The sequence below is a fragment of the Marinobacter sp. NP-4(2019) genome (assembly GCF_003994855.1).
Taxonomy (GTDB): domain Bacteria; phylum Pseudomonadota; class Gammaproteobacteria; order Pseudomonadales; family Oleiphilaceae; genus Marinobacter.
Genome location: NZ_CP034142.1, coordinates 4,319,118 through 4,376,788, shown reverse-complemented (window position 1 = coordinate 4,376,788; position 57,671 = coordinate 4,319,118). Strand labels below are relative to the sequence as shown.

The 57,671-nt window shown below is 59.2% G+C and carries 50 protein-coding genes (2 of these 50 cut by a window edge); 29 read left to right on the top strand and 21 right to left on the bottom strand.

Annotated elements, in window-relative coordinates; translation table 11 throughout:
• The 6 genes from EHN06_RS19900 to EHN06_RS19875 all read left to right on the top strand — a co-directional run.
• On the top strand, positions 1–836 hold the 3' portion of the coding sequence (locus tag EHN06_RS19900) for a DMT family transporter (RefSeq protein WP_127334209.1). The gene continues 46 nt to the left of window position 1, outside the view; only the last 836 of its 882 coding nucleotides appear in the window; its start codon lies beyond the left edge, outside the window; the stop codon is at positions 834–836.
• A 57-nt stretch (positions 837–893) separates the two neighbouring features.
• Positions 894–1,106, top strand: coding sequence for an acetyltransferase (locus EHN06_RS19895; RefSeq protein ID WP_127334208.1), 213 nt, complete (start codon positions 894–896; stop codon positions 1,104–1,106).
• Between the two features lie 251 nt (positions 1,107–1,357).
• The gene (gene betI, locus EHN06_RS19890; RefSeq protein WP_127334207.1) at positions 1,358–2,005 is read left to right on the top strand and encodes a transcriptional regulator BetI; all 648 of its coding nucleotides are present in this window, start codon (positions 1,358–1,360) and stop codon (positions 2,003–2,005) included.
• Positions 2,006–2,014: 9 nt separating this feature from the next.
• Positions 2,015–3,490, top strand: coding sequence for a betaine-aldehyde dehydrogenase (gene betB, locus EHN06_RS19885; RefSeq protein ID WP_127334206.1), 1,476 nt, complete (start codon positions 2,015–2,017; stop codon positions 3,488–3,490).
• Positions 3,491–3,517: 27 nt separating this feature from the next.
• A complete protein-coding gene (gene betA / locus EHN06_RS19880; RefSeq protein ID WP_127334205.1) occupies positions 3,518–5,212 on the top strand; it encodes a choline dehydrogenase in 1,695 nt (564 codons plus the stop codon).
• 213 nt (positions 5,213–5,425) lie between these two features.
• Entirely contained in the window at positions 5,426–6,643 is a 1,218-nt protein-coding gene (locus tag EHN06_RS19875; RefSeq protein ID WP_127334204.1) for a BCCT family transporter, read from the top strand.
• A 24-nt stretch (positions 6,644–6,667) separates the two neighbouring features.
• Here the strand turns inward: EHN06_RS19875 and EHN06_RS19870 are convergent, their stop codons facing one another.
• Complete coding sequence (locus tag EHN06_RS19870; RefSeq protein ID WP_127334203.1) at positions 6,668–8,785, bottom strand: PQQ-dependent sugar dehydrogenase; 2,118 nt, start codon at positions 8,783–8,785, stop codon at positions 6,668–6,670.
• A gap of 241 nt (positions 8,786–9,026) precedes the next feature.
• On the opposite strand from EHN06_RS19870, the gene ahpC reads away from it, so the two are divergent.
• A complete protein-coding gene (ahpC, locus tag EHN06_RS19865) occupies positions 9,027–9,590 on the top strand; it encodes an alkyl hydroperoxide reductase subunit C (protein WP_127334202.1) in 564 nt (187 codons plus the stop codon).
• 60 nt (positions 9,591–9,650) lie between these two features.
• On the opposite strand, the gene EHN06_RS19860 is transcribed toward ahpC, so the two are convergent.
• Complete coding sequence (locus EHN06_RS19860) at positions 9,651–10,382, bottom strand: DUF3581 domain-containing protein (RefSeq protein ID WP_127334201.1); 732 nt, start codon at positions 10,380–10,382, stop codon at positions 9,651–9,653.
• Positions 10,383–10,537: 155 nt separating this feature from the next.
• Positions 10,538–11,449 carry a metal-dependent hydrolase gene (locus EHN06_RS19855; protein ID WP_127334200.1) on the bottom strand — a complete coding sequence of 304 codons (912 nt, stop codon included), beginning with the start codon at positions 11,447–11,449 and terminating at the stop codon, positions 10,538–10,540.
• A 312-nt stretch (positions 11,450–11,761) separates the two neighbouring features.
• Here EHN06_RS19855 and ahpF point away from each other — a divergent pair, with 312 nt between their 5' ends.
• Entirely contained in the window at positions 11,762–13,348 is a 1,587-nt protein-coding gene (ahpF, locus tag EHN06_RS19850) for an alkyl hydroperoxide reductase subunit F (RefSeq protein ID WP_127334199.1), read from the top strand.
• Between the two features lie 62 nt (positions 13,349–13,410).
• On the opposite strand, the gene EHN06_RS19845 is transcribed toward ahpF, so the two are convergent.
• Both EHN06_RS19845 and EHN06_RS19840 read right to left on the bottom strand, forming a co-directional pair.
• A complete protein-coding gene (locus tag EHN06_RS19845; protein WP_127334198.1) occupies positions 13,411–14,091 on the bottom strand; it encodes a transglutaminase-like domain-containing protein in 681 nt (226 codons plus the stop codon).
• Positions 14,092–14,187: 96 nt separating this feature from the next.
• Positions 14,188–15,219: a histone deacetylase family protein gene (locus EHN06_RS19840; RefSeq protein WP_127334197.1), complete on the bottom strand. Its 1,032-nt coding sequence runs from the start codon at positions 15,217–15,219 to the stop codon at positions 14,188–14,190.
• A gap of 115 nt (positions 15,220–15,334) precedes the next feature.
• On the opposite strand from EHN06_RS19840, the gene EHN06_RS19835 reads away from it, so the two are divergent.
• From EHN06_RS19835 to EHN06_RS19795, 9 genes are all read left to right on the top strand, one after another.
• Positions 15,335–16,372, top strand: coding sequence for an NAD(P)H-dependent flavin oxidoreductase (locus EHN06_RS19835; RefSeq protein ID WP_127334196.1), 1,038 nt, complete (start codon positions 15,335–15,337; stop codon positions 16,370–16,372).
• Positions 16,369–16,944, top strand: a complete 576-nt coding sequence (locus tag EHN06_RS19830) for a YgjV family protein (protein WP_127334195.1) — start codon at positions 16,369–16,371, stop codon at positions 16,942–16,944. The genes EHN06_RS19835 and EHN06_RS19830 overlap by 4 nt, the downstream gene beginning before the upstream one ends.
• Positions 16,945–17,033: 89 nt before the next feature.
• Entirely contained in the window at positions 17,034–18,272 is a 1,239-nt protein-coding gene (locus EHN06_RS19825) for an RNA polymerase sigma factor (RefSeq protein ID WP_127334194.1), read from the top strand.
• A 72-nt stretch (positions 18,273–18,344) separates the two neighbouring features.
• Positions 18,345–18,704, top strand: coding sequence for a YciI family protein (locus EHN06_RS19820; protein WP_127334193.1), 360 nt, complete (start codon positions 18,345–18,347; stop codon positions 18,702–18,704).
• Positions 18,705–18,740: 36 nt separating this feature from the next.
• Positions 18,741–19,094: a DUF1428 domain-containing protein gene (locus EHN06_RS19815; protein ID WP_127334192.1), complete on the top strand. Its 354-nt coding sequence runs from the start codon at positions 18,741–18,743 to the stop codon at positions 19,092–19,094.
• Positions 19,095–19,250: 156 nt separating this feature from the next.
• The gene (locus EHN06_RS19810) at positions 19,251–20,777 is read left to right on the top strand and encodes a flavin-containing monooxygenase (RefSeq protein ID WP_127334191.1); all 1,527 of its coding nucleotides are present in this window, start codon (positions 19,251–19,253) and stop codon (positions 20,775–20,777) included.
• A 105-nt stretch (positions 20,778–20,882) separates the two neighbouring features.
• Positions 20,883–21,803: a lysophospholipid acyltransferase family protein gene (locus EHN06_RS19805; RefSeq protein WP_127334190.1), complete on the top strand. Its 921-nt coding sequence runs from the start codon at positions 20,883–20,885 to the stop codon at positions 21,801–21,803.
• A gap of 5 nt (positions 21,804–21,808) precedes the next feature.
• Positions 21,809–23,350: a hypothetical protein gene (locus tag EHN06_RS19800; RefSeq protein ID WP_127334189.1), complete on the top strand. Its 1,542-nt coding sequence runs from the start codon at positions 21,809–21,811 to the stop codon at positions 23,348–23,350.
• Between the two features lie 348 nt (positions 23,351–23,698).
• Positions 23,699–25,024, top strand: coding sequence for a DEAD/DEAH box helicase (locus EHN06_RS19795; protein ID WP_127334188.1), 1,326 nt, complete (start codon positions 23,699–23,701; stop codon positions 25,022–25,024).
• Positions 25,025–25,131: 107 nt separating this feature from the next.
• Here EHN06_RS19795 and EHN06_RS19790 read toward each other — a convergent pair whose 3' ends face one another.
• Together EHN06_RS19790 and EHN06_RS19785 are read right to left on the bottom strand one after the other, a co-directional pair.
• Positions 25,132–25,869, bottom strand: coding sequence for an OmpW/AlkL family protein (locus EHN06_RS19790; RefSeq protein ID WP_127334187.1), 738 nt, complete (start codon positions 25,867–25,869; stop codon positions 25,132–25,134).
• A 158-nt stretch (positions 25,870–26,027) separates the two neighbouring features.
• The gene (locus EHN06_RS19785) at positions 26,028–26,507 is read right to left on the bottom strand and encodes a winged helix-turn-helix transcriptional regulator (RefSeq protein ID WP_127334186.1); all 480 of its coding nucleotides are present in this window, start codon (positions 26,505–26,507) and stop codon (positions 26,028–26,030) included.
• A gap of 90 nt (positions 26,508–26,597) precedes the next feature.
• On the opposite strand from EHN06_RS19785, the gene EHN06_RS19780 reads away from it, so the two are divergent.
• The 4 genes from EHN06_RS19780 to EHN06_RS19765 all read left to right on the top strand — a co-directional run bounded on the left by EHN06_RS19780 (position 26,598) and on the right by EHN06_RS19765 (position 29,955).
• Positions 26,598–27,710, top strand: coding sequence for an NADH:flavin oxidoreductase (locus EHN06_RS19780; protein ID WP_127334185.1), 1,113 nt, complete (start codon positions 26,598–26,600; stop codon positions 27,708–27,710).
• 136 nt (positions 27,711–27,846) lie between these two features.
• Positions 27,847–28,158: an outer membrane protein assembly factor BamE domain-containing protein gene (bamE, locus tag EHN06_RS19775; RefSeq protein WP_127334184.1), complete on the top strand. Its 312-nt coding sequence runs from the start codon at positions 27,847–27,849 to the stop codon at positions 28,156–28,158.
• Between the two features lie 27 nt (positions 28,159–28,185).
• Positions 28,186–28,779 carry an exopolysaccharide biosynthesis protein gene (locus tag EHN06_RS19770; protein WP_127334183.1) on the top strand — a complete coding sequence of 198 codons (594 nt, stop codon included), beginning with the start codon at positions 28,186–28,188 and terminating at the stop codon, positions 28,777–28,779.
• Between the two features lie 39 nt (positions 28,780–28,818).
• Positions 28,819–29,955 (top strand): patatin-like phospholipase family protein, encoded by a 1,137-nt coding sequence (locus EHN06_RS19765; RefSeq protein ID WP_127334182.1) that lies wholly within the window; start codon positions 28,819–28,821, stop codon positions 29,953–29,955.
• Between the two features lie 4 nt (positions 29,956–29,959).
• Here the strand turns inward: EHN06_RS19765 and pntB are convergent, their stop codons facing one another.
• The 3 genes from pntB to EHN06_RS19750 form a co-directional block, all read right to left on the bottom strand.
• Positions 29,960–31,354 carry a Re/Si-specific NAD(P)(+) transhydrogenase subunit beta gene (pntB, locus tag EHN06_RS19760; protein ID WP_127334181.1) on the bottom strand — a complete coding sequence of 465 codons (1,395 nt, stop codon included), beginning with the start codon at positions 31,352–31,354 and terminating at the stop codon, positions 29,960–29,962.
• 12 nt (positions 31,355–31,366) lie between these two features.
• Positions 31,367–32,944, bottom strand: coding sequence for a Re/Si-specific NAD(P)(+) transhydrogenase subunit alpha (locus tag EHN06_RS19755; RefSeq protein ID WP_127334180.1), 1,578 nt, complete (start codon positions 32,942–32,944; stop codon positions 31,367–31,369).
• 115 nt (positions 32,945–33,059) lie between these two features.
• Complete coding sequence (locus EHN06_RS19750; protein ID WP_127334179.1) at positions 33,060–33,692, bottom strand: TetR family transcriptional regulator; 633 nt, start codon at positions 33,690–33,692, stop codon at positions 33,060–33,062.
• A gap of 321 nt (positions 33,693–34,013) precedes the next feature.
• Between EHN06_RS19750 and EHN06_RS19745 the strand changes: the two genes are divergently transcribed.
• Positions 34,014–35,591, top strand: coding sequence for a flavin-containing monooxygenase (locus EHN06_RS19745; protein WP_127334178.1), 1,578 nt, complete (start codon positions 34,014–34,016; stop codon positions 35,589–35,591).
• 113 nt (positions 35,592–35,704) lie between these two features.
• Here EHN06_RS19745 and EHN06_RS19740 read toward each other — a convergent pair whose 3' ends face one another.
• Complete coding sequence (locus tag EHN06_RS19740) at positions 35,705–36,916, bottom strand: Fic family protein (RefSeq protein WP_228257361.1); 1,212 nt, start codon at positions 36,914–36,916, stop codon at positions 35,705–35,707.
• A 211-nt stretch (positions 36,917–37,127) separates the two neighbouring features.
• Here EHN06_RS19740 and EHN06_RS19735 point away from each other — a divergent pair, with 211 nt between their 5' ends.
• Positions 37,128–38,093, top strand: a complete 966-nt coding sequence (locus EHN06_RS19735) for a threonine/serine dehydratase (RefSeq protein ID WP_127334177.1) — start codon at positions 37,128–37,130, stop codon at positions 38,091–38,093.
• An 18-nt stretch (positions 38,094–38,111) separates the two neighbouring features.
• On the opposite strand, the gene EHN06_RS19730 is transcribed toward EHN06_RS19735, so the two are convergent.
• From EHN06_RS19730 to EHN06_RS19710, 5 genes are all read right to left on the bottom strand, one after another.
• Positions 38,112–38,885: an SDR family oxidoreductase gene (locus EHN06_RS19730; RefSeq protein WP_127334176.1), complete on the bottom strand. Its 774-nt coding sequence runs from the start codon at positions 38,883–38,885 to the stop codon at positions 38,112–38,114.
• Positions 38,886–38,925: 40 nt separating this feature from the next.
• Positions 38,926–40,074 (bottom strand): acyl-CoA dehydrogenase family protein, encoded by a 1,149-nt coding sequence (locus EHN06_RS19725; RefSeq protein WP_127334175.1) that lies wholly within the window; start codon positions 40,072–40,074, stop codon positions 38,926–38,928.
• Between the two features lie 37 nt (positions 40,075–40,111).
• The gene (locus EHN06_RS19720) at positions 40,112–41,299 is read right to left on the bottom strand and encodes an acyl-CoA dehydrogenase family protein (RefSeq protein ID WP_127334174.1); all 1,188 of its coding nucleotides are present in this window, start codon (positions 41,297–41,299) and stop codon (positions 40,112–40,114) included.
• A 439-nt stretch (positions 41,300–41,738) separates the two neighbouring features.
• Complete coding sequence (locus EHN06_RS19715) at positions 41,739–42,920, bottom strand: acetyl-CoA C-acyltransferase (protein ID WP_127334173.1); 1,182 nt, start codon at positions 42,918–42,920, stop codon at positions 41,739–41,741.
• Positions 42,921–42,982: 62 nt separating this feature from the next.
• A complete protein-coding gene (locus EHN06_RS19710; protein WP_127334172.1) occupies positions 42,983–45,079 on the bottom strand; it encodes a 3-hydroxyacyl-CoA dehydrogenase NAD-binding domain-containing protein in 2,097 nt (698 codons plus the stop codon).
• A gap of 190 nt (positions 45,080–45,269) precedes the next feature.
• Between EHN06_RS19710 and EHN06_RS19705 the strand changes: the two genes are divergently transcribed.
• Positions 45,270–45,893 (top strand): TetR/AcrR family transcriptional regulator, encoded by a 624-nt coding sequence (locus EHN06_RS19705; protein ID WP_127334171.1) that lies wholly within the window; start codon positions 45,270–45,272, stop codon positions 45,891–45,893.
• Between the two features lie 27 nt (positions 45,894–45,920).
• Here the strand turns inward: EHN06_RS19705 and EHN06_RS19700 are convergent, their stop codons facing one another.
• Entirely contained in the window at positions 45,921–46,829 is a 909-nt protein-coding gene (locus tag EHN06_RS19700) for an alpha/beta hydrolase (RefSeq protein ID WP_127334170.1), read from the bottom strand.
• A gap of 113 nt (positions 46,830–46,942) precedes the next feature.
• Between EHN06_RS19700 and EHN06_RS19695 the strand changes: the two genes are divergently transcribed.
• The 4 genes from EHN06_RS19695 to EHN06_RS19680 all read left to right on the top strand — a co-directional run bounded on the left by EHN06_RS19695 (position 46,943) and on the right by EHN06_RS19680 (position 49,936).
• Positions 46,943–47,944, top strand: a complete 1,002-nt coding sequence (locus EHN06_RS19695; protein WP_127334169.1) for a GlxA family transcriptional regulator — start codon at positions 46,943–46,945, stop codon at positions 47,942–47,944.
• A gap of 93 nt (positions 47,945–48,037) precedes the next feature.
• Entirely contained in the window at positions 48,038–48,664 is a 627-nt protein-coding gene (locus EHN06_RS19690; RefSeq protein ID WP_127334168.1) for a MarC family protein, read from the top strand.
• Positions 48,665–48,714: 50 nt separating this feature from the next.
• Positions 48,715–49,272: a gamma-glutamylcyclotransferase gene (locus EHN06_RS19685; RefSeq protein ID WP_127334167.1), complete on the top strand. Its 558-nt coding sequence runs from the start codon at positions 48,715–48,717 to the stop codon at positions 49,270–49,272.
• 241 nt (positions 49,273–49,513) lie between these two features.
• Positions 49,514–49,936, top strand: a complete 423-nt coding sequence (locus EHN06_RS19680) for a hypothetical protein (protein ID WP_127334166.1) — start codon at positions 49,514–49,516, stop codon at positions 49,934–49,936.
• 77 nt (positions 49,937–50,013) lie between these two features.
• Here EHN06_RS19680 and EHN06_RS19675 read toward each other — a convergent pair whose 3' ends face one another.
• Positions 50,014–50,868, bottom strand: coding sequence for a response regulator transcription factor (locus tag EHN06_RS19675; RefSeq protein WP_164735641.1), 855 nt, complete (start codon positions 50,866–50,868; stop codon positions 50,014–50,016).
• Positions 50,869–51,195: 327 nt separating this feature from the next.
• Between EHN06_RS19675 and EHN06_RS19670 the strand changes: the two genes are divergently transcribed.
• Positions 51,196–52,545: a DUF3422 family protein gene (locus EHN06_RS19670; protein WP_127334164.1), complete on the top strand. Its 1,350-nt coding sequence runs from the start codon at positions 51,196–51,198 to the stop codon at positions 52,543–52,545.
• Between the two features lie 75 nt (positions 52,546–52,620).
• Here the strand turns inward: EHN06_RS19670 and EHN06_RS19665 are convergent, their stop codons facing one another.
• The 3 genes from EHN06_RS19665 to EHN06_RS19655 form a co-directional block, all read right to left on the bottom strand.
• Complete coding sequence (locus EHN06_RS19665; protein WP_127334163.1) at positions 52,621–55,989, bottom strand: NAD-glutamate dehydrogenase; 3,369 nt, start codon at positions 55,987–55,989, stop codon at positions 52,621–52,623.
• A gap of 83 nt (positions 55,990–56,072) precedes the next feature.
• Complete coding sequence (gene gabT, locus EHN06_RS19660) at positions 56,073–57,350, bottom strand: 4-aminobutyrate--2-oxoglutarate transaminase (RefSeq protein ID WP_127334162.1); 1,278 nt, start codon at positions 57,348–57,350, stop codon at positions 56,073–56,075.
• A 52-nt stretch (positions 57,351–57,402) separates the two neighbouring features.
• On the bottom strand, positions 57,403–57,671 hold the final stretch of the coding sequence (locus EHN06_RS19655) for an NAD-dependent succinate-semialdehyde dehydrogenase (RefSeq protein ID WP_164735640.1). The gene runs 1,192 nt beyond the window's last position; the window shows 269 of its 1,461 coding nt (coding positions 1,193–1,461); the start codon falls outside the window, past its right edge; it ends in the stop codon at positions 57,403–57,405.

The window sequence follows — 57,671 nt, the reverse complement described above, 5'->3', positions numbered from 1 at the left end:
TTACCTGGACCGCGATTCGCCTACAGGTGGAATCTGCGGCGGTGGATCTCTCGGTGTTCTATCGCTTTGTCCTGGCCGCCACGGTGGCCCTTGGCGGGCTGGCGCTGTTGCGACGGTTACCCCGGTTCACGGTGCGGCAACATGGCTGGCTTGTATTGCAGGGGCTAACACTTTACAGCATCAATTTCCTGCTGATCTATCGGGCGGCGGAAAACATGACCAGCGGCCTGCTGGCGGTGGTGTTTTCCCTGGCGGCGCTGTTCAACGCCTTCAACGGTCGGCTGTTCATGGGTATTCGTCCCAATCCCCGGATCTATCCGGCGGTGACCCTGGGCATCTCCGGTGTTGCCCTGTTGTTCTGGCACGATCTGCAGATCGGCAATGCCACGCTTCCCGCGCTGCTGTTTGCCGCGGCAGGTACCTTCTGGTTTTCCCTGGGCAACCTGCTCAGCCTGAAGGTCCGCGAGGAAAATATTCCCTTGTTGGCGGGCAATGCCTGGGCGATGTTCTACGGCGCTGTTGCGCTGGGGGTCTGGTGCCTGGTGAACGGTGTTGAATGGGTGATGCCGCAGGGGGCAACGTTCTGGGGCGCGACCCTGTTCCTCGCGATTCCCGGGTCGATCGTGGCGTTTTTCAGCTACATCACGGTGATCCGTGAGCTGGGAGCCGACAAGGCGGGCTACGCCACCGTGCTGTTCCCGGTGGTGGCCCTGAGTGTGTCGACCTGGCTGGAGGGGTTTGTCTGGAGTGGTACCGCGCTTGCGGGGGCCTGCCTGGCGATCCTTGGTAACTATGTGCTGTTCCGCAAACCCCGGGCGACAGCGAGGCTGGCGTAATCGCTGTCGTATTTGTGGTTTTGGGGCTACTCTTTCTGATAGAGACAGGAGGGCGCTATGTTTGTAGCAGAAAAATACACCGGCCATTTGATTGAAGTGCTGGATACCCAGGCCCTGTTCGACCCCCACAAAACCCGCATCAAGGGCAGCATGCAATACGGTGAGGAAGCCCAGGATCCGGAGTTCTATGAAAAGTCGGAGCTGGGATTTCCTTCCGGTGAGGCTTTGCCGAAATGCTGGACTGATCCGAATTATCGGCTGAAGAAGTGAGATGGTGTGTCGGATTACGGCTTCGCCTGATCCGACCTACGTTAATGTCAGCGTGTGGAAGCCCCCCGAGATATTCCCTACCCCCGTAGGTCGGATTTACCGGTGAACGGCACAATGAGCGCAGCGTAATCCGACAACCCCTGTTTACTTTTTAACCGCCAAAAGTTGAAACCCCCTCATCATTTCTGTAGCCTTTATTTTAATTGAACGTTCAATTAATAAACCTTGGGCCGGAAAACAGCGAAGTCGCCATGCCGATTGTTGGAGTTAAAGACACACGAAAGCAGCAGTTGATCGATGCCACCATGGAGTCCATCGCCGAACTGGGGATGCAGAACACCACCATTGTGAGCATCAGCAAGCGGGCGGGAATGTCCTCGGGCATCATCAGCCATTATTTCGGTGGCAAGCAGGGTTTGATTGAAGCCGCGTTGAGATACCTGCTGGATCAACTGGGTAAGGAATTGCGGGAGCGCATGGCAAAGACCGACGGCTCTCCCGAGCAGCGGCTGAACTGCATCATCGAATCGAACTTTTCCGAGTTCCAGCGCTCAGCGCTGGCGGCCAAAACCTGGTTGAGCTTCTGGGCGCGCTCCATGCATGAGCCCGGCCTCCAGCGTCTGCAGCAGATCAACAACGCGCGGCTGTACAGCAACCTGCGTTATTCCTTTGCCCAGGTGCTTGCGCCCGAAGCTGCGACGGAAGCCGCGCGGCAAACCGCAGCACTGATCGACGGCTTCTGGCTGCGCAGCGCCCTGAGCCTGGACCCGCTCGAGAGCTTCGAGGCCGGCGAGCGGCTCTGCAAGAAATTCGTCCACGAGACACTGGCCCAGGCCGGGCCTGAGCATCACTTTAATTCGAATGGCCCACAAGGCCTGAAGACACTGAACCGAGGTTAACCACTGACTATGTCTGCATCCGCATCTGTTCCCGTTGTTCAAAATTTCGTGCATGGGCGTTTTCTGGCCAACAGCACCGGTGAAACCTTCCCGGTGGTGAACCCGGCCACCGGCCAGGTGATCTACGAGGTGGAGGTGGCCGACGAGTCGGTGCAGCAGGCGGCCATCGAAAGTGCCCGCGCGGGTTTTTCCGAGTGGTCCGCGATGACCGCTATTGAGCGCAGCCGGATTCTGCTGAAGGCCGTGGCGCTGCTCCGTGAGCGCAACGACGAGCTGGCGGCGGTGGAAGTGAATGACACCGGCAAACCCTGGCAGGAAGCGGAAGCGGTGGATGTGGTGACCGGCGCTGACGCCATCGAATTCTTTGCCGGCCTGGCACCGTCCATTGAGGGCAATCAGCAGGACCTGGGCGGTGATTTCTATTACACCCGCCGTGAACCGCTGGGGATCTGCGCCGGTATCGGCGCCTGGAATTACCCAATCCAGATAGCCTGCTGGAAGTCCGCACCGGCGCTGGCCTGCGGCAACGCAATGATCTTCAAGCCGTCGGAGGAAACGCCGATGGGGGCGGTGAAGCTGGCGGAAATCTTTATCGAAGCCGGTGTGCCTGCGGGCGTGTTCAACGTGGTGCAGGGCGCGGCGGACGTCGGCCAGTGGCTGACTCATCATCCGGAGATTGCCAAGGTGTCCTTTACCGGCGAAGTGGAGACCGGCAAGAAGGTGATGGCAGCGGCAGCAACCACCCTGAAAGACGTCACCATGGAACTGGGCGGCAAGTCACCGCTGATCATCTTTGATGACGCGGATCTGGAGAACGCCGTCTCCGCCGCAATGGTGGGCAACTTCTATACCCAGGGCGAGATCTGCACCAACGGGACCCGGGTGTTTGTCCATGAAGACATCTACCCGCGCTTTATGGACCGCCTGCTGGAACGCACCCGCAACAACATCAAACCCGGTGACCCGATGAACCCGGACACCAACTTCGGTGCCCTGATCTCCGAAAAACACCGGGATCTGGTGCTGGATTACATCGCCAAAGGACTCGCCGAGGGCGCTACCCTGAGCCACGGCGGCCGGGCCTTTGATCCCGAAGACTCCAAAGGTGGCTATTTCGTGGAGCCGACTATCTTCACCGACTGCACCGACGATATGACCATCGTGAAGGAAGAAATCTTCGGGCCGGTGATGTCAGTGCTGACGTTCTCCGATGAGGACGAGGTGATTGCCCGGGCCAACCACACCGATACCGGTCTGGCTGCCGGCGTGTTCACCAACGACATCCGTCGCGCCCACCGGGTGATTCACCAGATCCAGGCCGGTATCTGCTGGATCAACAGCTACGGCGCCTCCCCGGCGGAAATGCCGGTGGGTGGCTACAAACTCTCCGGCATCGGCCGCGAAAACGGGCGCGAGACCCTTTCCCACTACACCCAGATCAAGTCGGTGTACGTGGGGATGGAAGACATCGACGCGCCGTTTTAAGCCCGCAGGCCACCGAGGAGAACGCATATGACAGAAAACCGATACGACTACATCATTGTGGGTGCGGGTTCGGCCGGTTGCGTACTGGCCAACCGGCTTACCGAGGACGCGCGCCACCGGGTGCTGCTGCTGGAAACCGGGGGCAGCGACAAAAGCATCTTTATCCAGATGCCCACCGCCCTGTCCATTCCCATGAACACCAAAAAGTACGCCTGGCAGTTTGAATCCGAGCCGGAGACGTACCTGGACAATCGCCGCATGCATTGCCCCCGGGGCAAGGTGCTGGGTGGTTCGTCGTCCATCAACGGCATGGTCTACGTCCGTGGCCACGCCCGGGATTTCGACGAGTGGGAATCCGAAGGCGCGGAAGGCTGGAATTACCGGCAGGTTCTGCCGTACTTCAAGAAAGCGGAAACCTGGGCCTTTGGTGGCGATGACTACCGGGGCGGCAAGGGCCCGCTGGGCGTGAACAACGGCAACAACATGCAGAACCCGCTCTACAAAGCCTTCATCAAGGCGGGAGCGGATGCCGGCTACTTCGAGACCGGGGATTACAACGGCGCCCAGCAGGAAGGGTTCGGCGCCATGCACATGACCGTCAAGAATGGCCGTCGCTGGTCCACCGCCAACGCCTATCTGCGCCCGGCCATGGAGCGGGATAACCTGACGGTGGTGACCCACGCCCTGGTGCACAAGGTGCTTTTAGAGGGTAAGGACGGCAAAACCGCCACGGGCGTTCGCTATGAGCAGGGCGGCAAGATCCATGAGGCAAAAGCCGCCGAAGAGGTGATCCTGTGCGCCGGCTCCATTGGCTCGCCCCACCTGTTGCAGCTCTCAGGCATCGGCAAGCGCGAGGTGCTGGAGAACGCCGGCATCGAGGTGCAGCATGAACTGCCCGGCGTGGGCGAGAACCTGCAGGATCACCTGGAATTCTATTTCCAGTTCCGCTGCAAGCAGCCGGTCTCTCTCAACGGCAAGCTGGACTGGTGGAACAAGCTGAAGATCGGCGTGCGCTGGATTCTGCGCAAGGACGGTCTCGGGGCCACCAACCATTTTGAATCCTGCGGCTTTATCCGTTCCAAGGCGGGGGTTGAGTGGCCGGATCTGCAATACCATTTCCTGCCGGCAGCCATGCGCTACGACGGCAAGGAAGCGTTTGATGGTGACGGCTTCCAGCTGCATATCGGCCATAACAAGCCGAAAAGCCGGGGCTTTGTCCACGTGCAGTCGGCGGACCCGAAACAGGCGCCGACCATTCGCTTTAACTATCTGGAGCATGAGGCCGACCGCGAAGGCTTCCGTGACTGCGTGCGTCTGACCCGGGAAATCATCGGCCAGCCGGCGATGGACGAGTACCGTGGCGCCGAGATCCAGCCCGGCATCGACGTTCAGAGCGACGAGGAAATTGACGCCTTTGTCCGTCAGGCGGTGGAGAGCGCCTATCACCCGTCCTGCTCCTGCAAGATGGGCACCGACGAGCTGGCGGTGGTGGACCCGCATACCCGGGTTCACGGCATCAAGAATCTGCGGGTGGTGGACTCGTCCATCTTCCCGACCATACCCAACGGCAACCTGAACGCGCCCACCATCATGGTGGCCGAGCGGGCAGCCGATCTGATCCGGGGCAGGGAGCCCCTGCAACCTTCTGACGCGCCTGTGGTGATGGATGACCAGTGGCAGGGGCGGCAGCGACCGGGACAGGCAAAGCGCGCGCTGGGTTAGCGCGTCGTCATCCCACCCGGGCGTGCAATGCGCCCGGGGTTTTGCAAGCCCTCAGGATTTCCCTATCAGCGCAACGGCATCCCGCCGTTCCTGGGCGCCGGATAGGCAAGTCCTGGGTTTGTGTCCGATTCGAAAGAAGCAGCGCTTACAAAGTAGAGGAGGAACACCCATGCTGTTCACTGTAATGATGAAAAACAACCGGAGGTGCAGCGCATGACACTCTGGTTATCCACCGGCCTGATTTTTACCTTCGCCGCCATTGCCCTGATTCTGTACAAATGGTGGGATATCAAGTGCATCGGCGTCACGCCGGTTCGTACTTTCACTTTTATCGCTATCCTGTTCACCTCCGGGCTGGATGTGGGGCTGATCATGTTCCCGTTGACTGAATTCGGCGGTTATGGCGATCTTTCGGCGAGTCCCGAGTACGGTTTTGCCAATCCGCTGGCGATTGAATTCGGGTTCTGGGCCTTCCTGATCTGGGGCTTCTATTTCCTGACCTGCTTCTACTTCGCGATCATTGAACCGCGGGTGCAGTTTTTCGAGATACCGCTGGTCAAGGTCGTCAACAATGTGGTGATCATCGGCACCTGTGCCTTCACAGCCTACCTGCTGTTGGTGAACCTGCCCTGGTACCTCCCGCAACTCGGTGACGGTGAGTCCGTCGTGCCGGCGTTTTACTTCATTGTGTTTGCTGCCATTGGCCTGGCGGTCTATTCCAGCTCGAAGATCAAGTACGTGCGTATTCTCAGCCTGGGCTCCAGTGTGTTGTTCATCACCCTGATTGTCGGTATGTGGTTCCGGGCGTTTGTGCTGGGCGAGGGGTCGCCGGCGGATTTCCTTGGCACGGCCGGACTGTTGGGCGAGTATTTCACCAACATCCACCAGTTTGCGTTGCCGATCAATGACTACCACGAGTTCTACCTGTTCTGGTGGTTCGCCTGGAGCATCATGATCGGCCAGTTCACCGCCCGTTTCGTCAGCGGTATCCGGACCTGGCAGCTGTTGATCGCCATGTTGGTGGTACCGTCCATCGCCATCGGTGTGTGGTTCTCGGTGCTCTACCATTATCACGCCGAGGGCCTGCAGATTGCGGCCTTCACCAATCTGGCGATGATTACCGTGGGGGTGCTGATGGTGGTGAACTCGCTGGATTCCCTGATCCGGCTCTACACCGATAACCTGAATATGACGGCCCAGCGCCTGGGCAGGGCGAACTATGTGGTGTTCAACTTCCTGGCGATGGTGGGCCTGACCATGCTGTTCCAGCTGGATTTCCTGAGAATCCAGTGGGTGGGTGCCCTGGTTATCGCCCTGTACTTTGCCTGCTTTGCCTACATCCTGGCGAAGAAGCGGGTGGAGGTGATGACCATCAAGTCGTCACCGAAAGAGAATATTCTCGACTTCCGCAAGATTGAACTGGCTGGTTAATCCGGCTGGCAGAACCGGCCTGGATCAATTGCAGCTGTCCAGCTGATTGATCCAGTCCGCCACCAGCTGGGCACCCTGGGTGTCCTCCTGAAGGGTGCTGATCGGGGGCATGCGGAATTCGCGCTCGGAGATCATTCTCAGATACAGCAGTGAGTTGTCCGCGTCTCCGGGTGTCAGCAGTTGGGCGCCGGTTCGGCCCAGGTCGCCGTTGCCGGGGGGTGTTTCGCAGGCCCCGGTGTCACTGAGCGGCGTCGTGAATCGCAGATCCATGGCACTCTGGGTGGTGCCACCCGGGCGGTGGCAATGGCTGCAGTTGGCGTGCAGATAGCTGCGCGCCCGAGGGGTGATCGGTGCGTTGTCATCGGTGCTCCGGCTCAGACGCTGCTCCCTTTGGGCTGGGGTTGGTTGCTCACTCAGTACACCAATGCCCGCCAGGGTTGCCAGCTGATTGGCGGTAACACCTGTCTGGGGGTAGGTGAAGTCTCTGTTCAGTTGCCTGGTCTCCAGGCCGAGGCTGAAACCAGCTGCGGCGGTGTGGCAAAGACTGCATTCGCCGGCCGAGGGGTAATGCCAGATCTGGCCACCCACGTCGACGTCCTGACTGCCGTCGACCAGTTCGGCGTCGGTACCCGCCTCGTTCCATTGGTAGCTGTAACCGGACCAGCTGCCATCGGCGTTATGCAGGAACAGGCGGGTTTCAATCAGACTCTGGCCCAGCAGGAAATTCTTCACCAATACCGACCCTCTGGGCAAGTCGAAATCGCCGCTGTCATCGACCGTAATGCGGGTGCCATCGGGAAGTGCCAGGTAACGGGTCTTATCGGCACCGTCGGACCAGAAGGGTTCGATAACGGTGTATGGAATCAGCCCGTCTGCCGGCTGCCAGGGTGCGCTGGCCTGGACGCAGCCGGTGTCGGACAATTGCTGTGGCAGTTCGGACTCGACAGCCACCGGGTCAATCCGGAACAGCCCGGAGAAGGTCACCAGGTACAGTTCGCCGGCGGTATCCTCCGCGAAGGAGGCGACGTTACGGCCGGTTTCCAGCAGGGTGCGACGGGCGAAGCCGCCGTCCGGCTGTTCGGTCAGCGCCCAGAGGGTTCCTGAACCGAAATCGGAGAACAGGTAGTCCCCCTGAAGGGCAGGAATGTTGTTGCCGCGGTAAACATAGCCTCCGGTAACGGAAACGCCGTCAGAGCGACCATAGGCCGTGACCGGCTCGATAAACGGGCCGGAGGGGGAGTCGCCACAACTGTTACTGGTGCGCTCAAAACCTTCGTAGCAGCGCCAGCCATAGTTGCCGCCGAGGTTAATCCGGCTGATTTCTTCGAACCGGTTCTGGCCAACATCGCCGGCCCACAGGTCGCCCGTCTCGCGATCGAAGCTCCAGCGCCAGGGATTGCGCAGACCGTAGGCATAGATCTCCGGCAGTGCTCCGGGAATGCCGTTGCTGGCCGGGCTGCCATCGGGGTTGAGCCTGAGGATCTTGCCCAGCCAGGTGGACAGGCTCTGGGCCCGATTGCCAGGATCGTTCGCGCTGCCCCCGTCTCCGAGCCCCACATACAGCAGACCGTCAGGACCAAAGGCAATATGGCCGCCGTTGTGGTTGTTGAAGGGCTGTTGCTGTTCCACAAGATTGCTGCGCAGCAAATTCCCGGTACCATCCCGGCGCAGGCTCTGGCCATTGTCGGCGGACTCGAAGCGGGCGACGAATGACGTCATGCCGGCACTGGTATTTTCGGTGAACGACAGGTAAACAAAACCGTTGGTGGAAAATGCCGGATCAAACGCCATGCCCAGCAGCCCACACTCGCCGCATGTACTCAGCGAGTAGGCCTCGGAGAGGTCTGCCAACTGGGTCCGACCCTCGGTCGCCAGGTCAAGACGATAGATGGCTCCCCCCTGCTCAACCACGTAGAAAATCCCGGTCTCGGTGGGATGGGGTAACATCAGCAAAGGCGAGTTGAAGTCGAGGGAAGGCGCTATGGGGGTGAGCTGAACCTCACCCGAGCCCTCAAAAGCCAGGCATTCAGAATTAGCGGGGCGCTCGGAGAGGCCGATGGTCTCTCCGCCGGAGTTGCTTCCTGAGCCCCCGCCGCAGGCAGTGACCACCAGGCAGATGAATAGCAGAAGACATCGTTGCATGGGCCCTGTCCTCCCTTCAGACCCCTAATAATAGTTCATCCGTGAGGCTTTGAACGATTGAATTTCCCGGTTCCGTCTCCATAAAGTCCGGTGGACGGAGGCTCCGTCTCCCCCTCATTGGAAATAGGCTCAGCCTATCCCTGGTTTGGGAATTATCAATTTTGTCTTGGTGCCTGGATTGATTAACCTAGGCGCCGTTCATTCATCAACCCTTGAATCTATTAATCGGGAGTTAATTTATATGGGTATTGTTAACAGCGAGATCAAACCGTTCAACGCCACCGCCTTCAAGGGCGGCGAGTTTGTTGAAATCTCCGAAGCTGATGTAAAAGGTAAGTGGTCTGTCTTCTTCTTCTATCCGGCCGACTTCACCTTCGTTTGCCCGACCGAGCTGGGTGATGTTGCAGACAAGTACGAAGAGCTGCAGAAGCTGGGCGTGGAAGTGTTCTCTGTGTCCACTGACACTCACTTCACCCACAAGGCATGGCACGACGCTTCCGAGACCATCGGTAAGATCAACTACTTCATGGTTGGCGACCAGACTGGCACCATCACCAACAACTTCGGTGTGATGCGTGAAGGTCAGGGCCTGGCGGACCGCGCTACTTTCCTGATCGATCCGGATGGCATTATCCAGGCGGTTGAAATCACTGCTGAAGGTATTGGCCGTGACGCCGACGATCTGCTGCGCAAGGTCAAAGCTGCCCAGTACGTTCGCAACAACCCGGGCGAAGTTTGCCCTGCCAAGTGGAAAGAAGGTGAAGCGACCCTGGCTCCTTCCCTGGACCTGGTTGGCAAGATCTAAGATCGTTGTAACCGCACAGGCGGGCCCATTTACCGGCCTGCCAATGCAAAAGACCCCGGATTATCCGGGGTTTTTTGTGTCTGGAGGAACAGTAGTTCCTCGGGCCTTGAGGCGATAGAACTCCTCGATGACGCCGGCCATGGCATCCGGGCAGTAAGGCCGCAGGCCGCTCAGTACAAGGCGCTTGGTGACTTCGCCCACGGCCTTGCCGTCGGCGGTCAGCTGATACTCCAGTAGAACGTTGCCGCGCTTTCCGGCTGCATCCAGCGTTGCGTTGCTCAGTTCGAGGTCTGGCGACGGCAGATCCAGGTGGTTCAGGGCCAGGCTCATGCTTTCGTACATGACCATCGGGCGATCGGGATTGAACATCACCCCGTTCGACTCCATCAGCGGTTTCAGGGTGTGGGGGAAGTTCTTGCCGGAGGCGGCCACGTAGGCGCGGGTAATATCCTCGATCAGCTGCTGGTCCTCGGTGCGGGCACCACTGCGCGTCACCTCGATATAGACCTTGCCGGCGTCATCGCAGACGTCAATGCCACTCTCGGTCTCCACAAACCGTAATGGCACGTCTGCGCCCAGCAGGCTGCGGAATCGGAAGGTCATGTTTTGCGAGAGTCCGAAACGGGCCAGAATGATGGCGAAGAGCAGGTCCCCGGGAACGCAGAAGCGGCGGGCATCCGGATCATGAATGGGGTTGAAGTCCCCTGCGATCTCTTTGGCGAATTGACTGGCCTGCGGCGCAGAGATATGTACGTGCCCGTCCTGGACGGAGTGGAAACGATCTAGAAACATGCGTTGCCTATTCTGAGTGCCAGAGAGTGGTGTTTCGGTGTCCTTGGCACACGATACGCTGACAAGCCGCCGTTGGGTATTCGCTATTGGTCAAGCCCCCAAGCATGGCCTTCCTCAGATTGCTGACGAACCCCGGTTTTCCGGGGATTTTCATTTCAGCTGACGTGATTTGCTGCCGGGGAGCGGGCAAGGTAATCCAGTGCCTGCTGGGTATCCCCTTCGTGAACGGGGTGGAAATCAGGTGCAAGCCAGCGGAACGTGGCCCTGACCAGAAATGAGAACGTGGGCACATTGCCGGTATCCTTCCCTACGCGCTCAAGCTCTCTGAAGATATTGAACATGCTCATACGACCAAAGCGTTTTACCTTGGGTGAGGGATCCTGGCGGTACAGTGTGCGCCCGCCTTCGGCAATGAAGTACAGGAAGAGTGGAAACACCAGGGCCATTAACGCCTGTCGGCTGATGTAAAAGCCCAGCTGTGTCTGGCAGAGGTGCTCAAACAGGTCGAAGGCCACCGTGCGATGTTCCACTTCCTCGGCAAGATGCCATTTGAACAGGTCCACCATGGCGGGGTCGCCGTTTTCTTCCCAACTGGTGTTGTCCATCGCCCATTGGCCGAGTACACCGGTGAAATGCTCGATGGCGGCGATGATACCAACCCGCAGGACCAGCCATTGTTTGCGCCATTCCTTGCGGTCCAGGCTCTTGAGGCCGAGGGGATGTTCGCCCAGCAGGGACTGGAACAACCAGGCCACCCGTTGGTGATATTCGTCGAAGCTTAACCCGTGTTCCCTCAGATAGTCCTGGGCTTTGCTGTGGGCGCGGGAATGGATCGCCTCCTGGCGGATAAATCCCTGCACGTCGGCCCGCAGGTCGTCGTCCGTCACCAGTGGCAATGCCTTGTTGTAGACGCGGCAAAACCAGAGTTCGCCCTCTGGCAGCAACAGATGAATGCCGTTGATCATGTGCGTGGAAAAGGCATCATCCCTGAGCCAGTACAGGGGCGTTTCGCTGAAATCAAACTGAACGTGTCGTGGCTGTAGGCTATGACGTGTTTCTGCCTTCATTTGTGTTCTCCGGCTACGGGGGTCGGGAGATAAACCGGCGGGCAAACCTCTCTGTATTCAGCTTTTCAAAGTAGCAAGCCGGAAGCGAACTATGCAGGGGCTAACAGGACGGTGAGTTGCCTGATAGGGACAACATAAGAGCTGCCGGACGGGCCTGCTGCGGCGCCCTTGAAAGTTATATAGGGATGCCCTATTAAAAGATTTGGATCAATTAATTTGAGCATTCGCCGATCAGTCCGTATCTTTCACGCATATTCGATTCGCAATTCAGTCCATTCAGTTTCACGAAGTTAACCAAAGAGGACGCGTTACATGTTGGATGCCAATATCAAGGAACAGCTGAAAGCCTACATGGACAAGCTGCAGCAGCCGATTGAGCTGGTTGCGGCGTACGATGACGGCCCGAAATCCCAGGAGCTGCGTGAGCTTCTGGAAGAGCTGGAGCCCATGTCCGCGAAGATCAGTCTGCGCACTGAGGAAGACCCGGACGTGCGCCGCCCATCATTTGCGATCAATCGCGTAGGGACCGATATTGGTGTTCGTTTCGCCGGCATTCCCATGGGCCACGAGTTCACCTCTCTGGTTCTGGCACTGCTGCAGGTGGGCGGCCACCCGTCCAAGGCTTCCCGGGAGGTGATCGAGCAGGTCCAGTCCCTGGACGGTGAGTTCGAGTTCGAGACCTACTTTTCCCTGTCCTGCCAGAACTGCCCGGATGTGGTTCAGGCCCTGAACCTGATGAGCGTGCTGAATCCAAAGATCCGGCATACGTCCATCGACGGTGCGCTGTTCCAGGACGAAGTCGAGAAGCGCGAAGTCATGGCGGTGCCGAGCGTATACCTGAATGGTGAATCTTTCGGCCAGGGCCGGATGACGCTGGAAGAAATCGTGGCCAAACTGGACACCAACTCCGATGCCCGTGAAGCGGAAAAGATCAACGGCAAAGACGCCTTTGAAGTACTGGTCATCGGTGGCGGACCGGCTGGTTCGGCCGCCGCTATCTACGCTGCCCGTAAGGGGATTTCCACCGGTATTGCTGCCGAGCGCTTTGGTGGTCAGGTTGCCGATACCATGGGCATCGAGAACCTGATTTCCGTGACCTATACCGAGGGTCCGAAACTGGTCAGCGCCATGGAGCAGCACGTGACGGAATACGACGTGGACATCATGAACATGCAGCGTGCCGAGAAACTGATTCCGGCCAGCCGCAAAGGTGGCCTGCATGAGGTGCGCCTGGCCAACGGTGCTTCCCTGAAATCCCGCACGGTGATTCTGTCCACCGGTGCCCGCTGGCGTCAGCTGGGCGTGCCCGGCGAGGAAGAGTACCGCAACAAGGGCGTGGCCTACTGCCCGCACTGTGACGGCCCGCTGTTCAAGGGTAAGCGCGTGGCGGTGATCGGTGGCGGCAACTCCGGCGTGGAAGCGGCGATCGACCTGGCGGGTATTGTCGGCCATGTCACGCTGATCGAGTTCGGCGCCGAGATGCGGGCGGACGAGGTGTTGCAGAGGAAACTGCGCAGTCTGAAGAACGTGGAGATCATCACCTCCGGCCAGACCACCGAAATCACCGGTGAGAATGGCAAGGTGAACGGTCTGCAGTACACTGACCGCAACACCGGTGAGAGCCATCACGTGTCACTGGAAGGCGTGTTCGTGCAGATCGGCCTGGTGCCCAACACCGAGTGGCTGAAAGGCGATATTGAACTGAGCCAGCACGGCGAACTCATCGTCAATGACCGCAACGAAACGTCCATTCCCGGCGTGTTTGCGGCTGGCGACGCCACCACGGTGCCTTACAAGCAGATTGTGATTTCCATGGGGGAGGGTTCCAAGGCCGCCTTGAGTGCCTTTGACTTCCTGATTCGCAACTCGGCTGAGGATGCAGACGATCAGGCAGCCTGATAACTATAGCTCGTGATGAGAGCAAGGCAGGCCTCCGGGCCTGCCTTTTTTAATGCTACCGGCTAGAAAGGGCCAGTGCCTTCCGATACGTCTTCTTCGAGACTGCCCGAGAAGGCAGGCTTGATATCGTTCTGGGCAAACAGGTGTCCGTACGCGGCCCGAATGCCATCGACGATAAAATCGTGGGGAACATCGTCGAACACGCCGTGATCGTTGACGTATTCCATGTGGGCGTCGCCGGATTCCGTGAATTCCTGGAAGATGGAATCGTGGAGGCCGTCGAATTCCAGGGGTTCCACGTTCATCAGTTTGCACAAGCGGGCGTTGAACGCCGGCGTTGCCTTCACCCATTTCCCGTTCAGGTAGAGTTCGATAAAACCGTGCATGCGGAAGATATCCGATTGCAGGTAATCGATCAGCTTCTGGCTGGACAGGTGATTACGCACATCCGCCAGACCCAGCCGGCTGGGAATACCGACGGAACGGGCGGCCGCGCCCAGCAGTACTGCCTTGGGAATACAGTAGGTCTCGCCGCTTTCGAGGGCGTAGCTGGCGCTGAAGGTCTTTGGGTCGGTCTGGAACACGTAGGGGTTGTAGCTCACGGTGTCACGCACCGCCAGGTATAGCGCCTTTGCCTGTTCGACGGGGTCTTCGGGCACCCCCTCCAACTGGTCCGCAATCCAGGCTTTCAGCTCCGGCTGGTCGTAATTGAAGAAAGCGGTAGGCTGGAGATAGCGTTCCATATGGTCCATCCGGTTTTGAGGCATCGAGTTCTGATCGTCTCCAATTAGCAAGCTACTGACAATGGCCTTTTCCGACAATGACATTGCCTTTTTCTATCATTCCTTGCCTTCGAAACCTTGCATCACATTCACCGCATTCACCCCGATAGCCTCCACATCGTAGCCGCCTTCCATGGTAAACACCGTGGGCAGGCCCAGCTTCTCAAGACGCTTGCCCAGTGTCAGATAGTCACCGGATGTGAACTTGAAGAAGGAGATCGGATCCTCCTCGAAGGTGTCCACGCCGAGCGCCACCACCAGGGCGTCCGGGCGGAAGGTTTCGATGCGCTGGCAAGCGGTTTCCAGGCCCTGGCTCCAGATGTTGTAAGGGGTGTTGGGCGGGTAAACCATGTTCAGGTTGTAGCCTTCCCCTTCACCCTCACCAATCTCATCCTCAAAGCCCAGGAAATGGGGAAACACCAGATCCGGATCGCCGTGCAGGCTGATGGTCAACACGTCACTGCGGTTATAGAAGATGGCTTGGGTGCCGTTGCCATGGTGAAAGTCCACATCGAGGATAGCAATCCGGTCGTAGCCCTGATCCCGGAAGGCCTGGGCGGTGATTGCCGCGTTGTTGAAAAAGCAGTAACCGCCGAACAGATCCGCGTGGGCGTGATGGCCTGGTGGGCGGCACAGGGCGAAGGCGGCGCGCTCGCCTTCCGCCACCAGCTTCTGGGCAGTCAGCGCGACGTTGGCGGAGGCCCGGACGGCGTCCCAGGTGCCTTCGGTAATCGAGGTTTCCGCCGCGAAGCTGTAATAGCCCAGGCGACCGTCGATGTCCCTGGGCAGGCGGTGGCGCATACCGCGACCGGCCCACACGGCGGGAATGGCTTCACCGGGCTTGCCGGCGGCCACCCAGTCATCCCAGCAGGTTTCCAGGAAGGTGACGTAATCTGTCGTGTGTACTCTTTTTATCGGCTCCAGGCCAAACTCTTCCGGTGCCAGAACCTCGCCCAGTGCCTGATGCCGGACCCGGGCAAGAATGGTTTCTGCCCGCGAGGGTTTCTCGTGGGGTTCGATCAGTAGGCCTCCGTCCAGTTCGGTTTTGACGGTCCGGCGGGCATGGAGGGGAGAGAATACGGTTTTCATGGCATGAAGACTTCCGGGTGGATGAACTCAGATCACTTTGGCACAGGCAGTGCCGTGGCTCAATTCCAGGCATTGTGGCAGTCTGGGAGAGTTTCAGGGAAAGGGGATAGAGGATATGACGCTGCAAACACTTCTGGGAATTGAAATACCTATCATCCAGGCGCCGATGGCGGGGGTTCAGGGCAGCGAACTGGCGCTGGCGGTGTCCAACGCCGGCGGTTTGGGGTCGCTGCCCTGCGCCATGCTTGGGACCGATGAGTTGCGCGCTGAGCTGGAAACGCTGGCGGCTGGGACCAACAGACCCTTCAATGTGAATTTTTTCGCCCACAAGCCGCCCGAGCCTGACAATACCCGTGAACGGGCCTGGCGGGAAGCGCTGACACCATACTACCTGGAATACGGTATTGATCCAGAGAGCATTCCCACCGGCGGTGGTCGCACCCCGTTTAACGAAGACGCAGCCGAGCTGGTGGAAGCCTATAGGCCTGCCGTGGTCAGCTTTCATTTTGGGTTGCCGGATGACGCCTTGCTTAATCGGGTAAAGACCACCGGCGCCAAGGTTATTTCCACCGCTACCACGGTTGAAGAAGCGATCTGGCTGGACGAGTGTGGGGTGGATGCGATCATCGCCCAGGGACTGGAAGCGGGTGGTCACCGGGGCATCTTCCTGACCCGCGACCTGTCCACGCAGATGGGCACCTTTGCGCTGTTGCCCCAGGTTATCCAGGCGGTTCGCTGCCCGGTGATCGCCGCCGGCGGGATTGCCGATGCCAAAGGCATCCGCGCGGCCATGGATCTGGGGGCGGCCGGCGTCCAACTGGGTACGGCCTTTATGTTGTGCCCGGAAGCCACCACGCGGCCGATCCACAGGGAGATCCTGAAGAGCCCACAGGCCCGTCACACCGCTCTGACCAATCTGTTCTCCGGCGGCCCGGCCCGGGGCATTATGAACCGGGTGATGCGGGAGCTTGGCCCGATGTCCGCGGTCGCCCCGGCGTTTCCACTGGCCACGTCCGCGATTGCGCCGCTGCGGGCAAAGGCGGAGGCGTCCGGTTCCGGCGATTTTTCACCCCTGTGGTCCGGGCAAAATGCCTCCGGTTGCCGGGAAATGCCAGCCGCCGAGCTGATTCGCCAGTTGGCTGAGGGATTATGACCGAGTTCTTTGCAGACCTGTCCCTGGCCGCCGTGCTGGGGCAGATCTGCGGTCTGATTGCGTTGGGCTTCTGCATCGCCGGATTCGCCAACAAGAATGACGATCGGCTGATGGTGCTGCTGATTTCCGCCAATGTTGCCTTCGCCCTGATGTTCGCGTTCTTTCAGAGCTGGACGGCGGCGGCGCTGACGGTGCTGGTGATTCTGCGGATTGCCCTGGCGCGGAAGTTTCAGGGCAGTTGGCGGATCATGGCGGTGATTCTGGCGATTAACCTTCTGGTGGCCGCCGTTACCTGGCAGGTGCCGACGGATATCTTTCCTCTGACGGCCGCGGTTCTGGGGACGGTGGGTATGTTCATGCTGCGGGGTATACCGCTGCGGATTGTACTCGGGCTGGCGGCTTTGTCATGGATGCTCAATAACATCGTAATAGGTTCGGTGGGCGGCACCCTGGCCGAGGGCATGGTGCTGGTGACCAACGTCATCACGATCATCCGCCTTCATCGCCTTAAGAAAAAGTATCCAGACGTGATAGAGCCGCTGCTGGAGGGTGAGTCCGACCGCCGATCGTAATGTCGATTTAATGAACCGGTGCACGACAGTCTCCCTCAAGATATACGACACTATTCAGTAACCTTGTTATCGGCCATTGGATCAATGAGATGGATGCTCTGGATCTGGACACTGTTTACCGTCAGCACTCAAGGCAGGTGCTGGCGACACTGATCCGTTTGCTGGGGGAATTCGACCTGGCAGAGGAGGCGCTGCAGGAAGCGTTTGCGGCAGCGGCCCAGCAGTGGCCGGCCCAGGGAGCGCCGGACAATCCCCTGGCCTGGCTGATTCGCTGTGGTCAGAACCGTGGTATCGACCAGATACGGCGGCGACAGACCGTGCGCTTTCATGCCGACGAACTGGCCCGGGCCTCAGAGGCTTCCGACACCCCGGATCTGGCGGAATCTTCCCTGCAGGACGACCAGTTACGGTTGATCTTCACCTGCTGCCACCCGGCGCTGGCGGTTGATTCGCAACTGGCGCTGACGCTGCGGGAGGTCTGTGGACTCACCACGGAGCAGGTGGCGCGGGCGTTGCTGCAAAAGCCCACCACGGCGGCCCAGAAGATTGTGCGCGCCAAGCGCAAGATCCGTGAGGCGGGCATTCCCTACGAAGTCCCTGACGACAAGTGTCTGGCGGAGCGTCTCGGAGCGGTACTCCACGTCGTCTACCTGATGTTCAATGAAGGCTACGCTCGCACCGAAGGGGAAGGGCTGATTGACGCCAGCCTCACGGCCGAGGCGATTCGCCTTGCGGAACTGCTTGCAACGTTGCTGCCGGAGGGGGACGTGTTTGGTCTGGTCGCCCTGATGCGGCTGCAGGATGCCCGCAAGGCGGCCCGGGTGGATGAACAGGGTGAGCTGGTGACCCTGGAAGACCAGGACCGGACCCTATGGGACCAAGAGGAAATTCGCCTGGGCAAGGGCTGGCTTATGCGGGCGCTGGGGCAGGCGCCGGCGGGCCCATACACCCTGCAGGCCGCCATTGCCGCCGCCCACGCCGATGCACCGAGTTTTGAGGAGACGGACTGGCACGACATCGTGGGTCTTTACGACCTGCTCTATCAGCGCTCACCCACACCGGTTGTTGCCCTGAACCGGGCCGTGGCAGTGGCCATGCTGGAGGGGCCGCAAGCCGGCGTGGCCCTGTTGGAGGGGCTGTCTTCCCACAAGGCCATTCAGAATTATCACCTGTTCCATGCCGCCCTGGCCGACCTGCACCGACGTGCCGGGCATAGAGAGCAAGCTCGTACTGCCTATGAACGCGCTCTGTCACTGGCGAGCCAGGCCCAGGAAAGGCGTTTTCTCGAGAAGCGGTTAGCCCGGTTGGATCGCGGCGACGGGCAATAAAATTGCCGTTCGGTGTCGAAATCACCGATCGGCGGACGACAAGGACATGGGATACGACAAAGGAGACCGCCCATGAAATACGTGGCATTGGTTTACTACCGGGAACAGATCATCAATGACATGACCGAGCAGCAGTGGCATGACCTGAACCAGGAGTGCATCCGTTGTGTGGAGAATCTGGCAGAGAAGGGCAAGTTCCTGGCCGGTCAGGCGCTGCAGCCGGTGGACAGTGCCACCACCCTGAGGGTCAGGGATGGCGAGGTTTTGATGTCGGATGGTCCCTTCGCAGAAACCAAAGAGCAGCTGGCCGGGTTCTATCTGCTGGAGGCCCGGGACCTGAACGAGGCGCTGCAGCTGGCAAGCCATATTCCGCCGGCGCGTCTGGGCAGTATCGAGGTCCGCCCGGTGCGGGATCTGCCGCCCAAGGACTGAACCGCGCCAGCTGACGATCAAACCGGAGGATTACACATGACATACGTGGATGGTTTTGTGGCCGCCGTGCCAACCGCCAACAAGGAGAAATACATCCAGCACGCCAGGGACGCCGCCGTGGTGTTCAAGGAACACGGCGCCCTGAGCCTGGTGGAATGCTGGGGGGATGATGTGCCCGAGGGCAAGGTCACCTCCTTTCCCATGGCCGTGAAGTGTCAGCCCGATGAGACGGTGGTGTTTTCCTGGATCACCTGGCCGTCGAAGGACGTGCGCAACACCGCGATGCCGAAGGTAATGGAAGACCCACGCCTGCAGGCGGACGTCAACCCCATGCCTTTCGATGGCAAGCGGCTGATTTACGGTGGTTTCCAGATGGAGGTGGACGAGTAGGTCCGGGCCCCTGACTGGCCCGCTGAACGCACGGCAACCGGGAGATTGGCCAATTCCCCGGTTGCCGTAAGCCGCTAACGTTGGATCATGGTTGGCCCGAACCCATAGTTCAAAGGAGAGGGCCAGGAAGATTTTATCAGGAGCGAGACCGCTACCATGAGCCAACAACATTTTGACGTACTGATTATCGGCGCCGGGGTTTCCGGCATCGGCATGGCGTGCCACCTCAAGCGCGAGTGCCCGGGCAAGTCGTTCGCCATTCTGGAGCGCCGGCAATCCCTTGGCGGTACCTGGGACCTGTTCCGCTATCCGGGTATCCGCTCCGATTCCGATATGTTTACCTTCGGCTACAACTTCCGCCCGTGGACCGGCGGCAAAGTGTTGGCGGACGGCGCTTCCATCAAAAACTACGTGAAAGAAACGGCCGAGGAAAACGGTGTCGACAGGCATATTCAATACGGCCTGGCGGTGAAAACCGCAGACTGGTCCAGTGCCGACAAGTGCTGGACAGTGACTGCCCAGCGCGAAGAGAGCGGCGCGACCGAAACCTTTACCGCCAGTTTCCTGGTGGGCTGTACCGGTTATTACAATTACGACAAGGGCTACAAGCCAGATTTCCCCGGCGAGGAAGACTTCAAGGGGCAGGTGGTTCACCCCCAACACTGGCCCGAGAATCTGGACTATGCCGGCAAGAAAGTCGTGGTGATCGGCAGTGGCGCCACCGCCATTACCCTGGTGCCGACCATGGCGGAAGAAGCGGCGCACGTCACCATGCTGCAGCGTTCGCCTACCTACTTGATGCCGTTGCCTTCCACCGACAAGGTCACCCTGGGCCTGCAAAAGGTGTTACCGGCCAAGGTCGCCTACAAGATCACCCGCGCCCGCAATATCTCCATTGCGCGTCTGTTGTACGAGCGTTCACGCAAGAGCCCGAAGGCCATGCGCCGGCTGTTCCTGAGCATCATCAAGCAGCAGGTCAACGGCAAGGCGGATATGCGCCACTTTACTCCGGACTACAACCCGTGGGACCAGCGCCTGTGTGTGGTCAAGGACGGCGATCTGTTCAAGGCGCTGAAGTCGGGCAAGGCCTCCATCGCCACCGACCACATCGAGCGTTTCACTGAGACCGGCATCCGTCTGAAATCCGGCGAAGAGCTTGAAGCAGACATCATCATTCCGGCCACGGGCCTGGATATCCAGATGCTGGGTGGTATCGAGCCGGCGGTGGACGGCGAACCGGTGGTGATGAAGGACAAGATCATCTACAAGAACGTACTGGTGGAGGGGGTACCCAACGCTGGCATGATCTTCGGTTACACCAACATCTCCTGGACCCTGAAGGCGGATATTGCCAGTGAATATCTGTGCCGCCTGATTAACCACATGGACAAAAAGGGCAGTCGTGTGGTGGTTCCACGGGATACCGAAAACAGCCTTGGCGAGGACACGATTCTGGGGGCGCTCAGCTCCGGCTATATCAAACGTGCGGAAGACCGGTTGCCGAAGCAGGGGACCCACGGCCCGTGGAAAGCGTCCCAGAATTATCTGGAAGATGTGAAGATCCTGCGTTTCGAGCCCATTGAGGATGGCTACCTGGAGTTCGATGGCAAGCGTTCCCGTGAGGCGTCTGAAAGTTCCACCGGGTTCCTGAAGCCGCTGCGTTCGGCGCTGTTCGGCTCATAAAGACTGACCGGGCCTGCGGGCCCGGTTACTCAATGCATCTATTAGTCTGCGCAGGAATATGTCAGGCTCTCTGGCCTTATTATTTGCTGTAAAGGCTATTGATGTATGTCGAAAACGGCCAAAAAGAAAAACAGCCCCCTGTGGCATCCGGTTTACTGGCCGTCCTGGCTGATTGTCTTCACGTTGTATCTGCTGTCGCTGCTGCCAATGTCGGCGAAACAGCGGGTTGGTCGGCGTCTGGGGTGTTTTCTGGAGCGCAAGCTCAAATCCCGCTCCCGGGTGGCACACATCAACCTCGCCGCCTGCCTGCCCGAACTGGCCGAAAATGACCGGGAGCAACTGGTGCAGGATAATTTCATCGCCTGCACCCGTGGCTTCCTGGAAAGCACCCACGCGTGGTGGCGTGACATGTCCGGTTACTGCGAGAGCACAGAAATACACGGACTGGAGCACCTGGAAGAAGCAACGGCCCGGAATCAGGGGGTGTTGCTGATCGGCGCCCACTACAGCATCTTCGACTTCGCGTTGCCGCTGATTGCCTGCAAGCTGGACAAACCCGGTTACATGTACCGCCCCAACGACAACCCCGTCATCGACCGGATGATCGAAAAGGGCCGGCGCCGTCACTTCAACATCCGCCCGTTCTCAAAGCGCCAGCTGCCGCGAATGATGAAATTCCTCAAGGAAGGCGGCCAGGTGTGGTTTGCCTGTGATCAGGATTTCGGCCGCAAGACCGAGCTTTTTGTGCCATTCTTTGGCGTGGATGCCGGTTGTATCAGTTCTCCCAGCTACATCGCGCGCGAGTCCGGCGCTTCGGTGATCTGTGTCAGTCATCTGCGACTCGCCGATGGTCGTTATCGTGTGGAGTTTTCGCCTATTCTGGAAGAGTTCGGCGAAGACAAGACCCGGGATGCCGAAACCTGGAACCATTTTATTGAATCCACTATCCGGGAGTTTCCGGATCAGTACCTCTGGCTGCACAAACGGTTCAAGAGTCGGCCGGAGGGCGCCGCGGGGATCTATTAGAGGCTATGTCGTCACAGCCGTTTACCACCTCAGAACTGGCGCTGCTGGTTTATCAGGCGGCACAGGACCGGGAGCGCTGGCCGGAGCTGGTCAGCGCCCTGAAGGAAACCGCCAATCCGTTTGATGAGGACCCGGTTTATCGGGACCGCGACGCCCGCAGCCGGATCATGGATGAACTGTTGCCCCACATCAGCCAGGCGCTTGAAATGGAGCAGGTGATGCGCCAGGGGGAAGCCGCTCAGGACCTGCTGGGTCAGACCCTGGAAATGCTGCCGGTGGGTATTGCCCTGGTGGATGACGGCCTTAATATCCTGACCATGAACCGTCAGGCAGACATCAGCCTGCGGGAAAGCGGTATCCTTGCCAACCATGGCGGGCGTGTCCGCATCAACAACCGCGAACACCACCGTACCCTTCATCAGTCCATTCAGCGGTCGCTACAGGCGGGTTCCAGTCACACCATGATGCTAAACGATCATGGCACGGCGCGCTCGGTATCGCTGATGGTGTGCCCAGCGGATGTGGTGCGGGAGTCCAATCAACAGGATGCCTCTGTTGTTACGTTGTTCATCTCCAATCCTGAAATCAACAACCTGGTGAATGAAAGCACCGTGGCTGAGTTGTATGGATTGAGCGAGGCGGAGGCGTCCCTCACGCGGCACCTGATTGAGGGGCTGTCGTTGAGTGACATGGCGGAGCGTCGTGGCGTGTCCGAACACACGGTGCGCAGCCAGTTCAAGTCCATTTTCCGCAAGACCGACACCAGCCGTCAGGCGGAGCTGGTGTCGCTGATCCTGTCCGGACTTGCCCCGATTGGCAACCGCCTGCCGGAAATGACCGGCCGCAGTAGCGCCCGGCAGATCGAGGATGAAGCCGAGACCCGTTATTTCAAGACGGTGGACGGACGCATGCTGTCCTATTGCCAGTACGGCGAGCCGGCCGGTCGCCCGATTATTTTCTTCCACAGTGTCCGTGGCTCACGTCTGGAGGTGCCGGGAAGCCTGGAAGTGCTCCATCGCCTCAACTTGCGGTTGATTGTGCCGGACCGGCCGGGCTATGGCCGATCCGATGCGCTGGAGGATCGCACCACTCAGGATCTGGCCGACGACGTGGCGGCGCTGGCGGACAAGGCGCCAGGGCTGGCGGAAAGGATCCTCAATCAGATGGCCCGCAGTATCCTCCGCAACCCCCGCAAGCATCTGGGATCGGATGCCGATCGGCAGTTGCTGGAAGACCCGGAAACCCGTGATCAGTACGTACGTGCCATGGCGGAGTCCTGCAGCCGCGGCTCCGGCGGGTTCGTGGAGGACCTCAAGGCCGTGGCGCGCACCCCGGAACCGTCACCGGATCAACTGAACCTTCCCGTCTATCTGTGGCACGGCCACCAGGATGGCCAGGTCGACGTGCAGCACGCCATCCGCCTGGACGAATGGCTGACCAACAGTGAACTGACCCTGCTGCCCGACGGTGGTCACTTCTTCATCTATGAACGCTGGGAAAGGATCCTCAAGGGCTTTGTCAGTCAACGCTCCGGACCCTGTACCTGAGGCCCCGCACCTGAACCGGGTAGCTATGCTCCTGCCGGCTTCGCAAAAGCGGCGACCGAATAGCAATACCTGCACTGCCCAGGGAAATAAAAAACCTGCTAATTAAAACCACCTATGGCTATTTCCCGGGGCCTCTGTTACCGTGCCTGCATCCTGCCTCTAAGGATTTCCGCAGTTTCCGGCCCCGTGCCGCTTTGCGACCCATCCGATACGACCTGTCAGAGGACGTCACCCCGTTAACGGCGCGTGACCGTAGTCGTCTTTTATTCCATGAATGTTCATGGCATCTGCCCACATTCGCCGACGACGGTGTTCGTGGAGGCAGAATCAATCAAGAGTACACCTTATATGAGTTTTTCTTCACTCGGTTTGTCCGAGCAGCTGGTCCGTGCCACGTCCGATCAGGGTTATGAAACCCCGTCCCCCATCCAGGCCCAGGCTATTCCTGCGGTGCTGTCCGGCAAGGACGTGATGGCTGCGGCCCAGACCGGCACCGGAAAAACCGCCGGTTTCACCCTGCCGCTGTTGCAGCGCCTGGCTGAAAACCCGCGTACCGGTAAAGGCCCCCGCGCCCTGATCCTGGCGCCGACCCGGGAACTGGCCGCACAGGTCCATGACAGCGTGAACCTGTACAGCAAATACATTCCTACCAAGGCCGCCGTGGTCTTCGGTGGTGTAAAAATCAATCCGCAGATGATGAAGCTGCGCAAGGGGCTGGACGTACTGGTGGCCACACCGGGTCGCCTGATGGACCTGTACCAGCAGAACGCCGTTCGCTTCAACGAAGTGGAAATCCTGGTGCTGGACGAAGCCGACCGCATGCTGGACATGGGCTTTATCCGCGACATCCGCAAGATTCTTGCGTTGCTGCCGGCCAAGCGCCAGAACCTGTTGTTCTCCGCGACCTTTTCCAACGAGATCCGCACCCTGGCTCAGGGCTTGCTGGATAACCCGGTTCAGGTGGAAGTCGCAGCACGCAACACTACAGCGGAAAAGGTGAAGCAATCCATCTATCCGGTGGACCAGAGCCAGAAGACCGCTTTGCTGAGTAAGCTGGTTCGGGACAACGGCTGGGAACAGGTGCTGGTCTTTACCCGTACCAAGCACGGTGCCAACCGCCTGACCCAGAAACTGGAACGGGACGGCATTACTGCTGCCGCCATCCACGGCAACAAGTCACAGGGTGCCCGTACCCGTGCCTTGGCCGATTTCAAACAGGGTGATGTACGCGTGCTGGTGGCTACGGACATTGCCGCCCGTGGTCTCGACATCAAACAGTTGCCACAGGTGGTGAACTTTGAGCTGCCTAACGTGCCGGAAGATTACGTGCACCGCATCGGCCGGACCGGTCGCGCAGGTGAGAGCGGCCATGCGCTGTCTCTGGTGAGTGCGGACGAGGGCAAAATGCTGGCGGGTATCGAAAGGCTGATCAAGAAACAGCTGCCGCGCAAGAGCGTGGAAGGCTTTGAGCCGACAAACAACCTGCCACTGAAACCGAAAGCCAAGGCCGATCCGAGCCGTGCCCGTAACCGCAATGGTAACGGCGGTGGCAACGGAAAACCCGGAGGAAACCCTCGCAGCTTCGGTGGTAAGCCGGGCGGTCGCAGTGGTGGCCGCAGCCAGAATAGCGGCGGTGGTCAGGGCCGGCGTTCACCGGCTCGTGAGAGCGCGTAACCCTGTCAGGTATTGCCCCTGTTAAAAAAGGCGGGGCCGAAGCCCCGCACAGGAGAACGTACCTTCCGGAAACCCACAGACCGTGAGGTTTCCGGTGGGCACGGGGATCAAAACCTGTAAGTGACGCCAACCATGTAAACCATCGGGTCAATATCGACCTCTGTGGTGATTTTTGCTGCTTCCGTGCCATCCGCCAGAGCGGTAATGGTAGCGTCGGTGCTGATGTCTGCCCACCAGAGTGCAGCATTCAGGCCGAAGTGCTCGTCCAGCATCCAGTCAACACCCAGTTCCAGTGCTACACCAACACTTGCGTCGAGATCCAGTTCGGTACCGTTGATGGTGCCCGGTGCTGTTCCCAGAACGCTCTGTGCAACACCATCGATAGTGGTTGTCAGAGTGGTCGTGGTCTTTTCTTCAAAAAAATGGGTGTAATTCACGCCAATACCCGCATAGGGCTGAACCCGGGAGCCACTGTCCAACGGGAAATATTGCAATGTCAGCGTGGGAGGCAGGTGCTTGGTTTCGGCAAGTTTGCCGACACCATTGAGGGCGCCTGCGCCATCGATATCATGTTTGAAGGGGGTTGATCCCAATACGCCGATACCGATATGTGATGTCACCATGTAAGTTGCGGTAATGCCGAGCTGGGTATTGGAATCCACGCCGACCCTGGCGTCCGGCAGGGTGCCTACACCTTCAAGATTCAGGTCAGAGCTGGAATCGTTCGGATTTACATGAGCGGCCCCGGCGCGCAGCATGAAATCGCCTGCTTCGTAGGCCTGGGTGGCTGGAGCGGCAGTTAATAGCCCGACAGCCAAAACACTGAGTTGGAAAGCACGGGACATGAAAATCTCCTTGGACCTGAAGTGTGATTGACGTCAGGGTAATGGCCTCGGAGATTGAAAACTTGATATAGCGCAAGAATGCCTGAGGGCGGGGGCAGTGTTAGCCATCGGCTTGATCTGGCTCAAAAAAATGGTGGTTAGCGAAAGACTGCCGCTTGTCAGCCGACCTGCTTTTGGTCCTTGCGTGCGTCGGTATCGCCATCATCCGGAACGAACACATCCCGAACGGTGAGAGAGTCTCCGTCAGCGTTCTGAACGGTGATTTGACGGATGGGGCGCCCGGTGGCGCGATCCCGCAAGTCCAGTGCCGGCTGGTCCGGCGCAGGATTCCACTTGTCACCCCATTGGCGCAGGGCAATCACCACCGGGAACAGGTCACGGCCTTTTTCGGTCAGGCGGTACTCGAAGCGGGAGCCGTGTTCACCGACATCCACCTTCTTGAGAACCTCGTTGTCTACCAGCCGAGCCAGACGGTCGCAGAGGATGTTGCGGGCGATGCCCAGTTCCTGCTGGAAGTCCACAAAGCGCCGTGTACCGTACATTGCATGCAGTACCACAAGCAGTGACCACCAGTCCCCCACTTCATTCAGGGCACGGGCGACGGAGCAGTTCGAATCATCAAAACGTTTTCTGGCCATGTCGGGAAGTGTACCTAATAGGGTTGCATTTTAAAACCAGATTAAATAAGGTTGCGTAAAGAAACCAGATTAATGAGGTTGCGATCTACTATGAGCATGAATCTTGGCCCCCTGTTTGAGCCCTTTGAAATCCATAACCTGACCCTGCGCAACCGCGTTGCCATGGCCCCGATGACCCGTAATTTCTCACCCGGTAATGCACCGACCCGGGACGTGGTGGACTACTACCGTCGCCGCGCGGAAGGTGGCGTTGGACTGTTGATCACCGAAGGCACCACAGTGAATCACCCTGGCGCCAATGGTTACCCGAATGTGCCGTTTTTCCATGGTGATGCAGCCCTTGCCGGTTGGAAAGACGTTGTCGATGCGGTTCATGAAGCCGGTGGCGCCATCTTCCCCCAGTTGTGGCACGTGGGCGCAGTGCGTAAGGAAGGCACAGAGCCGGATCCGAAAGTGCCGGGCTACAGCCCCTCCGGCCTGTTTGCTCCGGGCAAGCCCAATGGCAAGGCCATGAGTAAGGAAGACATTGAAGATGTGATCACGGCTTTCGCGGATGCTGCGCAGGATGCCAAGGCCCTGGGATTCGATGGTGTCGAAATTCACGGCGCCCATGGTTATCTGCTCGACCAGTTTCTGTGGGACGGCACCAACCAGCGCGACGATGAGTACGGCGGCAGCATGGAAAACCGCTTGCGTTTCGTGGTCGAGATAGTCGAAGCCGTTCGTTACCGTGTGGGGCCGGATTTCCCGATCATGCTGCGTTTTTCCCAATGGAAGCAGCAGGATTACGAGGCGAAACTGGTGAACAGTCCGGAAGAACTGGAACAGTTCCTCAAGCCCTTGGTGGACGCCGGTGTGGACATTTTCCATGCCTCCACTCGTCGGTTCTGGGAGCCGGAGTTTGAAGGTTCCGATCTCAACCTCGCCGGCTGGACCCAGAAACTGAGCGGTAAGCCCACCATGTCCGTTGGTAGCGTGGGTCTGACCGAAGACTTCATCAGCGGTACCTTCGCCAGCAAGAAAGAAGCAGTGGAGCAGGCCGGTATCGACGAACTGGTGGAACGCATGAACAACCACGAATTCGAGTTGATTGCCGTTGGCCGCGCGCTGCTGCAGGATCCTGAGTGGCTGGTGAAGGTGAAGGAAGGCCGGTTGAACGAAGTGGAAGCATTTGCGAAGAAGTCGCTGGCGAAGCTTTACTGAGGCGGGACACCAGGATGCGTTGACGATGAGCCCCGGCTAAACACCGGGGCTTTTTTGCGTCTGTCTTTGCTGTAATTTATGCTTGTTTTAAAACCCGTATGATTGATGTATCGATCATCAACAGAAGGGATACACCATGGGGCGAATCACCTCTTTTCCTGCCATTTTTCTGGTTGCCTTGTCGTTAATCGTTGCTGGCTGCGCCACTGTCGGCCAGGACTTCCCCACCCATAACGTTGACCAGATAGAGATTGGGGAAACTACCCGCGCGGACATCCAGGAGATGTTTGGCGAGCCCTGGCGTACTGGTATTGAGGATGGCAAACGCACCTGGACATACGGCAAGTACCGTTGGTCCGCTTTTGGTGACGCGGAAACAACGGACCTGGTAGTGCGTTTCAATCAGGACGGAACGGTATCTTCCTACGTTTATAACACCACTGAGTAGGTGCCAGGGCCTCCGGAGGCTGGGCTTATGGATGACCAGAGTGACCCGGCTAATATAGTACAGTTGCTGGACCGGTTAGAGGCCGTGGCGGCCGACCGGTCCCACGTTTCCATTGGCGAAATGATGGACGCTATCGGGCGCAGAACGTTCGGGCCCGTGGTGCTTCTGGTGGGCCTTATTCTGGTGACCCCCCTCAGCGGTGTGCCGGGAATACCGACGCTGATGGGGGTGCTTACCCTGTTGACCCTGGGACAGGTTTTGCTGGGGCGAAAGCATTTCTGGTTACCGGGCTGGTTGGTGCGGCGGAGGGTGCCGCGTAGGAAATTCGTGCAGGGGCTGAAGTTGTTGCGCCCACCTGCCAGTAAGATTGACCGCCTGATCCGTCCACGACTTACCCTTTTGGTCAGGGGGCCCGGACTTTATGTAATGGCGCTGGGTTGTATGGTGATTGCGGTAGTGATGCCGGCAACGGAATTGGTGCCGTTTAGCTCCACCATTGCCGGCGTGGCCCTTGTGTTATTCGGCCTGACGATGATCTCAAAGGACGGCGTGCTGGCTCTGCTGGCCTGGGGGATCTCATTGACTGGCCCAATCATGCTTGCCCGAAATCTTGGTGGGTAAGCGGCAGGCTGGACCGGCAAAAAACGAGGAAAACCCGCCATGACAAAAAACGGGGTGATTCTCACCGGTGGCGGTGCGCGGGCGGCATACCAGGTAGGCGTGCTCCGCGCCATTGCCGATATGTATCCGGACTGGAGCCACCCGTTCAATGTGATTATCGGTACCTCTGCCGGAGCAATGAATGCCATGGCATTGGCCGGCAATCGCGGACTCTTTCGCCACAACATTGATCATCTTGAGAAGGTCTGGTCGGAGTTGACCATGGATCGGGTGTTCCGGGCCGATACCTTCAATCTGATGCGAGGTTTCAGCAACGTTGCCAGAAAGATGATCAGCCGGCCAATCGAGAGTGGGCCAGTGTCTTTTCTGGATAGCTCACCGCTGCGTGAGTTACTGGAGCAGGAGATCAACCTGGAGAACATCCGCCAGACGATCCAGGAAGGACAGATTGATGCAGTGGGCCTGAACGCTTGCGGTTATGCCACCGGCCAGAATGTCTGTTTCTTTGAAAGCGCCGATGGCATGGAGGGTTGGTCGGTTGGTCAGCGCGGTGGCACCCGCACGAAGCTGACAGTGGACCACATCATGGCATCCGCTGCGATTCCCACCCTGTTTGCGCCGGTTAAGATCAACCGCGAGTACTTTGGTGACGGCATTACCCGACAGATGGCGCATCTCAGCCCGGCTTTGCGGCTGGGGGCACGCAAGGTTTTGGTGATCGGTGTCAGCGCCAATGCCATGTGCCCACCCAAACGACCGGAAAAACCCGCCATGCCGACACTGACTCAGGTGCTTGCCCATGTGTTCAACGGTATGTTTCTGGATACGCTGGATTACGATATTGACCGCTCGCGTCTGGTCAATCAGTTGCTGGAGCTGATTCCGGAGAAACGGCTGAAGGAATCCGGGCTTGACCTATATCCGGTGGATATCCTGGAAATATCCCCGTCAGAACCCATTAACGATCTGGCGATGAAGTACATCGCTGCGATGCCGTTGGTGTTGCGACGGCTAACCGGTGCGTCGGAGTCAGCGCCGTTCTCAAGCGCCAACCTGGCCAGTTTCCTGCTTTTTGATCACCGTTTCTGCCGCGACCTGATCGAATTGGGCTACCGGGATGGCCAGAGCCATGCCCGGCAGATCGAACGGTTCTTTGCCAGGGAGGCAGAGGGCTGAACGATCAGGTCCGCAACCCGCCTACCAGTTTGTCGATGCTGTCCTTGGCGTCACCGAACAGCATGAGTGTGTTGTCCTTGAAGAACAGCGGGTTTTCCACCCCGGAATAGCCGGTAGCCATGCCCCGCTTGAGGACCACCACCTGTCGCGCCTTCCACACCTCCAGCACCGGCATGCCGGCAATGGGGCTGCCGGGATCCTCGGCGGCGGCCGGGTTGACGGTGTCATTGGCACCGATCACCAGCACTATGTCGGTGTCCGGGAAGTCGGCGTTGATCTCGTCCATTTCCAGTACAATGTCATAGGGCACATGGGCTTCCGCCAGCAGCACATTCATGTGTCCGGGCAGACGGCCGGCCACCGGGTGGATGCCGAAGCGCACGTTCACGCCCCGTTCCCGCAATATCCGGGTCATATCGCTGACCCCATTCTGGGCCTGGGCCACCGCCATGCCGTAGCCGGGCACGATAATGACGGATTCGGCATTGCGCAGCTCCTCACAGACTTCATCGGCACTGGTTTCGTGAACTGTCTGGTCGGGATCCGCCGCGCTGGCACTGCTGGTGGTTTGGCCAAATCCACCCAGGATGACACTGACGAACGAGCGGTTCATGGCCTTGCACATGATGTAACTGAGAATGGCACCGCTACTGCCCACCAGCGCGCCGGTGACGATCAGCAAGTCGTTGCCCAGCATGAACCCGATGGAGGCGGCGGCCCAGCCGGAGTAGCTGTTGAGCATGGACACCACCACCGGCATATCGGCACCGCCGATGGCCATGATCAGGTGGATACCGAGCACCGAGGCGATGGCGGTCATCAGCACCAGGGAAACCAGCCCCAGCGCCATGCTGTCGGTGCCGAGAAACCAGGCCCCCAGCAACACGCAGGCGATGATCGCCATCAGGTTCATCAGGTGTCGGCCTGGCAGGGTGAGAGCCTTGCTGTCGATACGCCCGTCCAGTTTTCCGCAGGCCACCAGTGACCCGGTGAAGGTCACCGCACCGATAAAGATGCCCACAAACACTTCCACCAGTTTGATGGTGTGTTCGGCGCCGGTGGTTGCGATCAGCGGTTCAATGTAGCCGGAAAAACCCACCAGCACCGCCGCCAGACCCACAAAACTGTGCAGCAGGGCCACCAGCTGCGGCATCTGGGTCATCTCCACCTTATTGGCGATGGGGATGCCAATGCCGGCACCAATCAGCACGGCAATCACAATGGCAATGACACCGCCATCACCCACGCTGGCGAGGGTGGCCCCCACCGCGATGATGATACCGGCGACACCGTAGAGGTTGCCGCGCCTTGCCGATTCCTGGTGGCTGAGACCACCCAGGCTGAGAATAAAACAGACACTTGCGACCACGTAGGCCACGCTCACCAGTCCTGTGCTCATATCGGGCGTCTCCTACTTGCGGAACATTTTGAGCATGCGATGGGTGACCCGGAAGCCGCCCCCCACGTTGATGCTGGCAATCAGCACCGCGACAAAGGCCATGATGGCGACGGCAATATTCGCCGCCTGGGCCAGGTGCAGAATGGCTCCGATCACAATGATGCCACTGATGGCGTTCGTCACACTCATCAGGGGGGTGTGGAGGGAAGGTGTGACATTCCAGATCACCTGCCAGCCGATAAAACAGGCCAGGACAAACACCGTAAAGTGTTGCAGGAAGCTTTCCGGCGCGTGGGCGCCAACGCCATACAGCGCCAGGACCGTAACGATCAGCAGGACACCCCTGCCAATCAGGCTACGACGGTCGGCGTGTCTTTTGGCCGCGGCCATATCGGCAGCCGACGGTTCCTCTGTACCCGGCGGTGGTGCCGGGCTGACCGGTGCCTCCGGTTGGGGTGGTGGCCAGGTAATGTCATTCTCCCGCACCACGGTCAGACCACGGATGACATCGTCTTCCATATTGACCTGGGGCTGGCCGTCCTTCTCTGGAGTCAGTTCGGTGAGCAGATGCACCAGATTGGTCGCGTAGAGATCGCTGGCCACCTTGGCCATGCGGCTGGGCAGGTCGGTGTAGCCGATCAGTGTCACGCCATGCTGCCTGGACACCGTACCTGGCTCGGTCAGCTCGCAATTGCCGCCGCGTTCCGACGCCAGATCGACAATCACGCTGCCCGGTTTCATGGACTTCACCATGTCGGCGGTGATCAGCTTGGGGGCGGGTTTGCCGGGAATCAGCGCGGTGGTGATGATGATGTCCACCTCCTTCGCCTGCTCCGCAAACAACGCCATCTCCGCCTTGATGAACTCATCACTCATCTGCTTGGCGTAACCGCCAGTCCCGCTGCCGTCCTCGTCACCGAAATCCAGCTGCAGGAACTCGGCGCCCATGCTTTCCACCTGTTCCTTCACTTCCAGCCGGGTATCGAAAGCCCGCACGATGGCGCCCATACTGTTGGCCGCCCCAATCGCCGCGAGGCCAGCCACACCGGCACCAATCACCATAATCTTCGCCGGCGGCACCTTGCCGGCGGCCGTCACCTGCCCGGTAAAGAAGCGCCCGAAGTGATTGGCCGCCTCAATCACCGCCCGATAACCGGCGATATTGGCCATGGCGCTGAGCGCATCCATCTTCTGGGCGCGACTGATGCGGGGCAGGCTGTCGATGGCGAATGAGGTGATCTTCCTGGCTGCCAGCCTATCCAGCAGCTCGGGGTTTTGCGCCGGCCAGATATAACTGACCAGAAACGCCCCTTCTTTCATCAGATCCACTTCGTGCCTGTTCAGGACAGGGTGTTCCATGGGGGCGCGAACCTTCAGAATGAAGTCCGCTTCCTGCCACAACGACGCGGTGTCGGCCGCTATGGCCGCCCCCACTTTTTCGTACGCTGCGTCCGAGTAATGCGCGGCCTCGCCAGCACCGGCCTCTACGACCACTTCATAGCCAAGCCCGATCAGCTTGTGCACGGAAGGCGGCGTGGCCGCTACCCGTCGTTCATTCTCGAAAATTTCCCTGGGGATACCGATTTGCATGATTGGGGTGTCCTCCGGATTGCCCGATGAACCAGTTGTCTGGATATCCACATACTAGTTCAAGCTGGCGAAATTGCCCGGAATAACCCAAAAAAACGGCAAGTTACCCGAGCCGTCAGGAGGTTTTTTTCACAAGGATCTCGATGTCACCCTGGGACAGATTGTCCAGCATGGCGCCACGGAACTGCCGGTTAATAAAGCGCTCGGTTTCACGCTGTATCGCCTCCCGCTGCTCCGGCTTTTCAATGTAATCCATCGCCCGGAACAGAATGTAGCGAATGGTCATGCGGGAAATTTCATGGACGGTCTCCGGCGGCACGGCACGGACCAGTTTGCGGTCGATAATGTCCTCGGCCATCTCCCGGGCACTGGCATTCAACTGAGCTTCCAGTGCTCGACGCAGTAACGGTGAGGGGCCATGGAGTTCCCGCACGGCAACAGTGGTTGCGGCCGGATTGGACAGAAAATAGTGGTACACAAAGGTAACGGTATCGTGGGAGGCCTGTTCGGAGCTTTCCGCCATTCGCCGTAGCTCGCGCACACCGGACTTCATGTCCTCGGCTATGTAACCCAGCACTTGCAGACCGAACTCGTCCAGGTTCTTGAAGTGACGGTAAAAGGTATTGGGGTTCAACCCGGCTTCACGAGCCAACTCCCGCAGTCCCAACGATGTCAGGCTTCGACTCTCGGTAATCAGACGTAGTGCCGCCTGTACCAGTTTCAGCTTTCCGCCGGATAAAACATTCATTGAACTTCCACCCAAGGTTGACGGGCGTGTTGGGCTGTTGGGGCCTCCGAAAATGCTCGTAGCCATGGATGGCGGAGAGCAAGCGTACACGGACGTACTTGCAGCGGTTTTCGGAGGCCCCAACAGCCCAACACGACCTGCCCGCCAAGCCCGGAAATCAGGACAACCTATTGTCTCCTTGGGCCAAGCGATGCATTTCTGAATCCAAAAAGTATACAGCTGTCTACTTCCTTGTGTATACATGTGTATACCGTCAAACATCATGGCGAAACAGACAACAACAGGCAAGGCCAGATGGCCAGCGAACAACGAGGTAGAGTTATGAGTCAGTCAGCACAAATTGCCATCATCGGCACCGGATTCTCTGGCCTGGGCATGGGCATCAAGCTCAAAGAAGCCGGTTATGACAACTTCGTGATTCTCGAGCAAAGCGACGATGTCGGTGGCACCTGGCACGAAAACCACTACCCGGGTTGCGCCTGTGACGTGCAGTCTGCCCTGTACTCCTTCTCGTTCGAACAGAACCCGAACTGGAGCCGCATGTTCGCCCAGCAGAAAGAAATTCAGGCCTACCTGCGGAACTGCGCCGAAAAATACGGCCTGATGAAACACGTGCGTCTGAACACCCACGTGGCGGGCGCCAAATTTGACGAAAAAACCCAGAGCTGGACCGTCGAAACCTGCGACAGTCCCAAACTGTGGGCCTACATGCAGGAAAAAGGTCTCAACCCCGGCGATAAACTGGACCGGTCCGATAAGGATCTGCCGGAATTCAGCACCCTGAAAGCCGACGTCGTCGTGTCCGGCATGGGCGGCCTGAGCACCCCGGCCTACCCGAACATCAAGGGAATCGAAACCTTCACCGGCAAGAGCTTCCACTCCCAGGACTGGGATCACAGCTACGACTTCAAAGGCAAGCGGGTTGCCGTGATTGGTACCGGCGCCTCGGCCATCCAGTTTGTCCCGGAAGTGGCCAAGGAAGCCGGTCATCTGGACCTGTACCAGCGCACGCCGCCGTGGATCGTGCCCAAGCCTGACCGCGAAATCCGTCCGCTGGAAAAACTGATGTTCCGCAAGTTCCCGCAGACCCTGAACGCCTTCCGCCAGAGTATCTACTGGACCCTGGAAGCGCGTGTGCTGGGCTTTGTCGGCAACCCGCGCATCCTCAAGATCGGTGAGCTGCAGGCCCGTCGCCACATCCGCAACCAGATCAAGGACAAGGAACTGCGTAAGAAGGTTACCCCGGATTTCCACTTCGGCTGCAAGCGGGTACTGATCTCCAACAACTACTACCCGGCGCTGGCCCAGGACAACGTGGACGTGCTCACCGACGGCATCCGTGAAGTGCGCGGTAATGTCATCGTCGATAACAACGGCAACGAGCGGGAAGTGGACTGCATCATCTACGGCACCGGCTTCAAGGCCCAGGACCCGATTCCAGCCGGCATGGTCTACGGCCGTAACGGTCAGGACTTGCTGGATGCCTGGAAAGACGGCGCGGAAGCCTACAAAGGCAGCACCATCAACGGCTTCCCCAACTTCTTCATGCTGATGGGCCCTAACACCGGCCTCGGCCACAGCTCCATGGTCTACATGATCGAGAGCCAGATCCAGTACGTGCTGGACGCCCTGAAGAAGATGGATAAGCACGGCTGGAAGAGCGTGGAAGTGAAGGAAGACGCCCTGAGCCAATACAACGCCTCCATCCATGCCAAGCTCGGCGACTCTGTCTGGCAGACTGGCTGTAAGAGCTGGTACGTGAATGAAAACGGCAAGAACACCACGCTGTGGCCGGGCTTCACCTGGCAGTTCCGCCAGCAGACCAAGCGGTTTGATGCGGGGCAGTATGTCTGTGAGCCGGAAGCCGTTGAAGTGGGAGAAGCCGCTCCAGCGTTGTAAGTTACCTTACCAACACTCTACCCAATATGGGCATGAATCTGCCCATATTGGGTATTTCGTAGAGCCGGGCGTCTATTTCGGAAAATCCGCTTCGAATACACGGTTTCTTGGGGCTACATCCCCGGAGCTAGCTGCGGAAAATACCAAGGCTCCGCATGTTCAGGAATTTCCCATTTCAGCGGCGACCTGTTGCTGGTCTCGCTCAGCAGGCCTTCCTGTTTCATCTGGTTTAACAATCTGCGAGCGCTGCGTTCGTGCATCCCTGTCAGTGCAATGGCCTGTTTGCGGTCCAGGGATCCTTGGATAAAGGCATTGAACAGCACCAGGCTGGCTGTTGGTTTCAGTTCGGCATCGACTCCTGGAACTCGCTTGTCGTTGCGAGCCACGACATAACGGTCGATCCTCTCCCGGAGCTTATTCAGCGCGAGAAGCTCTGAAATATAATTCGCCTGGTCTAAGGCGGTGTTCAACACATACTCGCAGAACTCCATTAATCCCGCCTGGCTGAGATAGCCCCTGCCGTCGCTGTTCCCCTGCCTGGGATAATCCGCTCGTGCCAGGGCCGCCTTATAGGTTTCCGCCGACCGTGCCAGCCCCCGGCTCAGGCACCAGACACCGTAACTCTCAAGCCCAGTGGCCTTCAGTGCAGCATCCGTCCACAACCGGATAACACGACCATTGCCGTCAAGGAAAGGATGAATCCAGAGAAAGCGGTGGTGGGCTGCGGCTATGGCGATCAGTTTGTGGTCGCCGCGGTATTTTTTGGGGTGATATTCTTCGCAGAATCGTGGCATTAGTTCCGGAAGCGCCTGATGTGCGGGCGGCACATGTCGGCCGATCTCCACGTCCCGCTGTCGCCATTGTCCGGGTGTAACCTGTTCCAGGAGCGTGCCTTTGTGGTCACGAACTTCCCTGAGTGAGTCTGGCACCTGGGCGTAGAAGCGCTGGTGAAGCTCCAGCATGAATTCTGGCGAATAGATCTCATCCAGTTCCGGGGCTTTGGCATACAGCCACCTCTGAACCTCGATATGGGCAAGTGATTCCCTTTGCAGATCGCGCTTTACCGGATCATCGCTGTAATGTCCTTTTTGGGCCTGGCGAATCTCATGTGGCTGCGTCCGGTTACCCTCGATCAGGTTGGAGTAGTAAGAATTAATGACCGCCATATGCAACCGGAGGGTTTCGGCACTCTCCGGGGAAAGCCGTCCGGCCAGTTTTGCTGAGATACGGTTTAGCTCCATTGCCTTGTCTGGCAGGGCTGATTTCCTGAGTGCCTGCTCTCCCGGTATGAAGGGGGCAAGGTCCATTATTGAGGTTGCGGCCATGGAAATTCCATAGTTATGTCCGGTTTATTGTCCGGTTTATATAATATTAATATGTTGATATTAAATGACATATAAATTAATAAAACAGGGTTTTCTGAAAATATTGTCCGGTTTCATGTCCGGATATCTGTTCAGGTTAGCTCACCAGTGACTTGATGGCCAGCCGAGCCTGCACCATGGTTTGCATAAGGGAACAAAAGGAGCGCACACCATGGCCAAACCAACCCTGCCTGACTTTTCCCAGATCCTGGAAGCCGAACAGCGTATTCGACCACACCTGGGCGAAACGCCGCTGTTGCATGCGCCTGACTTGGATGCCGCCATGGGCCAGCCCCTTGGCCTGAAGTGCGAGAGCCTTCAGCGCACCGGAAGCTTCAAGGCCCGTGGCGCGCTGAACTGGCTGCTGACCGCCACTGCAGACGAACTCAAGGCTGGCCTGGTGACGGTGTCTGCCGGTAATCACGCCATTGCCCTGGCCTGGGCGGCGGCGATGCAGGATGTCCCGCTCACGGTGGTCATGCCGGAGGGCTCCAGTCCGCTGAAAATTCGTCGCACCCGGGCGCTGGGTGCCGAGGTGATTGTTCAGGGCAGTATCCAGCAGGCGGTAGCCCTGTGCCACGAATTGCGGGATGAGAAGGGGCTGACCCTGGTCCACCCCTATAACGATGTCCGCATCATGGCCGGGCAGGGCACGGTTGGCCTGGAATTGCTGCGCCAGCAGCCGGATGTGGATCGGGTGCTGTGTCCGATTGGCGGTGGTGGGCTGATTTCGGGGCTCGGGTTGGCCATCAAGGCGCAGCGGCCTGAAATAGAGCTGATCGGTGTAGAGCCGGAAGGCGCGGCCACCATGTTCAATGCCTGGCAGAAGCAGGATGCCAGTGCCAGCCTTGACTCGGTGGATACCTGGGCCGCCAGCCTGGCACCGGCTGTAGTGGGGGACTGCACCTATGCCGCCTCCCGCCAGGTGGTGGACCGTATTGTAACGGTTACCGAGGCGGGTATTCGGGAGGCGACCCGGCGCCTGCTGACCGAAGCCAGGCTTTATGTGGAGCCGGGTGCCAGTGTTGGCCTGGCGGCGCTACTGGAAAAACAGGTACTGCCTGATCCGGACAGGGCCACGGTTTTGATTATTACCGGCGGCAACCTGGACCCGGAACAGGTCAGTCAGTGCCTGTGACCAATTTTTGGAGCACGCTTAACTGACCAGCGTGCCGCCATCCACCGCCAGGCATTGCCCGGTGATATGCCGTCCGGCCTCGGACGCCAGCAGCACCGCCGCGCCCTTGAGATCTTCCTCGCCACCGAAGCGCTTCAGCGGGATGCGCTCCAGCATTTTCTCACCCTGGGCATCCAGCAGGCCCTGGGACATCTTCGACGGGAAGAAGCCTGGGCAGAGGGCGTTTACGTTGATGTTGTAATGGCCCCATTCGGACGCCAGTGCACGGGTGAAGTTCACCATCGCGCCCTTGCTGGTGTTGTAGGCGATCGTTTTCATGCCTTCGGGGTTGCCGGACAGGCCCGCGATGGAGGCGATGTTGATCACCTTGCCGGTGTTGCGGGGAATCATGCAGCGCTTGCCCACGGTCTGGGTCAGGAAGAACGAGGCGTTGACGTTCAGGTTCATCACCTTCATCCAGCCTTCCGCCGGGTAGTCCTCCGCCGGGGCTCCCCAGGTGGCACCGGCGTTGTTGACCAGGATGTCGATATCACCAAGCTGGCTGACCACCTGATCCACCACGGCGGGAATGCCTTCCAGGTCGGACAGGTCCGCTGCGATGGTCACCACTTCAACTCCCTGGTCCTCCAGGTGTGCCTTGGCTTCGTCCAGTTCGTGCTGCTTGCGGGCGCTGATGGCGATTTTTGCCCCCAGTTCACCCAGGGCTTCGGCCATTTGCAGGCCCAGGCCGCGGGAGCCGCCGGTGATAAAGGCGACCTTGCCGGTCAGATCCAGTAGCTGTTTTACGCTCATAACTATCTCCTTGATGGTTCAGGACTGTCTCCTTGATGGTTCAGGCCGTCTTCGCCAGAAGGCCGTCGCTGACCTGTGCCAGATGATGATCGGCATCGCCGAACAGCAGGTTGATCAGGGTCAGGCGTTTGAACAGGTGGGCCGCGAACATTTCGTCGGTCACACCCATACCGCCGTGCAGCTGAACCCCTTCCTGTCCCACATAACGGGCGGCCTGGCCGACCAGGGTCTTGGCCATGGAGATGGCTTCGCGGCGGCTGGCACGGTCATTGGAATCCGCTTCGCTGGCGGCCAGGATCGCCATGGTTTTGGCCTGTTCGGTCTGGATGAACATGTCCGCCATACGGTGTTGTAGCACCTGGAACTTGCCGATGGGCACCCCGAACTGTTTGCGGGTCTTGATGTACTCCAGGGTAGCAGCGTTCATGGCTTCCATGGCGCCGACGGCTTCGGCACACAGCGCGGCAATGCCCAGATCCACGGTTTTTTCGATCGCCGGGAAGGCCTGGTCAATGGTGCCGATCAGGTTGTCGGCACTGACCGTAACGTTGCTGAAGCGGATCTCGGCGGTACGGTGGCCATCGTGGGTGGCAAAATCGTCCACCTGGACACCCTTGGCGCCGGTATCCACCAGGAACAGAGAGAGGCCGCTTTCGTCGTTGGTTCCGCCACTGGTGCGGGCGGAAACAATGAGCTGGTCCGCCTGGCCACCATGGAGCACGGCGGTCTTGTGGCCGCTGATCAGGTAGTTGCTGCCGTCCTGTTTGGCGGTGGTTTGTACATGGCTCAGGTTGTAGCGGGCACCGGGTTCGCTGTGGGCAAAGGCCATCAACCGCTTACCGTTTGCGATGGCGGGCAGGATTCCGGACTTCTGAGTGTCGCTGCCATGGTCCCGGATCACGCTGCCTGCCAGCACGACGGTGGCCAGGTAGGGTTCGACCACCAGGCCGCGGCCAAAGTTTTCCATCACCACCATGGTGTCTATGGCGTTGCCGCCGAGCCCGTCGTACTCTTCCGGAAAACTGAACGCCAGAAGGCCCATCTCCGCCAGGGCGGCCCAGGTTGCAGGATCGGTGCCTTTGCCGGCCGCAATCACCTTCCCGCGTTTTTCGAAATCGTATTCGTTGGTCACGAAGCGGCGCAGGGAATCGTTCAGCATTTGCTGTTCTTCGGTCAGATTAAAATTCATAAAAACGTCTCTCCAAACTCTGGAAGCTGAGGGCTCTTTACAGGCCAAGCACGAGTTGAGCAATGATGTTGCGCTGGATTTCGTTGGACCCGCCAAAAATCGACAGCTTGCGCATATTGAAGTAATCCCCGGCAGCGGGTGTCGCATCGGCAGAGCCGACCCTGGGGCCGTTGTAGTCCAGCTCCAGTGCGTCCGGAATGTGGGCAATGGCATCCTGTCCGGTGGCTTCCATCAGCATCTCGAACAGCTGCTGCCCGATTTCGGTACCGCGAATCTTGAGAATCGACGCCTGGGGGCCGGGGCCACGCTTGTCCGTCAGCACCCGCAGAACCGTGAGCTCCAGCGCACGCAGCTCCATATCCAGCTGTGCCAGCCGGTCGCGGAATCGGGTGTTCTCAATGAGCGGACGTTGCCCGTCCTGCTCTTCCCGCGCCACTTCCTTGAGGCGTTTCATGGCTGCCTTCCACTGCCCGACATTGGCCAGGCCGGTGCGCTCGTGGCCCAGAAGGAACTTGGCGTAGGTCCAGCCCTGGTTTTCCTCGCCGATCAGGTTCTCGGCCGGTACTTTTACGTTGTCGAAGTAGACCTCGTTAATCTCATGCTCACCATCCAGCATGATGATCCGCCGTACCTCGATGCCCGGGGTGTTCATATCGATCAGCAGGAACGAAATGCCCTGCTGCTGCTTGCCTTCGGTGCTGGTCCGCACCAGGCAGAAAATCCAGTCCGCATGCTGGCCCAGGGTGGTCCAGGTTTTCTGGCCGTTGACGATGTAGTGATCGCCTTCTCGCTTGGCGGAGGTGCGCAGTGACGCCAGATCCGAACCGGAGCCCGGTTCGGAATAACCCTGACACCACCAGTCCTCACCACTGAGAATACCCGGCAAGAAGCGTTGTTTCTGCTCGTCGTTGCCGAACGTCATGATCACCGGCGCGACCATGCGTAACCCGAAATCCAACTGGCGGGGCGCGCCGGCAAGGGCGCATTCTTCCTCGAAGATGATCTGTTCGATGGGGCTCCAGCCGGTGCCGCCGAATTCCTTCGGCCAGGTGGAGGCGCCCCAGCCCTTGTCGAACAGGATTTTCTGCCAGCGTTCGGTCATTGCTTTGTCCGGCCGCAGCCGTTTCTGGACGCGTTCACGGATATCGTCCGGCAGGTTGTCTTCAAGAAACTGACGAACTTCAGCGCGGAACGCTTCTTGTTCGGGGGTGTAATTTAGATCCATATTGCACCTATTGTCTGGTGGCTGAGGTAATTGGTTTTTTAGCTTCTGGAGCTGCCTGCTAGTTTTAAACCCGCGCCTTCTGGTTCGGGCGGCTGCGCCGGTCGGGTATCCCCTTTCAAAACACGCTCCTTCGGCCCATCCATGGGGCGCTTGGGCTCCGCCATCCATGGCTCCGCACAGTTTTGAAAGGGGATACCCGACCAACGCCTCGAGCAAATACTTGCCTGAAACAGTTTTGCTCTGGGGGTCCACTGCTCAGTGCCCAGATCCATAGCGTGTCTGCCTTCGCTGCCAAGTTCGCGGAGGCTAGCGGGTAGGGGTGTCCGAAACTGTGCGGAGCCATGGATGGCGGAGCCCAAGCGCACACGGACGTGTTCACAGCGTGTTTCGGACACCCCTACCCGCTAGCCGCCATGCACCCGACGATTTAGGCTATCGATCAGGCAACTTCGAACAAGCCGGCAGCACCCATGCCTGTACCGACGCACATAGTAACGACGACGTACTTAACACCACGGCGCTTGCCTTCGATCAGGGCGTGGCCAACGAGGCGGGAGCCGGTGGTGCCGTAAGGGTGGCCGACTGCAATGGCGCCGCCGTTGACGTTCAGGCGGTCCATCGGGATGCCCAGTTTGCGCTGGCAGTAGAGAACCTGAACGGCGAAGGCTTCGTTGAGTTCCCAAAGGCCGATGTCGTCGACGGTCAGGCCGGCACGCTTGAGCAGTTTGGGTACCGCGAAGACCGGGCCGATGCCCATTTCATCGGGCTCACAACCAGCCACGGCGAAGCCGCGGAAGATGCCCAGTGGGGCAGCGCCGCGCTGTTCGGCGATTTTGCTGTCCATCAGGACACAGGCCGAAGCACCGTCGGAGAACTGGCTGGCGTTGCCGGCGGTAACCACACCGCCCTCCATCGCTGAGCGGATCTTGCTGACGCCTTCCAGGTTGGTGTCCGGGCGGATGCCTTCGTCCTGGCTGACGGTGACTTCCTGGCTGCTGAGCTGGCCGGTGGCCTTGTCGGCGACTCCCATGGTGGTGGTAATGGGTACGATTTCGTCGTCGAACTTGCCGTCTTCACGGGCCTTGGCGGCTAGCTGCTGGCTGCGCACGCCGTATTCGTCCATGTCTTCTTTCTTGATGCCGTAGCGCTTGGCCACGGTCTCGGCGGTGTCCAGCATGGACCAGTACAGCTCCGGCTTGTTCTTCGCCAGCCAGGGATCCATGAAATAGTTCTGGTTGACGTTGGCCTGGACGGTGGAGATGGACTCCACGCCGCCGGCAACCATCACCGGCACCCGGTCCACGGCAATGTGGTGGGCCGCCATGGCAATGGCCTGCAAGCCGGAGGAGCAGAAGCGGTTGATGGTGGCGCCGGCCACGGAGACCGGCAGGCCGGCACGGATGGCGCCCATGCGGGCGACGTCGTTGCCGGTGGAGCCTTCGGGCAGGGCACAGCCCATCAACACGTCTTCAATTTCGTTGGGGTCGACTTTCGAGCGCTCGACCGCGTGCTGGATGGCGTGGCCGGCCAGGGTGGCGCCGTGGGTCATGTTCAGGCCGCCGCGCCAGGACTTGGCCAGGGGCGTGCGGGCAGTGGATACGATGACAACATCATTGGACATAACAATTCTCCTCAGGTCGGAGCGGCGGTTTATTGGCCGCCCCGTATCAATTCGTGGACCGGTTATTTATCGTCGAAACCCTTGCCTTCCTCAGCACGCTTGGCCAGCAGCGCTGCGGGCTCCCAGAAACCTGGCTGGGTGTGGCGGCCTTCGGTAAAGGCCTGCATGGCGCGCACCACGTTGGGCAGTCCGACTTCTTCGGCGTAGTGCATGGGGCCACCGCGGAACACCGGGAAGCCGTAACCGGTCAGGTAGACCATGTCGATGTCGGAGGCGCGCTGGGCGATGCCTTCGTCCAGAATCTGCGCGCCTTCGTTCACCAGCGCATACACGCAGCGCTCGACGATTTCCTGGTTGCTGATCTTGCGGGGGGTGATGCCCAGCTCGGCGCGCACTTCGTCCACCACCTTGTCCACTTCCGGGTCATGCTGGGCGTTGCGGTTGCCCGGCTCGTAGCGGTAGAAGCCGGCGCCGGTTTTCTGGCCGTAGCGGCCCATTTCGCACAGGCGGTCGGCGACGACCATCTTCACCATGTCCGGGTTTTCTTCGTACTGGCGCTTGCGGATGGCCCAGCCGATGTCGCCGCCGGCCAGGTCGGCCATGCGCAGCGGGCCCATGGCAAAGCCGAATTTCTCGATGGCCTTGTCGATCTGCTGCACGCTGGCGCCTTCCTCCAGCATCAGCAGGGCTTCGCGCTGGTACTGGTTGATCATGCGGTTGCCGATAAAGCCGTCACACACACCGGAGACCACGGCGGTCTTCTTGATGGTCTTGGCCAGTTTCATGGCGGTGGCCAGTACCTCCTTGGCGGTTTTTTCGCCGCGAACCACTTCCAGCAGCTTCATGATGTTGGCCGGGCTGAAGAAGTGCAGGCCGATCACGTCTTCCGGGCGTTTGGTGAAGCTGGCGATCTTGTTGAGGTCCAGGGTGGAGGTGTTGGAGGCGAGGATGGCGCCTGATTTGCAGACCTCGTCCAGCTTCTCGAACACGGACTGTTTTACGCCCATTTCCTCGAACACCGCTTCGATCACCAGGTCCGCGTCACTCAGGTCGTCATAGGTGAGGGACGGGGTGAGCAACGCCATCTTGGCCTTGGCGTCGTCCTCGCTCATGCGGCCTTTCTTGACCCGGCCTTCGTAGACTTTCTGGATGGCTGCCACGCCGCGGTCCAGGCCTTCCTGCTTCATTTCCACCAGTGTTACCGGAATGCCGGCATTGAGGAAGTTGATGCTGATACCGGTGCCCATGGTGCCACCGCCGATCACACCGACGGACTTGATGTCACGCACAGGAGTATCGGAGGGCACATCGGCGATCTTGCTGGTCAGGCGCTCGGAAAAAAACGCGTGGCGCAGAGCGCGGGATTCCGGGGTCTGCATCAGGTTCACAAAGGCTTCGCGCTCGACTTCCATGCCCTTGTCGAAAGGCATGGTGACGGCGGCTTTGACCGCGTCCACACACTTCAACGGGGCCGGATAGTTTTTGGTCATGGCGCCCACGGTGTTGCGGGTGAACATGAAGAAGCCTTCGGGATTGGGGTGCTTGGCCTTCAGGTCACGCACTTTCTTGAGCGGCAGGTTTTCATTGGCGACCTTAGTGGCGTAGGCAATGGCGGCGTCCAGCAGTTCGCCGTCGATAATTTCGTCAAACAGCGCGCTGCCCTTGAACTGCTTTGCAGGCACTACGCTGCCGGAAACGATCATATTCAGGGCGTGCTCGGCGCCGATCACCCGGGGCAGGCGCTGGGTGCCGCCGGCGCCCGGCAGCAGGCCCAGTTTCACTTCCGGCAGGGCAATCTGGGCATCGGGTTTGGCAATGCGGTAATGACAACCCAGGGCCAGTTCCAGACCGCCGCCCATACAGGCCCCGCTGATAGCGGCAATGACCGGTTTGCGGCTGCTTTCCACATAGTTAATCACGGTGTTCAGGTTGGGCTCCGCGGTGGCTTTGGAAGAGCCAAACTCACTGATATCGGCGCCGCCGGAAAAGGCACGGTCGGAGCCGATCAGCACAACGGCCTTCACCGCGTTATCGGCTTCCGCCTGGCGGATGCCATTCACAATGCCCTGGCGCAGGGCCAGGCCCAGGCCATTGACGGGCGGGTTGTCGAGTCGGATAACGGCGATGGCGCCGTTGAGATCGTAATGGGCGGTACTCATTAGGCAGCTCCCTGAAACTGGAATCGGGTTGATCGTCGGTATGAAGACGCGCGTTGAAATCTCCATACACTGGTGTATTGTTGGTCCATACACTAATGTATGTTTCTGGCAGGGTCAACGGTTTCAAATTTGTTGGTTCTGTTAATGTAGAATGCACCCGACACCGCCAGCAGCAGGATCTGACTACCGAATGACTGACACCCGACAGCCCCGACGCACTAGCCGCAAGACGCTGGAAAAAGCGCAATTGACCCGCGACGATTGGCTGGACGCCGCCGCTGGCGAAGTGGCCTCGGGCGGTTTCAGCCAGTTGCGGGTATTGACGCTGGCAAAAAAACTCGGTGTCACCCGGGGCAGTTTCTATTGGCACTTCAAGGACCATGAGGATCTGGTGGTCAGCTTTCTCGACCGCTGGCGGGATCGACGGCTCCACGAACTTCAATACTGGAAACCCCAGGGCGGCGATGTGGAAACGGAGCTGCGACGGATCCTCGAACTGCTGCTCACCGATGCCTCCCGCAATATCCGCCGCCTGCAGGTGGAGCTGGCAGTTCGGGATTACGCCCGCCGCAATGACTATGCCGCCGAGCTGGTCACCCAGGTGGATGAGGCCCGGGTGCGCCAGAATTGCACGCTGTTCGAGCGGTTGAGCCAGGACCCGCAACACATCAAGGACCTTTCCCTGTTGCTGTACGTGGCCACCATTGGTTCCCAGGTGGTGCTGACTGGCAAGAAAGGGGATGAGACCGCAATTCGTCGTATCGAAGACCTCATGGCGAGGATTGTGTTGGGGCAGACTCCGCTGCCCCGTTAGGTTCACTCCCTGGCGTTGTCGGCCGGATCAGACGGTGTCTGCGGGTCGGCCCAGGTCCCGCAGTACGGTGTCCACTACCATCGGGCTCCACAACAGGCGGTGGTGCCCCAGACCGCTGGTGCGTAGCACCTCCGCCCTGGCCCAGTTGCCGGCCACTCGTTGGCTTTCTTCCGGTGAGACGGACGTATCATCGTCATCTATGACAATCAGACCCTGCTGGGTGAGCGACAGAGACAGCACTTCCAGATCCAGCTTGTCCCAAACCGATGCTCCGAATTGCTCCTCCATCAGTTGAAGGTGCACGGACAGCGCCTCCGGACTCAGCCCGAACTGTTGGCCCAGGCTCTTCATTGTGGCGGCCAGACTGACGGGGGGCGCCAGCATGACCAGGTAGTTGGCTTGAAGTCCGTCCGCAATGGCCCTGGCCACGGCGATGCAGCCGAGGGAGTGCGCCAGCACACCATGAACCCGGCCAACGCTGGCGGCGACGCGGGCGGTGACGTCTGCCATTTCATACAGGTCGGTGCTTTCACCCTGGGCGCGGCCGTGGGCAGGGGCGTCGAACAGCACCACCCGGTAGCCGGCTTCCACCAGCGGATTGACCCAGGCGCCGAACTGGATGCCGGCACCGGCCCAGCCATGGACACCGAGAATCACCGGGCCCTGGCCCCAGGAATACACCGGGATGGTGCGTGACCCATGCTGGAGTTGGGTATAGCTGTCGGTGTTATCCAGCAGGTGTTCGTAGCGGGTGGGCATGGGCAGTCGTGATGGCCTGAATGCCATGCGGTTAAACAGCTGCCCGGCTTTCCGGGGTGATACCCGGGCATACAGTTGCAGTGCCAGCCGCGTGGCGGAGAGGCCGACGTTGGCCGGTGCCCTGGTAGGGGCGGAATGGCGAAAGATTTCTGGCTGTGTGTTCAGTTGTGAGGTCATGGAGAAAATCCTTCTTCGTGCTTTGGTGGATGACAGCTTCAGGTTAGGGCTTGCGGGTTGCCAACAGGAGTGTCATATTTGACATATAAAGTGCGGAAAAGGCCATTATCAGAATGAACATTGCGATCGTTGCCTTGCCCAACTGCCATGCCTCCGGTGTGCATGGGGTAATGGATTTCTTTACTGTGGCCAACTACTGCGGCCGCGTGCCCGCCGGTGATAGCGAGCTGCTGTTCGATTGTCAGGTGGTGACGGTGGATAACGAGCCGGTGCGTGCCTACAGCGGTGCCGTGGTGACGCCGACAGTTCGCCGCGAAGACTTCCGGCCGGATCTCATCGTGGTGGGTTCCTCTGTGGAGGCTGCCGTCAGCATAGATCGGTTGGAGCGCGCCCTGGCACCGGCCATACCCATACACGGTTGGCTGCAACAGGCTTTTGAGCGGGGTGTTGTGCTGGCGAGCGTGTGCACCGGCAGCTTCGTGCTGGCGGAGGCGGGCTTGCTGGATAATCAGGTCGCCACCACCCACTGGCGCGCCGGGCCTTTGTTTCGCAGCCGCTATCCCAAAATCCGGCTGGAGGAAGAGCACCTGCTGGTGGATAACGGCCAGATTATCTGCGCCGGTGGGGCGACGGCGTTCATGGATCTGTGTGTCTACCTGGTGGAACGCTTTGCGTCACCGTCAGTGGCGCTGGCCTGCAGCAAGATGCTGGTGCTGGACGGACGTCGGGTGGAGCAGACGCCCTACATGGCGTTCTACAGCCGTAAGGCCCATCAGGACGATGCCATCCGTAAGGCGCAAACCTGGCTGGAGCAGCATTACTCCGAGCCGGTCACCATCGATGACGTCGCCGAGGTTGCCGGATTGGGCACGCGCACCTTCAAGCGCCGGTTCAAGGAGGCGACCGGAGAGACACCCATTGGCTATCTCCAGCACCTGCGTATTGAAGCCGCCAAACACAAGCTGGAGTCGAGCCGCGAGCAGACCGCCCGGATTATCTGGGGCGTGGGTTATGAGGATGCCAGTTCTTTCCGGCGGCTGTTCAAGCGGACCGTAGGGTGCACCATGGAGCAGTATCGTAAGCGCTTCAGCTACGTCACGCCCATGGCAGTGTAACCGGACAGCGCGTTATACGTTCACTTCCGTACGGCGGAAAATCCTTTGGCAAGCTATACTTACCGGCTTTCATTAACCGTTGGAATGCCCGGAATGCTTGAGACGTTATTCTCCACCTACATCAGCAGTACCATTCGTTTTCTGTTCCTGCTGGCGCCGTTTTTTGTGGTTACCATGTTCCTGGCGTTGACCCGTGGCCTGCCGGTGGCGGAAAAGAGTTCCATCATCCGCCGATCTACCTTGTCTGCGCTGATTTTGGGACTGATCCTGTTCTTTGCAGGGCCGCTGTTGTTCAACGCCATCGGCATCACTCTCAACTCGTTTCGCATCGGCGCCGGCAGCCTGCTGTTCCTGACCGCGATCAGCCTGGTCACCAGCGGAACCCGCAATCATGCCACCGGATTGCCGGAAGAGGATCGTGATGACATCGCTGTGGTTCCGCTGGCGATCCCGGTGATGATCGGACCAGCCACCATTGGTGCGATCATGGTATATGGCGCGGAGCTGAAAGCCGTGCCGGAAGTTGCCGGTGGCCTGTTGGGGCTGGTGTCGGGGCTGCTGATCCTGGCGGTTTTACTGCGTCTGTCCGGTTACCTTGAAAAGGCCCTGGGTAAAACCGGTCTGAACATCCTCTCCAAGATCAGTGGCCTGATCCTGTCCGCCATGGCGGCTGAAATCGTACTCACGGGTATTGCCGGATTTATGGTGTCCATGGGTTGATGGCCGGATGGATCATCGTTCAAGCCAGAGCAGGGTGATAGAGTCAACGAATGAGCGTAAATACCATTGAACACAATCGCACCCGGCAGAACTTCGATGGTGTGTCATCGGTCTGGCTGTTCGGCTATGGGTCGCTGATTTACAAGGTGGACTTCCCTTTTCTGGAGCAGCAGCCCGCAAGCATCGAAGGCTGGGTGCGTCGTTTCTGGCAGGGTTCCCATGATCATCGGGGCACCCGGGAGGCGCCTGGACGGGTTGTGACACTGATCGAGCAGCCCGGGGCAGTGTGTAAAGGCATGGCGTATCGGGTGTCGCCGGATGTTTTTGAGCATCTGGATCACCGTGAGAAGAACGGCTATCTGCGTTTCAGCACGGCCATGACTTTTGACGATGGCCGTCAGGAGCAGGGGTTAGTCTATATTGCCACCGAAGACAACGAGGCGTTTCTGGGCCATGCGCCGGACGCGGACATTGCCCTTCAGATTTCCCGGTCAGTCGGCCCCAGTGGCCGCAACGACGAATACCTGCTGAAACTTGCCGAGGCCCTGCGCCACCTGGGTGATGATGATCCCCATGTGTTCGCTATTGAGGCCATGTTATCCGCCTGAACGGGCCATACCACTCAGAATGTCCGCTGAAAGCCGGGCCCGATTCCGAAGACGACATGTCGACCCGTAAAACGGATACCCGCGGATTTATGTAATTTCAGGCCGGTTTACGTAAAAGAAGTGCAAAGCCGTGCTCCGGCACCTGACATTCAGCTCCCAATCGATATCCTGAACTCAGGGTGTGCTTCCGACGACAAGAGAAGTGCGATATCCAGGATCTGACAAGATCGGGAGAAGAACCATGAAACGATGGCTGATAAGTACCTGTATCGTTGGCTTGCTGATGGCCACCTCACCCGTTATGGCTGAGCATGGACATGGCCTCCCGCCGGGCATCCAGAAGCAGTTGGAGCGAGGTAAGGCACTTCCTCCGGGGCTCCAGAAACAGTTCCTGTCTGCCAGACACCGGGATCACTATGATTACCGGGATCACCGCAGGGACAAGCATTGGCGAGAGCACAGAAAACACCACCACAAAGACCACAAATACAGGGACCGTTACAATTACCGTGATCGCCGGGGTTATCGTGGCGGCTATCATGACAGGTATCGTTCCGGGTACCGGGATACTTATCTGGGATACGATGACCATATTCCGACCGAACACCGAGTCGTCCGTATCATCCGTGATGCTCAGGTGCTGTTCGACTCCTCCCGCCACTGAGTGGCGGGATTACCCCCTCCCCTTGGCCCGATGCTTGGGCCAGTTGTGGATTGCCCGTATGACTGCCTTAGGTCTGGTCAAGAGTTGCCCTGCATGTAAGTCCGTAGTGGGTCCTCATTAAGCTTATGGTCAGCATGTGAGAGTGCCGCGATAAACAGGGAGAACAACTCCGACTGGGAGGAAAGGTCCAGTTTGGCGTACAGGTTCTTCCGATGCATCTGTACGGTGTCCGGAGAGATGTCCAGCCTCTGCGCTGCTGACTTGGACGAGTGGCCCCGCAGCAGCAGGAGGGCGACTTCGCGTTCGCGCTCGGTGAGGATCGATCGACCGAAGTTATGGAATGCCGATTCCACTTGTGACCGCAACGTGACCGGTTCGGTGCGTGGGCGAGGCTCGATGACTGATTGCCAATAATGCAACATTGCGCCCTGGATAACCGAATTCAGCGAGCGCAACCGGTCCAGTTCACGCCGGGTAAAGGGCGCGTGTGGCTCCAACCGGCCAATGCCGAGCGAAAGCTGTACGTCTTCACTGGGGGCGATCAAGAAATAGGCGTCGTCCACCAGCGAGGCTTCGCTGTAGTAGGTACGGTAATAATCGCTCTGGTAGAAGTCATCGGGTGCTATCTCCGACAGGTGGTAGAAACCGGGAGACAAACCATCGGAGAAAGCGATGCAGAAAGGGTCCAGCAGGTAGGCACCGGAAAAATAACTGTCGATGTGCGATTTGCGAAGAGCGTCGGGAATATCTTGCTCGTAGAGCAACGACGGAATCTCGCCGCGTCTTTCCAGCGCCAGCAAAACGGCCTCGACTTCCACGACCTCATTGATGGCGTCGACGAGATAACGAGGAAGTTCGTCACTGCCAAGTTGATGGAACAGTGCGCCAACGGCATTGCTCCAGCGTGATAGTTGAGATTGAGGAGGGGCCATGCCTACTCCCTGTCTGTTGTTGTTACTCTCATTGTGCCCCACCTTATCTCTGCTCGCCATTCCCTCAACAGGGTATAGCGACCGATTATTTTCTCCATTGTTTGATCATGGCGAAAGCAAGCATGGAATGTTTGATATTTAAGTCATTTTGCTGATCGGTGAGACTGCAAAGGCCGGAATCACTCAGCCAAGTTGGGCTTCCGGCTTCTGTTATCACTTTGTGTCACCCTTCTGGGGTGATCGTTTCTAACGCGGTCACCCCCTTTTTCGTTGGCAAATGACGTGGCACCCATGCCCTGATGTTGCTTGGCTTAAGCGGAGGAGAGAATGAATGAGGTTCCAATAACTTCCAGAGCCAATGACACTGATTCGTTCCCGGAGTCCCGACCTGTACTTGCTGGCTGGCGTCTGCACCCGATGCGTGAGCGCCTGTACAGTGAACTGCATAACCGACCGTTTCACCTGCTGGAGAATCCGGCTCAGCTTTCTCATCTGGCAATCCAGCACGGTGGCAAGCTGCAGGAGCGGGAGCAGGCGCTTCTTACTGATCTGTGTGATCGATTCGGGGTCGTTGCCCCGGCCGATTCCATGCCGTGTTTTCATCAGGATTTCGGATTGTTCAGTCTGCGTTGGGAACGGCACATGGAGTTCTCGACCTACACCTTTATTCGCCAGGCAGCGCGACGTGAGGCTCCTTTCCAGAAAAATGCCATCGATGCAGTACCGAGGGACTGGCTGGTATCTTTGCCGGGTGAGCTTGTCGCGGCGGTCCACGTCGAGGTTGAAGGCGCGTCCGCCGGAAACAGCAGCGAATCACTGGCGCCCGTTTTTGACAACATGCTCCCGGTTGGCAGTGCGGCCAGTGCCGGGCGTGCCCAGATCTGGACCTCCTTTAAGCTTCACGGGGATGGTTTTGGCCGTTTCCTGGTCTGTGATGACGAGTTGACGCCAGCTCAGCGGGGACGACTGGTTCAGCGTGTGCTTGAGCTGGAAACCTATCGTTTGATGGCGACGCTGGGCTTGCCGCTGGCACAGGAAGTCAACGAGGTTCTGACTCAGCTGGACCAACAGCTCAAGCAGCTGACCACCAGGATCGCTCAGGTCAACCTGTCCGTTAGCGACCGGCAGTTGCTGGCGGAGGTGTCGTCGATGGCGGCGAGAGTGGAAGATCTCCGTACCCAGAGTAATTATCGATTTGCCGCAACGCGAGCATACTATGATGTGATCCGCCAGCGAATGGAGGAGTTACGCGAGCAGGAAGTTTCCGGTCATCTGACCGTTGGGGCGTTCTTGCGTCGGCGCATTAGTCCGGCGGTGAAAACCTGTCGGGCGGTGGAAAATCGGCTGGAAAGTATTTCACGCCGCGTTGCCCGTGCCAGTGAGCTGCTGCGCACCCGGGTCGAGCTGGTCGTGCAGGAGCAAAACCAGACCCTGATGAAAACAATGAACCGTCGTGTCCGGGTCCAGCTTCGGCTACAGCAAACGGTCGAGGGGCTCTCTGTTGCGGCAATCAGCTACTACGCCATCCAGTTGATTGATCTGATCCTGGGAGCCGGGCAGGCGTCGGGGCTTGGCTACGACCGCGAGTTAATGCTGGGCGCTGCGGTGCCAGTCGTTATCAGCACCGTCTTTTTCGCGACAAGGCTGATCCACAAACGATTGTTCAAGGGGGTTTAACCCCTCTTGCTATAGAACAGGCACAAAAGAACCGGGGCGGATACCCCGGTTTTTTTGTGCCTCAGGTAGCTTACTTCAGCTCGGTTCAAACAGCACGTTCATGGCGACAGTGAAGATCGCGCAATCGGTGACTGGGTGGCTTTGAATGTTGCCCAGCAGGGACTGCCAGCGACGAACAAAGGGAGCATATTTTTCCGTCCAGCTTTCGACGACAGTGGCCGGCGTCTCGTCCGCGCCATGATGGCGCAACGCACTGAGCGTCAGGGTCCGTTGCTGGGCGTCCAGATCATCCCGGTAACTGTTTCGCGCCAATGCCTGCCAGTGGTTGTTTGCCTTGAAGGTGCGGATCTGATGGTCCAGCCATGGCAGGTTCAGCTGCTCACCCAGCAGGAAATACACGGCGGCGACGTCGTGCAGCTCTCGCCCCAACTCGGTGGCCGCTTCGATAATGTCCAGCAAACAGTACAGGCCATTGCTCGCGGCGCACTGGGCTGCCAACAGTTCCGGAACCCCGGCTTCAGTGTAGCGCTGGAAGTGCTGTTGCCAGCGATCCCGGGACGGAATTGCCTGCTTGAGCGGCTGGATGTCGGCCAGGGTCTGGGTGATGCCGGGACCGTAGCTGGCGACACAGGTCTGTAGGTCAAGATCGTGGCGGCGACGGCTTAACAGCCACCAACTGGCGCGACTGATCAGATGGCGCAACTCACGCATCATGGCGAGCTGGATATTACTGTCGATCTGGTTGTCCAGCGCCTCAATTTCATTCCAGCGCTGATCGATACCGTACAGTTCGCACGAGATCAGGTACGCCGCAGAGATCTGGGCGTAGTCGGCGCCCGTCGCCTTGTGCAGGTTGTAGACGAAGGTAATGCCCATGCGGTTGATCAGGTCGTTGGCGATCTGGGTCGCGATGATTTCCCTCCGCAGCTGGTGGTTGTGCACGGCCTCCGGATAACGCTCAACGAGAAGCGCCGGAAACGCGCTTTCCAGTGCCTTGGAAAAATGGCAGTCCGCGGTCACCCAGGAATCGATCAACGCGCGCTTGAGCTCAATCTTGGCATAGCATATCAGCACGGACAGTTCTGGCCGCGTAAGCCCCTTGCGCTGTTCGCGGCGCTCAAACAGGGTCTTGCGTTCCGGCAGAGCTTCAAACTGCCGGTCCAGCTTGCCGCTGGCTTCCAGATCATCGATCAGGTGGATGTATTCATCCAGCGCATCGTTGGCGTCCTGCTCGGCGAGACTCAGCGCTTGCACTTGCCGGTAGTTGTTCTTCAGGACCAGTTCGGCCACCTGATCGGTCATACGTCGCAGCAGACTGTTGCGCTGCTCAAGGGTCAGTTCGTTGTGTGCTACCAGACCATTGAGCAGGATCTTGATGTTGACCTCGTGGTCAGAACAGTCGACTCCGCCGGCGTTGTCGATAAAGTCGGTGTTGGACGACCCTCCTGCCAGGGCGAACTCGATGCGTCCATGCTGGGTCAGGCCCAGGTTGCCGCCTTCTCCGATGACCTTGCAGCGAAGCTCGCTTCCGTTGACCCTGACACTGTCGTTGGCTTTGTCGCCGACCTCGGCGTGGGTTTCAGACTGGCCTTTGACGTAGGTACCGATGCCGCCATTCCAGAGCATGTCGACCGGCGCCTTCAGCAGGGCGCTGATCAACTGGTCGGGCGTCATCTCGTCGGCACTGATGGAAAAGCGAGCCTGCATCTGCGGGCTGATGGATATCCGCTTGGCTTTGCGTGAGAAAACCCCGCCACCCTGCGAGATCAACGAGGTATCGTAGTCGGACCAGTTGCAGCGGGGCAGGGCAAACAGGCGCCGCCGCTCTTCTGACGCTGCCGCCACGTTCGGATAGGGGTCGACAAAAATATGCTGGTGGTTGAATGCCGCAACCAGCTCCAGCGTGTCCGACAGCAACATACCGTTGCCGAACACGTCGCCGCCCATATCGCCGATACCGATAACGCTGAATGCGTCACGCTGGCTATCCAGCCCCCGCTCGCGGAAATGACGCTTGACCGATTCCCAGGCGCCACGGGCGGTGATTCCCATGCCTTTGTGGTCGTAGCCCTGACTGCCGCCGGACGCGAAGGCGTCGCCCAGCCAGAAGCCATACTCAGCAGCGATCTCGTTGGCGATGTCTGAAAAGGTCGCGGTGCCCTTGTCCGCCGCGACCACCAGATAGGGGTCGTCATCGTCGTAACGAACGACGGCGTTGGGGGGGACGACTTTCCCGTCAATCAGGTTGTCGGCGAGGTCCAGCAAGCCGCGGATGTAGGTCTGGTAGCAAGCAACGCCTTCGGCATGCAGCTGCTCGCGGCTACCATCGGTGGGCAGTTGTTTGGCGATGAAGCAGCCCTTGGCGCCCATGGGCACGATGACCGAGTTTTTCACCTGCTGTGCCTTGACCAGGCCCAGGACTTCGGTGCGGTAATCTTCGCTGCGGTCGGACCAGCGCAGCCCGCCACGGGCGACCTTACCGGCACGCAGGTGGATCCCCTCCATGCGGGGGGAGTACACAAAAACCTCGTACTTGGGACGCGGTAACGGCAGCTCGCTGATGGCGGACGGATCCAGCTTGAAGGCAAAGTAGTCCTTGAGATTTCCCTCCGGGGCTGGCTGAAAGTAGTTGGTGCGCAACGTGGCGAGGATCAGCTCAAGGAATCGCCGGATAATGCGATCCTCATCGAGGTTCTCGACCTGCTCCAGAGCGTCCAGGATGTGCTGCCGGGTGGTTTCACTGGCGGATGCGGCTCCATCCTGTCGGGGATCAAAGCGCTGCTCGAACAGGGTCACCAATCGTCTGCTGATGTCGATGTGTCGGCAGAGCACGTCGGCGATGAAAGGCTGGCTGAAGCCGAAGCGAATCTGGCGAATGTAGCGGGCATAGGCGCGCAGCAAGGCGACCTGGCGCCAGTCCATGCCGGCCATCAACACCAGGCGGTTGAACTCATCGTTCTCAGCCGCGTTGTGCCATATGCGGTGGAAAGCGTCACGAAACAGCGGTTGGGCCCGTTCCAGCTCGACAGCTTGTGTGGCGCAGAGGGTGAAGTCGTGAATCCAGAAGCGGCAACCGTCGGCGCGGTTGACGGCAAACGGGTAGCCGTCGATGACCTTGACGCCCAGGTTTTCCAGGATTGGCACCACGTCTGACAGGGGCAGTGAATCCGCCCGGCTGATCAGCCGGAAGCGAAACCGTCTCGGGTCGGGGTGGCGGCTCTGGCCGAAGCTGCTGGTCAGTTGGTCGGGCTCGTTCAATTCGCTGATTAAGCGGATATCCTCAACCGCCTGGGCCGGCGCCACGTGTTCGCGGTAGGCACTGGAAAACGCTTGCTGATATGGGGTCGCCAGGGCACCACCAGTCTCGATCAGGCGCGTCGACCAGTTATCTTCCGAAATTGCAGGTTGATTCAGGATCTGGTTCTTTTGGTTGTTGTCAGACATAGCAATACCCTCACAGTGCCGTTCAAAAAGTGTGTAAGGACAGGAGCCGCGGCGCGGCTCCTGATTTCAGGGAGCGTTCGGCCCTACATCAGGGCATCGAACGTCTGCTCCAGCAGGTCCATGCTTTCGCTGATCAGCGCATCGGTAATGGTCAGTGCCGGGAGGAATCGAATGACATTGCCACGGATACCACAGGACAACAGAATCAGTCCCTGCCTGGCGGCCTCACCGACGATCGCCTTGGTTAGCTCCGCATCTGGCTGATTGACATCCCCGTCCCGCACCAGCTCCATGGCGATCATCGCGCCGAGGTTGCGGATGTTGCCGATGGTCTGCGGGTATTTGGTCTGCAGACCGCGCAGGCGCTCGACGATACCGTCACCCACGTGGAGGGCACGTTCGCACAGCTGTTCTTCTTTGATCACGTCGAGAACGGCCAGAGCCGCTGCGCAGCCGATGGGTGAGCCGCCGTAGGTGCCGCCCAGGCCGCCGGGCAGCGGTGAGTCCATCACCTCGGACTTGCCGACCACCGCCGCGATCGGGAAACCTCCGGCAATCCCCTTGGCCATGGTCATCAGGTCGGGTTCGATACCGGCATACTCGCTGGCGAACATCTTGCCGGTGCGCGCGAAACCGGTCTGGATCTCGTCGGCGATCAACAGGATGCCGTGCTGATCGCACAGCTTGCGCAGCGCCTGCATGAACGCGGGCGGAGCGGGGTAAAAGCCACCCTCACCCTGCACGGGCTCGATGATGATGGCAGCGACACGGCTGGGCTCGATATCGCAGGTGAACAGCATGTTCAGCGCGGCCAGTGAATCCTCCGTCGATACCCCGTGGTACTCGTTAGGGTAAGGGGCGTGGTAGATCTCACCCGGGAACGGTCCGAAACCGGCCTTGTAGGGTGCGATCTTGCCAGTCAGTCCCATGGTCAGGTTGGTACGACCATGGAAGCCGCCCTGGAACGCAATGACGCCGCTGCGACCGGTATGGGCGCGGGCAATCTTGACGCAGTTCTCGACCGCTTCCGCACCCGTGGTGACAAAGATCGTCTTTTTCGGGGTATCGCCCGGAGCAGCGGCGTTCAGCTTTTCGGCCAATTCGACGGCGGACTCGTACGGGGTCACCATAACGCAGGTGTGGCTGAACTTTTCCAGCTGTGCCTGAACAGCCGCCTGGACGCTGGGGTGGTTGTGGCCGGTGTTGACCACGGCAATGCCGCTGCCCAGATCGATGTAACGCTTACCTTCCACGTCCCACAGCTCGGCGTTACGGGCTTTCTCGATGTAGGCATGAGTCAGGGTACCCTGACCGCGGGCGAATGCGTTGTCCTTGCGTTGCTGCAGAGATGCATTGTTCATGTAGCTAACCTCGGTTGTTCATTAAATAAGGAAAACTGGGGTGCCGGGTGGATCAAATGCCGCCCATGCACAGGTACTTGATCTCGACAAAGTCGTCGATGCCGTAGCGGGAGCCTTCGCGGCCGATGCCTGACTCCTTGATACCGCCAAACGGAGCGACTTCGGTCGAGATGAGCCCTTCGTTAATGCCGACCATGCCGTACTCCAGGGCTTCGGCGACTCGCCATACACGGCCTATGTCCCGGGCGTAGAAGTAGGCTGCCAGGCCAAACGGGGTGTCATTGGCGATGCGGATTGCTTCGTTTTCGTCGCTGAAGCGGA

Bases quoted from the DNA above. Each gene is read 5' to 3' on its own strand.
- EHN06_RS19895 (WP_127334208.1), top strand. From the start codon at position 894: ATGTTTGTAGCAGAAAAATACACCGGCCATTTGATTGAAGTGCTGGAT.
- betI (WP_127334207.1), top strand. From the start codon at position 1,358: ATGCCGATTGTTGGAGTTAAAGACACACGAAAGCAGCAGTTGATCGAT.
- betB (WP_127334206.1), top strand. From the start codon at position 2,015: ATGTCTGCATCCGCATCTGTTCCCGTTGTTCAAAATTTCGTGCATGGG.
- betA (WP_127334205.1), top strand. From the start codon at position 3,518: ATGACAGAAAACCGATACGACTACATCATTGTGGGTGCGGGTTCGGCC.
- EHN06_RS19875 (WP_127334204.1), top strand. From the start codon at position 5,426: ATGACACTCTGGTTATCCACCGGCCTGATTTTTACCTTCGCCGCCATT.
- EHN06_RS19870 (WP_127334203.1), bottom strand. From the start codon at position 8,785: ATGCAACGATGTCTTCTGCTATTCATCTGCCTGGTGGTCACTGCCTGC.
- ahpC (WP_127334202.1), top strand. From the start codon at position 9,027: ATGGGTATTGTTAACAGCGAGATCAAACCGTTCAACGCCACCGCCTTC.
- EHN06_RS19860 (WP_127334201.1), bottom strand. From the start codon at position 10,382: ATGTTTCTAGATCGTTTCCACTCCGTCCAGGACGGGCACGTACATATC.
- EHN06_RS19855 (WP_127334200.1), bottom strand. From the start codon at position 11,449: ATGAAGGCAGAAACACGTCATAGCCTACAGCCACGACACGTTCAGTTT.
- ahpF (WP_127334199.1), top strand. From the start codon at position 11,762: ATGTTGGATGCCAATATCAAGGAACAGCTGAAAGCCTACATGGACAAG.
- EHN06_RS19845 (WP_127334198.1), bottom strand. From the start codon at position 14,091: ATGGAACGCTATCTCCAGCCTACCGCTTTCTTCAATTACGACCAGCCG.
- EHN06_RS19840 (WP_127334197.1), bottom strand. From the start codon at position 15,219: ATGAAAACCGTATTCTCTCCCCTCCATGCCCGCCGGACCGTCAAAACC.
- EHN06_RS19835 (WP_127334196.1), top strand. From the start codon at position 15,335: ATGACGCTGCAAACACTTCTGGGAATTGAAATACCTATCATCCAGGCG.
- EHN06_RS19830 (WP_127334195.1), top strand. From the start codon at position 16,369: ATGACCGAGTTCTTTGCAGACCTGTCCCTGGCCGCCGTGCTGGGGCAG.
- EHN06_RS19825 (WP_127334194.1), top strand. From the start codon at position 17,034: ATGGATGCTCTGGATCTGGACACTGTTTACCGTCAGCACTCAAGGCAG.
- EHN06_RS19820 (WP_127334193.1), top strand. From the start codon at position 18,345: ATGAAATACGTGGCATTGGTTTACTACCGGGAACAGATCATCAATGAC.
- EHN06_RS19815 (WP_127334192.1), top strand. From the start codon at position 18,741: ATGACATACGTGGATGGTTTTGTGGCCGCCGTGCCAACCGCCAACAAG.
- EHN06_RS19810 (WP_127334191.1), top strand. From the start codon at position 19,251: ATGAGCCAACAACATTTTGACGTACTGATTATCGGCGCCGGGGTTTCC.
- EHN06_RS19805 (WP_127334190.1), top strand. From the start codon at position 20,883: ATGTCGAAAACGGCCAAAAAGAAAAACAGCCCCCTGTGGCATCCGGTT.
- EHN06_RS19800 (WP_127334189.1), top strand. From the start codon at position 21,809: ATGTCGTCACAGCCGTTTACCACCTCAGAACTGGCGCTGCTGGTTTAT.
- EHN06_RS19795 (WP_127334188.1), top strand. From the start codon at position 23,699: ATGAGTTTTTCTTCACTCGGTTTGTCCGAGCAGCTGGTCCGTGCCACG.
- EHN06_RS19790 (WP_127334187.1), bottom strand. From the start codon at position 25,869: ATGTCCCGTGCTTTCCAACTCAGTGTTTTGGCTGTCGGGCTATTAACT.
- EHN06_RS19785 (WP_127334186.1), bottom strand. From the start codon at position 26,507: ATGGCCAGAAAACGTTTTGATGATTCGAACTGCTCCGTCGCCCGTGCC.
- EHN06_RS19780 (WP_127334185.1), top strand. From the start codon at position 26,598: ATGAGCATGAATCTTGGCCCCCTGTTTGAGCCCTTTGAAATCCATAAC.
- bamE (WP_127334184.1), top strand. From the start codon at position 27,847: ATGGGGCGAATCACCTCTTTTCCTGCCATTTTTCTGGTTGCCTTGTCG.
- EHN06_RS19770 (WP_127334183.1), top strand. From the start codon at position 28,186: ATGGATGACCAGAGTGACCCGGCTAATATAGTACAGTTGCTGGACCGG.
- EHN06_RS19765 (WP_127334182.1), top strand. From the start codon at position 28,819: ATGACAAAAAACGGGGTGATTCTCACCGGTGGCGGTGCGCGGGCGGCA.
- pntB (WP_127334181.1), bottom strand. From the start codon at position 31,354: ATGAGCACAGGACTGGTGAGCGTGGCCTACGTGGTCGCAAGTGTCTGT.
- EHN06_RS19755 (WP_127334180.1), bottom strand. From the start codon at position 32,944: ATGCAAATCGGTATCCCCAGGGAAATTTTCGAGAATGAACGACGGGTA.
- EHN06_RS19750 (WP_127334179.1), bottom strand. From the start codon at position 33,692: ATGAATGTTTTATCCGGCGGAAAGCTGAAACTGGTACAGGCGGCACTA.
- EHN06_RS19745 (WP_127334178.1), top strand. From the start codon at position 34,014: ATGAGTCAGTCAGCACAAATTGCCATCATCGGCACCGGATTCTCTGGC.
- EHN06_RS19740 (WP_228257361.1), bottom strand. From the start codon at position 36,916: ATGGCCGCAACCTCAATAATGGACCTTGCCCCCTTCATACCGGGAGAG.
- EHN06_RS19735 (WP_127334177.1), top strand. From the start codon at position 37,128: ATGGCCAAACCAACCCTGCCTGACTTTTCCCAGATCCTGGAAGCCGAA.
- EHN06_RS19730 (WP_127334176.1), bottom strand. From the start codon at position 38,885: ATGAGCGTAAAACAGCTACTGGATCTGACCGGCAAGGTCGCCTTTATC.
- EHN06_RS19725 (WP_127334175.1), bottom strand. From the start codon at position 40,074: ATGAATTTTAATCTGACCGAAGAACAGCAAATGCTGAACGATTCCCTG.
- EHN06_RS19720 (WP_127334174.1), bottom strand. From the start codon at position 41,299: ATGGATCTAAATTACACCCCCGAACAAGAAGCGTTCCGCGCTGAAGTT.
- EHN06_RS19715 (WP_127334173.1), bottom strand. From the start codon at position 42,920: ATGTCCAATGATGTTGTCATCGTATCCACTGCCCGCACGCCCCTGGCC.
- EHN06_RS19710 (WP_127334172.1), bottom strand. From the start codon at position 45,079: ATGAGTACCGCCCATTACGATCTCAACGGCGCCATCGCCGTTATCCGA.
- EHN06_RS19705 (WP_127334171.1), top strand. From the start codon at position 45,270: ATGACTGACACCCGACAGCCCCGACGCACTAGCCGCAAGACGCTGGAA.
- EHN06_RS19700 (WP_127334170.1), bottom strand. From the start codon at position 46,829: ATGACCTCACAACTGAACACACAGCCAGAAATCTTTCGCCATTCCGCC.
- EHN06_RS19695 (WP_127334169.1), top strand. From the start codon at position 46,943: ATGAACATTGCGATCGTTGCCTTGCCCAACTGCCATGCCTCCGGTGTG.
- EHN06_RS19690 (WP_127334168.1), top strand. From the start codon at position 48,038: ATGCTTGAGACGTTATTCTCCACCTACATCAGCAGTACCATTCGTTTT.
- EHN06_RS19685 (WP_127334167.1), top strand. From the start codon at position 48,715: ATGAGCGTAAATACCATTGAACACAATCGCACCCGGCAGAACTTCGAT.
- EHN06_RS19680 (WP_127334166.1), top strand. From the start codon at position 49,514: ATGAAACGATGGCTGATAAGTACCTGTATCGTTGGCTTGCTGATGGCC.
- EHN06_RS19675 (WP_164735641.1), bottom strand. From the start codon at position 50,868: ATGGCCCCTCCTCAATCTCAACTATCACGCTGGAGCAATGCCGTTGGC.
- EHN06_RS19670 (WP_127334164.1), top strand. From the start codon at position 51,196: ATGAATGAGGTTCCAATAACTTCCAGAGCCAATGACACTGATTCGTTC.
- EHN06_RS19665 (WP_127334163.1), bottom strand. From the start codon at position 55,989: ATGTCTGACAACAACCAAAAGAACCAGATCCTGAATCAACCTGCAATT.
- gabT (WP_127334162.1), bottom strand. From the start codon at position 57,350: ATGAACAATGCATCTCTGCAGCAACGCAAGGACAACGCATTCGCCCGC.